The following is a 40,580-nucleotide window of genomic DNA, read 5'->3' as shown; positions in this document are numbered from 1 at the left end:
GAATAAGCAAACCCAAGCGTCGGGCCGGGAGAACTATAAGCCTGACGACTTCAACCGCTCCAACCGCCCGGTGCGGACCCGCATGCCGGGTGGTGTGGGAGGGGCGGAGCTGATTGGCTCCCCCCTATCCCGATTTTGGACCTAACACGCGGCGGTCGTAAGCGGCGGCTATTTAGGTTCCGAAGTGGCCTTGCGATCAAGCGCCGCCAAATCATTCGCCAAGCGCATCGGGATATCCATGCGGTCATGCAGGATGCTGATCACGCCGATATCGCCGTTGTCCAGCTCCCGAAAAAACTCGACTTCGTCGGCAACTTGGCGGGCGAGTTCATTGGCGTTCTTGTTTGCCCGTGCATCCACAAGGCCGATGGCGCAGCCCAGAGGGTTGTTCGGCTGGCCGACTTTCGAGATCACAAGGATATTTGGACCTCGTTGGGTTTTTCCATGAGCGTCGGGATAATAGATCAAATTGAAGCGTACGATTGCTGCGCGAGGTATGCCCTTGTCGTCGAGGCGCCATTCAATTGTGTCGCCAATGGCGTTGTCGCCGACAAACGATTCAAAATATTCGGTCAGGATGTGTTCCGACAGATAGCCGAATTGCACGCTGGTCTGTGAACGGGTCTTTCTAAGCACCTTGTAGGCCCTGTATCCCCTGCAGTAAAAATTGCCCTGAATGTCTTCCATGGCAAATTGCTTCCGATCCGCAGACGAAATCGGATCGAGTTCCTTGCATTGGGTGGCAAGCGCTTCTTTTGTCGTGGGAAGCTTTTGATAGGCGCTTTCATTGGCGAGGGCGCCGGATGAAATTGCCAGTCCGATCAGAAAACCCAGGACACGTGCCCCTGTAGACATGAGCAATTCCTCCTGAAAGCACCACTGTTCATGTGAACGTGGCGGCGGTCAATGGCAAGCCGACGACCATTTCGGGGGGAATGCCTTCGTATAACTCGCTCACCCGATGCCTTGACATTTGCCGGCACGCCTGGTGCCTGTTTTGCGCTCGGCACTGGCCAAGATGTCGACGATTTCTTGGCGAAAGATATCTGCGATCAGGCGCACGGCTATCCCTCTTCATCGTAAAGATGTCTCTTCCAGAAGTTTAATTCATTAGGCCTAATTCAACTTGAAAGCTTTCGAATAGATGCTAAACCTGTTGTTGTGGGAGCGGAGAATTCAATTCTGGAGTCTCAATCGCATGGCTGACCTTTGTTGGGATTCCGATCCCGATTGATCTCTTGAGCGACCTGAAACCCGTTTGTAGGGGATGCAGCATGGCCAGAGTTGTTAGACCTCACGGCACCGGAGTTCGCGGTGCCAGCTTGGCGCGTCGTTCGGTGCTTTTTGAAGGGCCTTTCGGGCGCATTTTCCGGGCTTTGCCTCCGGCTGATTTCGGTGATGATGACGCAGCGTCGGAAACGGCGCTGGGATTGCTGGCCACGAAGATGGTGGCGGACTTTGATCCGCGGAAAGATCAGCCGGACGCCGAGGAAAGCGGCATTCCCGCAGCCTATACCTATTTCGGCCAGTTCATCGACCATGATCTGACATTCGATCCCGCCAGCAGCCTGCAGCGGCAGAACGATCCCGAGGCCTTGGTGGATTTTCGGACGCCGCGCTTCGACCTCGACAATATCTATGGTCGCGGGCCTGATGACCAGCCCTATCTCTACAATGGCGCCACCAGGAAATTCGTGCTTGGCGACGCATTGACGGGCGGCACGACGGCGTCGTTTGATCTTCCCCGTTCGAATGCCGATCCGCAGCGCGCCATTATCGGCGACCCCCGCAACGATGAAAATGTCATTATCTCGCAGCTGCAGGGACTGTTTCACCGGTTCCACAATGCCATGGTCGACCGCCACCCGGGATCCAGTTTCGAGGAGATCCAAAGGATCGTCCGGTTTCATTATCAATGGGTCGTGGTCAATGACTTCCTGCCGACGATCGTGGCAGGTGCCGTGCTCCATAAGGTGGCGCCGCATATCAGCAAGAAAACCAACATCGTCGTCGACCCGCTGAATCTGAAGTTCTTCAAACCAAGGGACGAAGCCTTCATGCCCTTGGAATTCGCCGCGGCAGCCTATTGCTTCGGTCATTCCATGGTGCGGCCCGGCTATACTTTGAACAGAGACATCCGCAAGCTGCGAATTTTCCATCCGACCGATCCGACCGCGGCTCTGACCGGCTTCCGGAAATTCCCGGACAACTGGGGTATCGACTGGGCGCGGTTCATCGATCTGGAACCCCGTCCGTATGGAAGCCTGGATAACGAAAACGACGCCGGGAATGCGGACAGGCTGCAACTGGCCTACCGCATCGACACATCGCTTGTCGAGCCTCTCGGGGAACTTCCCTCGACCGTTGCCGATGGTCCGACCCCCCTGTTTCACTCGCTGGCATTCCGGAACCTTATGCGCGGCTGGCGGATGCGGCTGCCAAGCGGCCAGTCGATCGCCAGGGCCATGGGCGTCATCCCGTTGACGGATGACAAGATCTGGATCGGCAAGTTCGGCGACAACCCGAGTGACAAGAGCGAGGCCATCACCATGGACGAGATCAAGGCGATGGAAGGCGGCGCCGGTTTCGACCAGACCTGTCCTCTCTGGGCCTACGTGCTGGCGGAAACCCGGCATTGGCAGACTGAGAGACATGTACGCACGTCCGGTGGCATCAAAAGCATCAAGACATATCAGCTGGGTGAGGTTGGCGGCCGGATTGTCGCCGAAACCTTCCTTGGCATCCTGCATGCGGATAGCAGCTCCTATCTATCGCAGGATCCCCTTTGGGAACCCGAAAGGGCACTCAGACATGATCATCGGTTCGGGCTGAGAGAGCTCATCGCAACGGCGCTCGGGGTACAGGTATCGTAGGCTCGTCCAACCGGAGCCGCCTCTGCCGGTGCTTTTTGGCGGGCGACGATACTTGCGTATTTTTGCCCACCAATCAGTTTGGATTTCAGGCTGCTCACACAGCAACAGGACCGGCCGCGGGCGCGTCATGCGGACTCCTGCTCATTACGTATTTCTACTCTCTGTTCAGCCTGTTGCACGACAGATTTCGCCTGGCGAGCCAATTCCTCGCTCAGCTCCTTGAGCTGCGCCTCGTCGAGCTTTTCGATACCGACGAAGCGGTTCGCCGCTTGCGACGCTATGATCAGCTCGTCGAGCTTGGCCTGCAGCGCCTTGCCATCCCTGTTCTGTGAGTTCTGCAGCACGAACACCATCAGGAAAGTGACGATGGTGGTCGAAGTATTGATCACCAGTTGCCACGTTTCCGAATAGTTGAAGAAGGGCCCCGTTATCGCCCATACGAGCACGAGCGCCGCTGCAGCCACGAACGTGATCGGCTTGCCCGATGCTTCGGACATGGCAGTGGCAAATTTTGCGAACAGTTTCGACATTTTCCTACCTTTCCTCGCGCATAGAACGGAGCGCTGCGCCGCCAGGCGTTGACGTCGCATGTCGCAACGGGCAGGCCATTCGAATACCGGCCGTATCCTGCCGAACACCATTCCCAGGCTTTGCGCAGTTCATCTGTGTGGATGCGGAATTTCTCTCTTTGGAATGTGGTCGGGCAGGTGGGCGATAACTTCCGCTGCATCCAGCTTTGCGACGACAAAGCGCCGATCGTCCATGATCCGGAAGACATAGAGGGCGACCGGCTTTCCTTCCTTGATCATGTTGGCGAGATGGTCGTGGGCCGCAATAAGAGCGTCCTCCTTGGCGTCCTCGATGTCGGCGCATTCGATGCCGAGTTCATCCGGCATCAGGTCCCGCCCGTCGAAAATATCAATGAAGAAACGTGGCATGAAACCGCTCGCTCGTACTGACAGTGCAATGCAGGATCGATATGCGCCAGGAGCCGGCAAAGCTGGCTTGCGCGAGATCACCGGGCGCCGGTGAACACTTCCTCGAACGCAAGGAAAATGCGCCAGACAAGAAATGGTTTCCATGCAGTGGCATCAGGGTCCGCCATGGAGGAGGGCCAGTGGTGTCCTCGATCCTTCGTGCTGGTGGAGACCGAATAATGGCTTCGACGAGGCGCTACTCGGCGGGCGCACTCTCCGGCCGGCCACGCAAGGGCTTGTGGGGCATGAAGATGTAGATCACGGCAGCAACGAGCATCATCGCCGCCATGGCGTAATAAAGCAGTGAAAACGGCAACGCGTTCGCAACATGCGTGACCGTTCCGCCCCGGCCTTCGGTGCCCAGTGGCACGCCATGGCTGAGCGCGATGGCGCCGAGCATGGCGACGCCGAGCGCGCTGCCGAGCGAGCGCAGGAAGGTCAGCATGCCGGTGGCGACACCGAGATGTTTCTGGTCTACGCCATTCTGGACGGAGACCATGGTGATGGGGAAATTCACGCCCATGCCGAGCCCGACGACCACCAGCAATATTTCCAATACGACGAGCGATGTCTGGGAGGCAAACAGGCCCGTGGCGATGAAGGCCAATCCGCTGATCATCGAGCCGACGATGCAGATACGCTTGATGTGCGTGATACGCAGCGTCAGCCTGCCGCCCAATGTGGCGCCGGCGACCGTGCCCAGGAGAAAGCCAAGCAGCGCATATCCAGCCTGGGCAGGCGACAGGCCGAGATAGGCCTGTGCATAGACGGGAAGATAGGTGGCAAGCCCGATATTGGCGGAGGAGACGAGAAACAGGGCGAAGGAACCAGTCAGTACGATCCGGCTGGACAGGATTTCGAATGAAACAAGCGGCTCGGAGGCGCGAGACAGGCGAATCCCGAAGGCGATCCAGAGGAGCAGCGAAACCGCGGCAAGAGTGAGGATTTGCGGTGAAGTCCAGGCGTAGCTGCTGCCGCCCCAGTTCAGCATCAACAACAGGGTCGAGGTCGCCGCCACCAGCAAGACTGCACCCAGACCGTCGAGCCGGTGGGGCCGCCCTGGCAGAGCGAATTTCTTCAGCGGTTTGTTGATGACGATCATGGCGACGATGCCAAGCGGCAGGTTGAGCCAGAAGATCAATGGCCAGTAATATTCGGCGAGCGTGCCGCCGAGCAACGGACCGGCAATGCTGGCTATGCCCCACATGCCTGAAATCCAGGCGGCGTAGCGACCGCGCTCGCGCGGCGGCAACATGTCGCCGATGATGATCTGCGTCAGCGCGAACAATCCGCCGCCGCCAAGCCCCTGGATGGCACGGGCGCCGATGAGGACGAACATGTTCGGTGCGACGGCAGCGACCAGCGACCCCAACAGGAACAGGCCGACGGCGACATAGAGTGTGCTGCGCCGGCCATGGATGTCGGAGAACTTGCCATAGAGCGGTGCCACCGCCGTCGCCGTGAGCAGATAGGCTGTGACGATCCAAGGCAGGTAATGCGAATCGCCGAGATCGCCGCCGATGGTCGGCATGGCCGGTGTGACGATGGACTGATCAAGCGCGGCGAGCAGCATCGCCGTCAGGATGCCGATCATTGTGACGACGCGATCGTGATTGCTCAGTTCAAGTGGGCGAGGCGAGGGTGGTTGTTTTGTCGAACGCGCGTCGTCTGGCACCGGATAGGCCTTCTCATGTCAAAAATCAGGGATTCATCGATCGTCGTCAGGCGGTTGCGCAGCTCGGTCGGTATGGCTGTAATTTAGGCAATTGCTAACACGCGAAGCAATTCGGCTCAAGTTTATCGGGTTCTCAGTCACGTGAAACTGAATGGCTCTGGATGCCGAAGGGCGACAGCCGAGCCGCATGAGTTTCGTCTGGGCGTTTCAAACTTCGGTCGGACCAGCCGATGGCGTCGTAAACCAGTGCGCCCCGTCCTCGGCCATATAGACATGATCTTCGAGGCGCACGCCGAATGTGCCGGGAAAGACGATCATCGGTTCGTTCGAAAAGCACATGCCGGGGGTGAGCGGCGCCTTGTTGCCCCGGACGATATAGGGCGCTTCGTGGATTTCGAGGCCGAGGCCGTGGCCAGCGCGATGCGGCAGGCCGGGCAGGCGGTAGTCCGGTCCGAGGCCGTGGCGTGCAAAGGCGCTGCGGGCGGCGGCATCAAGGCTTTCCGCAGGTGAACCGAGTTTCGCGGCATCGAAGACGACCTGCTGTCCCTCACGCTCGATTGCCCAGGCGCGTTCGAATTCGCGATTGCCGCTGTCGAGCATGTATGTGCGGGTCAGGTCGGAATGATAGCCGTCGATGCGGCAGCCAGTATCGACAAGAATGACGTCGCCGGCCCCAAGAATCTGTTCGCCATCGGCGCCATGCGGCAGGGACGTGGCCTCGCCGAAGGAGACGATGCAGAAGGTCGAGCCGCCATCGGCGCCGGCGGCGCGGTGCTGCTGGTCGATAAAGCGCACGACATCCGACGCTGCTGTTCCGGGCGTGATCGTGTCGCGGACCTTGCGGTGAATATCGATGGTGATGCCCATCGCATATCGGATCAGCGCGATTTCCGCCGGCGACTTCAAAAGCCGCAGCGCCCGGATCATCGGGCCGCCATCGACAAGCCGTGTCGCGCCGATTTCTTCGGCGAAGGCGTGGTAGAAGGCGAGCGGCAACGCGTCGTCGAGCGCGAGCTTGCCCGAGGCGCCGGCCAGGCTGGAGACCAGTGCACTGGGACGCTCCTCTTCCTCCCAGACGAGAATGTTGCCGGGCAGGCGCGGCAGGGTTTCGACCCGGCTGCGCTCGAAGCCGGGGACGATATAGGTGAGCGTGTCACCGGTCACCACGGCGCCGAGCAGCCGTTCGCTCAGGTGCCAGACGAGGCCGGTGAAATAGCGCAGGCTCTCGGTAGGCCCAAGCAAAGTGGCAGCGATGCCATTGTCCGCCATGCTCTTGCGCAGGCGGGAGAGGCGGGCCTGCCGCTCATCTCCAGTAATTGCGGGAACGGGGTGCGGCCAGGCTGGATGCGCCATGCTATATATCCGTAACTCAAGCCAAATCAGATGCTTGATTCCAACATAGGCCGATTGTAGGCAATATGTCGACAGACTTTGAGTAGGATAGCGCCATGCTCGTCAGTGAATATACGATCCCCGGCATTCACATCCGCGACCTCCTGATCGATGTGCCCCTGGACTGGAAGCGGCCGGATGGCGCATCGATCAAAATGTTCGCCCGCGAGGCCTGCGATGCGATGCGCAAAAGCGAGAAACTGCCGCTGCTGCTCTTTCTGCAGGGCGGCCCGGGCGGCAAGTCGCCGCGGCCGGTTGGTGGCGGTCCTTCCTGGCTCGGCGAGGCGCTGAAGACCCATCGCGTCGTGCTGATCGACCAGCGCGGCACGGGGCGCAGCACGCGCATTGAAAGCACCACGATGGCGGCGTTTGCCGATGGCGAGGCGGGAGCGGACTATCTCCGCCATTTCCGCGCCGACAGCATTATCGCCGATTGCGAGCATCTGCGCAAAACCATCTATGGCGGCAATCGCTGGGAGACGCTCGGCCAGAGCTATGGCGGCTTCCTGACGCTGACTTATCTGTCGCAAGCGCCGGACGGGCTGGCCGCCTGCTACGTGACTGGCGGGCTGGCGGGGCTGACAGCGACGGCGGACGACGTCTATCGCCGCACCTATCCCCGTGTCGCCGCCAAGAACCGCGAATACTACAAGCGCTATCCGGCCGATCTCGACCGGATCGCGAAGATCGCCGACCATATCACAGCCAATGACGTCCGCCTGCCGGACGGCGACCGGCTGACGGTGCGGCGGCTACAGACCATCGGCATCGATTTCGGCATGGCGCCGGGCTATGAAAACATCCATTGGCTGGTGGACGAAGCGTTTTCCGATCCCGAGCAAACACGTCTGTCCGACAGTTTCCTCGGCTCGGTCATGTCGCTGACATCCTATGACAATGGTCCGATGTTCGCCGGTCTCCAGGAAAGCATCTACGGTCAGGGCAAGGGGCCAACGAACTGGGCGGCCAGTCGCATCCGCTCGGAATTTACCGAATTCGGCGAGCAGAGCCGGCCGCTGCTGCTGACCGGCGAGATGATGTATCCGTGGATGTTCGAGGAAATCCGCTCGCTCCGTCCTTTCCGTGATGCGGTCGAGGCCTTGGCGAGCTATGACCGGTTTGAGCCGCTCTATGATCTGGCAAGGCTGGCTTCAAATGAGGTGCCGGTGGCCGCGGCGATCTATTTCGACGATATGTATGTCGATGCCGACCTGTCGCTGGAAACCGCGAAACATGTCGGCAATGTCCGGACATGGGTGACGAACGAATTCGAGCATGACGGCGTGCGCCAGTCGCCCGCAGTGTTCACGCGGCTGAGGCAGATGGTGCGGGATTGCGGCGGAGTGCTGGGTTAGCGTCCGTCTTTTTTGGATGGAGCGCGCTACCGGCCGTTACTGCTGTGGGACGATGGGCTGCGTGGGAGCAGCGAACTTCGCTTCGATTTCCGTCATATGGGGATGGGTTATGCCGTTTGCCCGGAGAGATTGGAAATCGTCCGACACTTCTTGTTCCCAGGTCTTGCCGTTATCGCTATGGCCTCGCATGCTCATGTATATGGCGTCAGCGTCAGCGATCTTGTTCTGAAACATGAGAGCGTGCGCCAGGCTCGCTTTGAACCACATTGCGTCTGGCTCGAGCGCCACAGCCTCTCTGGACTTGACCTCGGCGAGTTGGAAATTCCGATCCATCAGCGCACGATATGCTAAATTTTGCTTTAGCTTGGCGAGATATCGCGTCAGGCGAGGTATCGAATTTTGTTCCTCTGCGGATAAGCTTTGCTGATCAGCGGATTGCAGAATTTTGAGTGCGGATGCGACATTCGCCTCTGTATCTTTGTCAACCATAGCCAAGCCGACCAAAGCGGTCACCTCGTCCAACCTGGCATCGGAGCTTTCGGGCTGGCTGAGCGCCAGTTTCCGCGCGACATCGAGACTTTCTTGAAAGAGATCGATGGCGGTGGTTGAATCTGACGCCCTGATTATCGCCGCAAGGTTGCGTAGGTTGACGGCCAAATCGTTCTGGAACCGAATGTTGGATGGTTCTGCTGCTACCAACTTTCTCAGTATTGCCACTGACTCTTCAAGAAATGTTCTCGAATAATCCGGATTGTTTGCTATATGAAGCGAAGCTATAATATTCAACGTTGCTGACATGTCAGCCTGATAACTGAGATTGTCTGGATCCGTGTTCGCCAAATCGCGTTCGATCTTTAGACTCTCTTGATAAAGAGAATCGGCTGAGTCTGGGTCGCTTGCACTTTTGAATTTGGCAAGGTCGGCGATGCTTTGTGACAGGGCAGTTTTGAAATCTCTATTGCTCGGCTCGGCCGCTGTCAGCTTTCGGGCGATAGCGACCCTTTCCTGATAATAAGAGGCGGCTGTATCTGCATCAACCGGACTGATAACTTGAGCGACCTCACCCAATCTTCCAATTAGATTCTGTTGAAGTGTAATGTTATGAGGCTCTAGATCGCTGATTTTTTGTGCGACCATAAGGCTCTCATGGCAATATCCTTGAGCCTTATGAGGATCAATGTTTTCAAGAATTAGGCACATGCCGGTTAGAAATGTAGATATATTTTCTTTAAATTCATTATCACCGGGATAATTTTTTTCTAGCGTTTGAAGAATATCGACGCTTTGTTGATAATATTGCAGCGCCAACGTCGGGTTAGCATCCGACTCGACCTCTGCCATTCTGGCCAACGCTCCGGCTAGGTCGCCCTGAATCCTCTTGTCACGCGGACTTGCGAGCGCGATTTCGCGCTGGACGACAAGGCTCTTCTCGTAAGATTGAACGGCGGTCGACCGATCAATATTGACGAGACTGTCGCCTATTCCCCGCAACGCCGTCGCCATTTGATATTTCGCCTCTACCTTGTTCTTTTGCTCATCCGTCATGCTGTTAAAATTGGAAATACTTTCTTCATAATACTTATTTGCTTCAAACGGGTCATTTGGACGTGTCAGTTCCCCAATTTTGTTGAGTGTGCGGGAAATTTTCACATGGATTTCATATGATGTTGGCTCTTTCGTCAGAAGATTTCGGGCAATGCGAAGACATTCAACGTAGGTTGCAAGCGATGCTACCGAATCGGTGCGCTCTTCTACGCCCGCGATTTTGTTCAAAGTCTCAAATACAGCGCGTTCAAACTCAATGTTGGCAGGCGCCGCCGCCGCGAATTTGCGTCGAATGACCAAGCTTTCCTGCAGGAGCTGAAGTGCGGAACCAGGTTGGGCACGGGCGAATGTTCCCAAATCTGCCATGTTTTCAAGAGTTGTGGCGATATGGAGTTGATACTCGGTATTTCCTGGCGATTTCTTGGACAGTTTGCGAAATAGTTCGAGGGCCTCGCGATAATTTTCGCTTGCCGCAGCCGGGTCGCTTTGAGCTTGACTATGCGCGACGTTGCTGAGCGCCATCGCCATGTCATGTTGCAACTGATCATCATCAGGGTTTTTCGAAAGCAGCTTGCGCCGAATGTCGAGACTCTCCTGGTAGAAAGCTAATCCGGTAGGGGCATCAATTCGTATTATCAACTCCGCAAAGCGATCAAGATGTGCGGATAGACTTTTCAAAAGTTCGATATTTGTTGGATCTGCTGCCACACGGTTGCGATCGATAACTATGCTTGCCGAGAGGGCTGCCATCTCATCCGTCGGATCTCCCAAATGCGCCGTTGCGCCTGCGAATCCATCCAGGGCAGCAGATCGACGTCGGAAGAGAGAAGCCTTGCCCTCGTTGTCATGCGACAACGACCCCTGGGGGCCGTGGGCTCGTTGCAAAATCTCTGCGACCAAGGCATTTGCCTGACTTGTGTCTTTGAATTTTCTGTCAAGATCTGTGACAGGACCATTCGACATTTCGACAGCGGCGTTTGGCTCGCGGTCTATGCGCTCTCTTTGGTTCTGTTGCTCGAGGGCAGGGACTGCGCTGTTGCCTGTGCCGGTGAAACAAACAAGGCCAGCCAGCGAAAGCGCGGACACGAAAGAGGCGCGGGTCCGGCGTTTTACATGTGCCGCTGTCTGGTTCTTCGACTCCCCGATGACGTTTTGCTCGTTCTTGAAGAAACTTGCTGGACGCTTTGCGGTCCAGCCGCCGAATGCCCGCACGCCGGGGAAAGGCAAGCCTCGCTCGGTGAGCCCGTCCGGCGACCACTTTGCATGTTCCTTGTCGACGCTGAAATACGATATGAAAACGTTTGCCATTTGAAGCATCCAATTCCGGAGAGTGTATGGATATAGTGCACAACGACGGATGCAAGGAAAGTGTATTTAGACGGGTGTCGTGGCGACTTTAGGTAGACATCCCTATCTTCGTTGCATTCGACCGGCAATGAGACTGATCCGGTTCCCTGAATGCTCTAATCCAGCCCGATCTCGATCGGCCTCTGCAGGTCGCGTGCCACATATTCCTGTATCTGGCGCACGATCTGCCGCGCATGGGCGATTGCCAGATGGTCGGCGCGGGCGACGTCGCCCGATTCAATGGCGAGGATCATTTCCTCGTGCTCGTCGACATATTGGCGCGGCAGCCGGTCGTCAAAGGTGGAGTAGTAGAGCCTCAGAATGCGGCGGCCCTCGTCGAGGAGCCGGGCGAAGAACCTGACATAGTAGGGATTTCCCGTGGCCTCGGCGATGGCGACGTGGAACTCTCGGTTGGCGTCGATCATGGTATAGGCGTCGCGCCTCTCGACCGCGGCGGCGAAAGCCTGCTGGTGATGGCGAATCGCGGCCATCATCGCGCCGCCGCGATGCTCCGCCGCCCCGCGGGTGCTGACGCGATACATCAGCGTCAGAGCTTCGAAATAGGGCGGCAGCGCCGCAAAGTCGATTGCGGCGACGATGGTGTTGCGGTTGGGCAGCGTCGTCACCAGTCCGTCGGCGGCGAGGCGCAGCAGGGCTTCGCGCACCGGCGTGCGCGACATGCCGAACCGCTCCGAAAGGCCGACCTCGTCGAGGGGACTGCCGGGCGGCAATGTCATAGCCAGGATTTCGTGGCGCAGCGTGTCATGGACGACCTGCGTATTCGATCCGCGCACCCGGCCCGTATCCGGCTGCCCCTGCAATTGCTGTTCTTCCATGCCCCGGCCCTCAGTCGATGGAGCGGTTCACTATGCGAGCCGTTCGCCGCTTGCAACCCTCCCGGCGCGGCCGCACCAATTCGTGTGATGTATTAGCCGGCTAATGACTTGCCGCTGACGGGATCGAAGAGATGCATGCGGTTCATATTGAAGGACAGCGGCATGGTCGCGCGGGGTTTCGGATCGCTTTCCGGATCGACGCTGGCGCAGAGGCTGACGGGTCCGATGTTGAAATAGATCATGGTTTCCGGGCCAAGCGGTTCGACCAGATCGATATTCGCCTGAAAGGTTTCGAAGCCGGGTTTTGGGGTTAGGCTCGAGATCGATTCCGGACGAATGCCGAGGATGACCGGCTTGCCGGCGTGGCTGCGATAGTCCCGAGCGCGGGCAGGGGGAACGGCCAGGCGGCTGCCCTCGTCGAGCACGACGACCAAGCCATCGCCTTCCGTCTCCAGCCGTGCGTTGAGAAAATTCATCGACGGCGAGCCGATGAAGCCGGCGACGAACTGGCTGACCGGATGGTGGTAGAGCTGCTGCGGCGGGCCGGCCTGCTCGATGATGCCGCCGTTCATGACGACGACGCGGTCGGCCATGGTCATCGCCTCGACCTGGTCATGTGTGACATAGACGGTCGTCGTCGGCAGAAGCTGGTGCAGGCGCTTGATCTCGGTGCGCATCTGCACGCGCAGCTTGGCGTCGAGATTGCTGAGCGGTTCGTCAAACAGGAAGACTTTTGGATTGCGCACGATGGCGCGGCCCATGGCGACGCGCTGGCGCTGGCCGCCGGAAAGCTGGCCGGGGCGGCGCGACAGGAGCTCGGTGATATGCAGCGTTTCGGCGGCGCGCATGATGCGGGCGTCGATCTCGGATTTCGGCAGTTTTTGCTGTTCGAGGCAGAAGGAGATGTTTTCGCGGACGCTCATATGCGGATAGAGCGCATAATTCTGGAACACCATGGCAATGTCGCGCTTGCCCGGACCGAGCCGGTTGACGACCTGGTCGCCGATGATGATGTCGCCCGCGCTGATGTGTTCCAGACCGGCGATCATGCGTAGCGTCGTCGACTTGCCGCAGCCGGATGGGCCGACGAAGACGACGAATTCGTTGTCTTCGATTTCCAGGTTGATGCCGCGCACGGCTTCGTAAGTGCCGTAGGACTTGACCACGTTGCGCAGTTGGAGCCGTGCCATCGCGGTTTCCTTACTTTTCGTGCAGCCAGACGGCCATGGCGCCCGGCTCACGGTTAGCCCAGAGATGGTAAGGGATGGCCCTGAAACGTTTCGGCTTCAACACTGGCGGTGCCGTGCGATAGAGCATGTCCTTCCAGTCCGAGGCGTCGGCTTCTAGCGCATCGCCTTCGAGAACAGTTGCGCCACCGAGCAGTGCCGCATCATAGTTAGCGACAATCTCACCATCGGATGACAGCCGCAGGCGTTGCGGTTCGGTGCCGAGGTCGGTTTCCTCGACGCAGAAGATCACGGGGCCACGGCGCAGGGCAACGCGATCATTGTCCTCCGTTGCAGCTGGATGCGCGTATAGGCGATCGACCGGCATGTCGAAGGCAAGCCGTAGCTCGTCACCGTCGCGCCATTCGCGCTCGATCGCGGCGTAGCCCTTGGTCACGTCGAGTTCGACGCTTTCATCATTGACGAAGGCCTTGGCATCGCGGCACCAGCCGGGGATGCGTAGCCTGAGGGTGAAACGCTTAGGCTTGTCGAGGCCGAGCGAGATGCGGATGTCGCCATTCCAGGGATATTCGGTCGTCTGCCTGAGGTGCAGGAAAGCGTCGCCGATCGACAGTTCGGCTGAGTTTTCGCCATAGAGATGGATCGCCACTTCATCGGCCTTGGTCGAATAGAAATATTGGCCGAGCGAGGTGATCATGCGGGCGATATTGGTCGGGCAGCAGGGGCAGTAGTGCCACTTCCAGCGGCGGTTCTGGCCGTGGCTTTCGAGCACATTCTCATAGAAATAATGCTCACCGTCACGGGAAATGCCGGAGAGCGCACCGTTATAGAGCACGGTTTCCAGCTTGTCGGTGAATTTGCTGTCCAATTCGATCTGCGCCATCCGGTGGCTGAAGAAGCCGAGCGCCACGGCAGCACAGGTCTCGGCGTAGGCCGTTTCGTTGGGCAGGTCGTATTCGCGGGTAAAACCCTCGTTGGAGGCCGAAGGGCCAAGGCCGCCGGTGACATAGAGCTGGCGGCCGACGAGATTGTCGAACAATCGGTCGCAGGCGCTTCTCAGGCTGTCGTCATCATTCTCGATAACGAGGTCGGCCATGGCGGAGAACAGATACATGGCGCGCACGGCGTGGCCCACGACCTGGGTCTGTTCGCGCACCGGCATATGCGCCTGGCTATAGGCATAGGTGTGGAAGACGTATTTTGCCGGATCGTCGCCGCGCTTGCGTGCCTCTTCGTCGTAGTAGGACGGCATCCGGCCGCGCTCGTCGATGAAATAGGTGGCGAGCTTCAGGTGGCGTGGGTCCTTGGTGACGCGGTAGAGCTTGACCAGCGCCAGTTCGATTTCCTCGTGCGCTTCATAGCCGCGCAGCTTGCCCGGCTCGCGGCCGAAGGTGTCGATGATGTGGTCGACAGCGCGGATCATCACGTCGAGAAAGCGGCGTTTTCCCGTTGCCTCGAAATAGGCGACGGCACCTTCGAGCAGGTGGCCCATCGAATACATTTCGTGCAGGTCGCGCAGATTGGTCCAGCGCTTGTCGGGCTCGCGGCGGATGAACCAGCTGTTGAGATAGCCGTCGGCCATCTGGCCGTGTTCGAGCTTTTCGACGATGGAGTCGATCTTGGCTTCGATGTCGGGGTTGGGATTGTTCTTGAGCGTATAGCTTGCCGCCTCGATCCACTTGCCGAAATCGGAATCGAAGAAATGCTGCATGGAAAGGCCGCTCGGCTGGATCGGGCGGACGAGCGGGGCGGGCGGCTTGTCGAAATCCAGCACTTCGAGAAACCCCTCTTCCTCCAGCCGCATGTGCTGGGTCGGAATGGTGACATCGCGGACGGTCTCGGTCCAGCTTTTCCAGAAGCCGCCATAGAAGCTGACCCGGGCGTGGTCGGCCGGGAGATAGCGCTCGATCGGCGATCGCGGCTGGGACTCGGTCCCCGATTGCGTCGCGGGTTTTTGGGCAATGGGCATGGGAACTCCTTGAGCGGCGGGGCCGCCGGTCATTTCACGGCGCCGGCCGTCAGGCCGCGCACATAATAGCGTTGCAAGAGAAGGAAGAGGATGATGCAGGGGATCATGGTCACTACGATGCCGGCCTGCAGCGCACCCCAATCGATGATGCCGTAGAGGCCGGAGGAGACGTTGACCAGCATGATCGGCAGGGTGAACTTGTTCTCATCCGACAGGAAGATCAGGGCTGCAAGGAACTCGTTCCAGGAATTGAGGAAGGCGAACATGGCGACCGTCGCCACGCCGGGCAGTGCGATCGGCAGCATGATGCGGCGGAGGATCGTCGCCTGCGAGGCGCCATCGATACGTGCGGCCTCGATCAGCGCCTTCGGCACGGCGTCGAAAGCGTTGCGCATCATGAACACCGAGAATGGCAGTTGGAAGGTGACGTAGATCAGCACCAGGCCGAACAGGTTGTTCTGCAGACCGAGCAGCTTCAGGATCAGGAAGAGCGGCGTCAGGATCGACTGGAACGGGATCATCATCGTCGCCATGATCAGGATGAACAGGATCGACTGACCGGGAAAGCGGAACTTGGAAAAGCCGTAGCCTGATGGCACCGAGACAATGACGGTCAGGACAACAGTGCCGATGGCGATCATCACCGAATTGGCGGCATAGACATACCAGCCGGCGCCGACATGTTCGAGCCGATGATAGTTTTCCAGCGAAAAGGTCTTGGAGAACAGAGCCGCCGGATTGGCAAGCGCCTCTGCTGCAGGCTTGAACGAATTGGCGACCGACCAGACGATCGGCATGATGAAGAAGATGGCAAACAGGATCGAGGCCAGCAGGAAGAGCAGATAGCCGACCTGGCGGCCCTCAGAATTGCTCGCGGATTTGGGCGTGGCGGTGTTCATCAGCCTTCCTCCGGACGCTCGCGCAGGAGCACGAATTGAATGGCGCTGATGGSGACCAGCACAATGAGCAGGGCGAAGGAGAGCGCCGAGCCGTAACCCAGCCGGTAGGACGAGAACGACGCCAGGTAGATCGAGAACACCGCCGAGATCGTCGAGTTTTCCGGCCCGCCCTGGGTGATGATAAAGAACTGGTCGAAGGCGAGCATGGAAGAGGTGACGTTGAGTACCAGCGCCAACACCAGCGAATTGCGCATCAGCGGCAGGGTAATGCGGCGGAAGCGGTTGAAGACGCTGGCGCCATCGATCTTTGCCGCTTCGATCACGTCGCTGGAAATGCTTTGCAGGCCGGTGAGCAGGATGACCATGGTGAAGCCGGAGGTCTTCCAGACGACCATGAGGATGATGACGCCGAGTGCGGTCCAGAAACCTTCGAGCGGCCGGGGTGCAGAACTGATCAGGCCGATGCCGCGCAGCACTTCGGCGAAGACGCCGCTATCGGGATTGAGCAGCCACATCCAGAGCGTCGACGCCGCGCCGAAGCCGATGACCACGGGCATGAAGAAGATGGTGCGGAAGAAGCCGGCCGAGCGCAGTGGCCGGTCGACCAGCAGCGCCAGCGGGAAGGCAACGATGAAGATCGCGGCCGTGACCAGCACGGTGTAGAGGATCGTGAAGCCGAGCGAATGCCAGAGCTGGTTGTCGCCGAGCAACTCGCTGTAGTTGGCGAGGCCGATGAACTTTTTTCGGCCGAGCAGCGGCCAATTGTAAAAGCTCATCCAGATGGTCATGGCGAGCGGGACGAGAAACAGGACGAGGATGAACAGGAAGCCGGGCAGGATGAAGGCCAGGCCGAGCCAGCCCTTCGGCTCCGGGTCGCCGGAGGTTGGCGGTTCTCTGTCCGTTGTCGGCGGGTTGGGCAATGGTGTTCCTCGGTAATTCTATAGGCGCGTCGGTCTTGGCGAAGACCCTCTCTGGCCTGCCGGCCATCTCCCCCACAAGGGGGGAGAAGACTCGTGGCGCGCTCCTTGCCTCGATTGTCGCGCAGCGGAGCGGCAGGTTAAGCCCCTCCCCTTGTGGGGGTCCGAAGGACGGGTCGAGACCAGCGGTTTGACCCCGCAAGTTTGGGGCGGGGTTCTTATTGCGGGTTTGTACGGTCCAGGATCTTGGTAAAATCATCCTGCGCCTTCTTGATCGATCCATCCACATCCTCGCCAAAAATCGTGCCCTGGATCAGGTTGATGAACGGGCCGGTGCGGCTGACGAAGAGTTCGTCCGAAGAGAAAGTATAGGGCGTGCGCGCCTTGGCGAGGATGTCATAGGCCACGAGGTTGCGCGGGTCGAACTTGGAATAGGCCTCCTTGGCCAGGTCCGTGCGCGACGGCATGCCGGATTCCTGGGTGATGTAGACCTGCTGTTCCGGCTCCATGTAGAATTTCACGAAGTCGAGGGCGACCTTCTTCTTGGCGTCGTTGATGCCCTTGATCAGCGCCAGCGTGTCGCCGCCGGCAAAGCTCGAGACGCCGCCCTTCGGTCCCGGGATCGGGGCGACGGCGAACTTGACATCAGGATATTTGCTGGTCAGCAGGTTGACGATATAGGAGCCGGTCATGAGAATGCCGACCTTGCCCGAGGCGAAGGCTTCGACGGCGTTGTTGCCATTGCCCGAACGCGCGGTCGGATGGATGGCGCCGGCCTTCCACATGTCGCGGTAGGCGGCGATGGTGTCACGCAGTGCCGGGGTATCGACGGTCGCCTTGCGGCCGTCATCGCTCAGCACATCGGCATTGGCCGCCCAGAGATGCGGCAGGAAGTCATAGATCAGCCAGCTGCCGGAATTGGCGACGAAATAGAAGCCGTAGGTTTCCTTGTCGAGCGCATGGATCTTCTTGGCATCGGCCGCGATCTCTTCGAGCGAAGCCGGCGCCTTGTTCGGATCGAGGCCGGCTTTCTTGAACAGGTCGGTGTTGTAGGCGATGATCGAGGCGTCCGGCAGCGCCGGCACGCCATAGATCTTGCCGTCATAGGTGGCGAGGCGGATATGCGAGGGGCTGAGTGCGGCGGAATAGGGCAGGCCCTTGACGAAATTGCTAATGTCCTCAAGGCTGTCATTGGAAGCGAAGGTCGGCAGGTAGATCAGGTCGAGGACGGCGCCATCCGGAGCCGCGCCGGCGGCGATCGAAGCACCGAGCTTCGGCACCATCTGTTCGGCGGTGATCTGGGTCACATGGACCTTGTCGGAATGCGAGGCATTGTATTTGTCAGCCAGGCCCTGGAGCACGGCGCCGGAAGACGTCCGCACCCATAGCGTGATTTCTTCGGCATGGGCGAGAGAAGAGCTCGCCAGCAGCGCAAGAGCGGCAATCGTGGATTTCAAACGGTACATGCGAGTTCCCCTTCTCTTGTTTGAGCCCTTGGGGCATCGGAACGGAGGCGACGTTAATAGAGAAAATTTTTGATGTCGACAGTCTGTGTGCATCAAAAATCCAGGTTTTTGATAAAACCTTTTAGCAGCTAGATTATTTCTGATAAAAGGTTTTAGCAAGCCAGATGTATGGGGGCTGAATTGAAGGAACCGAGCACCGGACGGCACACGATCCGGGACGTGGCGAAGGCTGCGGGGGTGAGCATTGCGACAGCCTCCAACGCGCTCAACGGCACCGGCCGGACCAATGCGGAGACCCGCGAAAAGGTCCGCCGGATCGCCGAGGAGATCGGATTTCGGCCGAATGCGCTCGCGCGGGGGTTGCTGACCCGGCGTAGCCATGCGATCGGCATGCTGACCAATGACACCTATGGGCGCCTGACCTTGCCCATGGCGTCAGGCGTGTCGGAAGTGCTGGTCGACCACGGCGTCTCGCTCTTCCTTTGCGCCACCAACAACGATCCGCGGCTGTCGAAACTGCATATCGAGACGCTGCTCGACCGGCAGGTGGACGGCATCATCTTCACCGCCACCCGCATCGACCTTGAGCCGCCACCGGAACTGACCAGGCTGAAGATTCCGGTGATCTATGTCTTTGCACAGGGCCCCGAGGACAGTGTCAGCTTCCATCCCGACGACGCGCAGGGCGCGCGGCTCGCCGTCGAACACCTGCAGAGCCTCGGCAGGCAGCGCATCCTGCATATCACCGGAGAACGCGACTATCTCGCCGCACGCCTGCGGGCAAAGGCCTACCAGGAAATGGTTGCGGCGCCCGCGGACGTCATGTTCGGGGACTGGTCCGAGGAATGGGGCCATGCCGCAATCGAAACCGTGTTTTCCCGGTCAGGTGAAAAGCCGGATGCGATTTTCGCCGGCAGCGACGAGATCGCCCGCGGCGTCATGGATGCGTTGCGCGACAGATACATTTCCATACCCGACGACATTTCGGTTGTCGGCTTTGACAATTGGGGTGTCGTCGCCAAGCAGACCCGGCCACCACTGACGACGATCGATATGGAGCTCAAGGAGCTCGGCCATCGGGCCGGGCTGGCAATTCTGGGCCTATCGAAGGGGGAGACGCTCGAACCTCGGATCGAGAGATTGCCCTGCACGCTCGTCGTTCGCAGTTCCGCGGCAGCGGCTGCGATCCAGCGCGAGCGTGGTGACAGCTAGCTCTCCGGCGCGCTACGAAACCTCGGTGGAAGAGGCGTGATCGAGACTGCTCCGGGCGATTAGTCTTGGTTCGATCTGGATATGCTCCGCCGCGGTCCGGCCATCAAGCCGGGACAGCAATGCCTTGGTCGCCAGCCGGCCGAGGCTGTTGCCCGACTGATCGATGCTGGCCAGATCGAACATCGGGTTTGAGGCGATCGGCGAATTGTCGAAGCCGACCACGGCGAGATCCTCCGGCACCCTTATGTCCAATTGGCGCGCGGCGGCGAGGAGCTGGATCGCGTCGAGATCGCTCCAGCAGAAGATCGCGCGCGGCCGGTCCGGCTTTGACAGGAAGCCGGCGATGATCTCGCGTCTGCGGTTGGCATCGGCGGCGGATTGCACCGGCATCTGTAGTAGCTGAACGTAATCGGCCAGGCCCAGGCGCTGCATGGCACGGCGGTAGCCGATCTCGCGCTGATAGACGACGGAGACCTTGTGGCCGTCCTGCTCCGCCAAAGTGAGCATGGCGATGTCGCGATGGCCCGCAGAGGCCAGTGCGTCGACGATCATTTCGGCGCCTTTCTGGTCGTCGGTATTGATGGTGTCGAAGCCGGTCGCGTCCGCATGATGATAGCCGATGGTGACGATCGGGATATGGCGGGCAAAATCCTCGACCATTGCCGCCGGCAGGCGTGGCGCGACCAGGATCAGCCCGTCCATCTTATGGTCGATCATGGAATCGACCAGCGAGGTCTCAAGCGTGACCTGCGCACTGCCGACACCGATCATCGCCTGGTAATTCGACGCCCGGAGTTCTTCGCGGATGCCTTCGATGATCTGCGGCAGGAACGGGTTTTCGATGTCGACCAGCAGGATGCCGATGGTGAAAGTGCTGCCGCGCAGACCGCGCGCCGGCTTGGAGGGCCGATAACCCAGCTTGGCGATCGTGCCGTTGACCTTCTGCCGCATCTCGTCGCTGACGCCATAGGCATCGCGCAACACTTTCGACACCGCGGCGACGGAAACGCCGGCATCGGCGGCAACGGTGCGGATGGTGATCCGGCTCTGGGGTTTTTCGCGAATGGTTTTTCTCCGGACGCCTGACAGGGACGCCGCTTCATTCACTACCATACGAAAAATCTGCTTGCGTCAACATGTGTAGAACGTTATACGGAGAACGTTCTACACAGAACGGCAGGGAATGGGAGGATGGTGATGAACATGCATTCGCGGAGAACCGCGCGCCTCGATCGGCGCCAATGGGAAGGCGAGATGATCGCCGCCATCGGCGATGAAGGGCAGGGGACGCGAGCCTGGCATGTCGCCAAGGTATTCTCGCTCGATGCCGTTCCCGCCGCCGTCGATCTGTTCATTTCGGCGCTTGGCCTCTATCGCTGCTTCATCAATGGCGCCCGCGTTGGCGACGACCTGCTGACGCCTGGCCTGACCTGCTATGACGACCGCATCGGCTACCAGCGCTATGACGTGGCAGGCCTGCTGAAGGCCGGCGAGAACCGGATCGAGATCTGGCTCGGCGACGGCTGGTATCGTTCGCCGCTGATGTGGGGCAAACATCCGATCCCTAATACCTGGGGCGAGCGTGCCGGTGCGATTGCCGAGCTCGTCAGTCCGCAGGGCCTGATCGTCAAGACCGACACGAGCTGGAAGAGCGGCAAGCTGCCGATCCTCAAGAACGGCATCTATTTCGGCGAGGTCTATGACGCTCGCCTTGAATCGCTGAGCGATGACGGCGCGGTGGAGGCGCTGGCCTTCGACAAGGCACTGCTCGTCGCTCACGAGACGGCGCCGGTCGGGGAACTTGCGCCGATTGCGCCGGTCGAACAGTGGAGCGACGCCGAAGGCCGGACGATCTACGATTTCGGCCAGAATGTCGGCGGCTATGTCCGCTACATCGTCTCCGGTCCTGCCGGTGCGGAGGTGGCGGTTGAACATGCCGAGGTGCTGGCGCCCGGTCGCGAGTTCGACAACCGCAATTTCCGCACCGCCGAAGCCAAGACGGTCTACATCCTCAAGGGCGCCGGTGACGAAACCTATGCGCCGACCTTCACCTTCCAGGGTTATCGCTATGCGCGGCTGACGCTCAAGGGCGGTGCGGTGATCAAGGCAATCCATTCCGTGCCGATTTCCTCGGTGCCGGAGCTGAAGGCCGGTTTTGCCAGCGGCAATGCACTGGTCGACCGGCTGGTGCAGAACACGATCTGGTCGCAGCGCGCCAATTTCATCGAAGTGCCGACCGATTGCCCGCAGCGCGACGAGCGCCTCGGCTGGACCGGCGATGCCCAGGTTTTTGCCGCCACGGCCTGCTGGCTGACCGACAGCCAGAGTTTTCTGCGCAAATATCTGCGCGACGTGATGGCCGACCAGCGCGAGGATGGTGCGGTGTCGCATTTCTCGCCCGATCCGACGCGGCTGCATCCGCAGCATTTTCCCGGCTTTGCCGGCTCGACCGGCTGGGGCGACGCGATCGTTGTCATTCCCTGGGTGCTCTACACACATTATGCCGATCGCGACGTGCTGGCCGAATGCCTGCCGGCGATGCGCAAATGGGTGGATTTCGTCTGGTCGATCTCCGATGGTCCGCTGGTGCGTCCGCCGTCGCATTGGGGCGCTCGTGGCTTCACCTTCGGCGATTGGCTGCAGCCGGTGGGCGACAATCGCAAGCCGCGGCCGACGATTGCCGATGATTGCGCCGCGACGATCTATCACTTCATCTCAACCTCGCTGCTGGCCCGCATCGCCGATGTGCTCGGCGATCGGGCTCTGAAGGCCGAGATGGAAAAGCGCGTCCAGGCGATCAAGGATGCTTTCGAGGAAGAGTTCATCGCGCCCTCAGGCCGTCTGGCCCACAATGACCAGACGTCCTATGCGCTGGCTTTCCTTTATGATCTCGTGCCGGAAAAGCATTTCGAGGCGGCCAAGGCGCATTTCCGCCGGGTCATAGAGGATGCCGACTACAAGATCGGCACAGGCTTCATCGGCACGCCGGCATTGCTGCCGGCGCTGACCAAGCTCGGCTTCGATGATCTCGCCGCGCGCGTCTTCCTGCAGGAGGACGTGCCGGGTTGGCTCTATCAGGTCGTGCAGGGCGCCACCACCATCTGGGAGCGCTGGGATGCGATCGGCCGTGACGGCACGATCTATGATCCGGACATGAACAGCTATAACCACTATGCCTATGGCGCCGTCTGCCAGTGGCTGTTCGAGCAGGTCGCCGGCATCCGCCCCGATCCTGATGCTCCGGGTTTTGCACGGGTGATCGTCGAGCCGGTGCCGCTGGCCGAGCTTGGCCATCTCACTGCCCATCACGATGTCGCGCAGGGTCGGATCGAGGCGTCCTGGAAGATCGAGGGCGACAAGGTCGCCTATTCGATCACGCTGCCGGCCGGCTGCGAAGGCGTGTTCCATGCCGGTCCCCGCTATCGCAACGCGACGCTTGCCGGCAAGTCCATCGAGGGCGAGACCGTGTTGCCAGCCGGAACCCACACCATCGCTTTCACCCTTCCGGGCGCCTGACGCCCGGCCACCATGTCAATGTTCGGAGGAGGAACGACATGAACATGAAGCTTGGATTTTCACTGCCGCTCGCGCTGGCGATTGTCGCCGGCGGGGTCAATCTTGCCTGGGCGGATGTGAGCCTGTCATTGCTGATCGACAACGGACCTGACACCGTCGCCGGCATGCAGGCTCTCGTTGATGCCTACCAGAAGGCCCATCCCGGCGTGTCGATCGAGATCGAACAGCGGCCGGGCGGCAGCGACGGCGACAATATCATCAAGACGCGCCTCGCCACCGGCGAGATGTCGGACATGTTCCTTTATAATTCCGGCTCTCTGTTCAAGGCGCTGAACCCGGCCAAGTCGCTGGTCGATGTCAGCGACCTACCGGCGCAGGCCAATGTCCAGTCGGTGTTCAAGACCGTGGTGACCAATGACGGCAAGGTCTATGGCGTGCCGTTTGGCACCGCCATGGGCGGCGGCATTTTCTACAACAAGGCGATCTATAAGGAACTCGGCCTCTCGGTGCCGAAGACCTGGGCCGAGTTCATGGCCAACAATGCCAAGATCAAGGCGGCCGGCAAGGTGGCGGTAGCGCAGACCTATCACGACACCTGGACGTCGCAGCTCTTCGTGCTCGCCGATTATTATAATGTCCAGGCGGTCGTGCCGAACTTCGCCGATGACTACACCGCCAACAAGGCGAAATATGCAACGACGCCGGCGGCGATCAAAGGCTTCGAGCACCTCAAGGAAGTGCATGACGGCGGCTATCTGAACGAGGATTTCGGCGCCGCCACTTATGACGATGGTCTGCGCATGGTGGCGACCGGCGAGGCGGCGCATTATCCGATGCTGACCTTCGCCATCGGCGCGATAAAACAGAACTATCCGGACAATCTCAAGGATATCGGCTTCTTCGCCCAGCCCGGCGACGATGCCAACAAGAACGGCCTCACCGTGTGGATGCCGGCCGCGCTCTATATCCCGGCAACCAGCAAGCATATCGACGAAGCGAAGAAATTCCTCGACTTCGTCGGCAGCGTCGAGGGCTGCGACATCCTGATGGCGACCAATGCCGCCCAGGGTCCGTCACTGACCAAGGGCTGCAAGCTGCCCGCTAACGTGCCCTCGGCGGTCACCGACATGCTGCCCTATTTCGACACCGAAGGCCGCACGGCACCGGCGCTCGAATTCCTCTCGCCGGTCAAGGGGCCGGCGCTGGAGCAGATCACCGTCGAAGTCGGCACCGGCATCCGCCAGCCGGCCGATGCGGCCAAGCTCTATGACGAAGACGTCCGCAAGCAAGCCCAACAGTTGGGTCTGCCCAACTGGTAACTCCTCCCTGGGCGAAGACCGCTCCGTCGCGCTAGATGTGGCGGGGCGGTCTCAAATTGCGAGGCGAAGATGAAGCATGGTTCCCCGGGCGCCCGCCGCTCGCCCTATCCTCTCTGGTTCTTCCTGCCAGCCGCCGTGATCTATGGCGTGCTGTTCCTGGCGCCGACGATCGCATCGCTGTGGTTCAGCCTGACGCGCTGGGACCTGACGAACGCGACCTTCATCGGACTTACCAATTTCGAGCAGTTCTTTTCCGAGCCGTTCCTGGTGCAGGGCCTGACCAACACGCTGATCTATGCGGTGACGACATCGGGCCTGAAGACAGTCTGCGGCCTCATGCTGGCGGTGCTGCTCACCAGCAATATTTTCGCCCGCGGCTTTCTCCGCACGGTGGTATTCTTCCCGGTGCTGGTCTCGACCATCGGCGTCGGCATCGCCTTTACCGTGATGATGCATCCGACGCGCGGCATCATCAATGTCGCGCTCCATGCCATCAACCTGCCGCGGCCGGGTTGGCTGACCGATCCGTCGCTGGCACTGTTTTCAGTGGCGTTGGTCGATCTCTGGAAGGGCGTCGGGCTCGCGACCCTGATCTTCATTGCCGGCCTTGCGGCGATCAGCCCGGATTATTACGAAGCCTCGCGCATCGATGGCGCGACACGCTCGCAGCAGTTCTGGCGCATTACCCTGCCGCTCGTCCGGCCGGCCATTGCGACGGTGGTGACGCTGTCGCTGATCGGCGGCATGCGGTCCTTCGACATTATCTGGGCGATGACCCGCGGCGGCCCCGGCTTCTCCTCGGATGTCATCGCCTCGGTGATCTACAAACAGTACCAGGCCGGTTTTTATGGCTTGTCGACGGCCGGTAATGTCATCCTCTTCCTGCTGATCGGCGTGGTCATGCTGCCGCTGACGCTCTGGTTCAACCGCCGGGAGGTCGAGCTTTGAAACGCCATCGCCCGCTCATCACAGGCCTGATCGCGCTGGCCTTCGCCGCCGTCATCTTTATCCTGCCCTTCGCCTTCATCGCGTTGCAGGCAGTGAAGTCGCGCTCGGAAGCGTCGCGGCTGGATTTCAGCCTGCCGAATTCCTGGCTCTTCGTCGACAACCTCGTCGCCGTCGTCAAGGTGCAGGATTATCAGCTGTTGCTCGCCTTCTTCAATTCGAGCGTCATTACCGTCGCCGCGGTGATCTTGCTGATCATCCTCTCGGCCATGGTCGGCTATATCATGCAGCGCCGCAAGACGCGCTGGAACGGCGTTGCCCAGATTCTTCTTCTCGTCGGCCTGATGATGCCGCCGGCGGTGGTGCCGACCATATGGCTGTTGCAGTCGATCGGCCTGTTCAAGAGCGTTTTTGGCATGATCCTGATCCAGGTCGCCTATAACCTGTCGTTCTCGTCACTGCTTTATCGCTCGTTCATCGCCACAATCCCGCGCGATCTCGACGAGGCGGCGATCATCGATGGCGCGAAACCCTGGCAGGTGTTTTTCCGGGTGATCCTGCCGCTGTTGAAACCGGTGACGGTCACCAATGTCGTGGTGCAGTCGATCGCCATCTTCAACGATTTTACCAACCCTCTCTACTACTTGCCGGGCAAGGAAAACGTCACCGTGCAACTGACCCTGTTCAATTTCCAGAGCATGTATACGACACAGTACAATCTGCTGTTCATGAACATCCTCCTGGTGACGATACCGCCGCTGATCGTCTTCATCTTCTTCAACCGACAGATCGTCGCCGGCATGACGGCGGGCGGCGTAAAGGGATAATCGATGGCCGAACTCACGCTGAAGGATGTGCGCAAGAGTTTTGGCGCACTCGAAGTCATCAAGGGCGTCAATCTCGAAGTGAAAGCTGGCGAATTCACCGTCTTCGTCGGTCCGTCCGGCTGCGGCAAATCGACCCTGCTGCGGATGATCGCCGGGCTCGAAGACGTAACATCCGGCCAACTCACGATCGGTGGCGCCGATGTCACCCATGCCGAGCCTTCCGAGCGCGGCATTGCCATGGTGTTCCAGTCCTATGCGCTCTATCCGCATTTGACGGTGGAGGAAAATATCGGTTTCGGCCTGTCGCTCGCCGGCCGGCCCAAGGCCGAGATCGCCGAAAAGGTCCGTGCCGTGGCGGAGTCGCTGCAGCTTACGCAACTGCTCGACCGCAAGCCCAAGGCGCTTTCGGGTGGCCAGCGCCAGCGCGTCGCCATCGGCCGGGCGATCATCCGCAACCCGAAAATCTTCCTGTTCGACGAGCCGCTTTCCAATCTCGATGCCTCGCTTCGGGCGCAGATGCGCATGGAGATCATCGAGTTGCACGACCGGCTGGGCGCAACGATGATCTACGTCACCCATGACCAGGTCGAAGCGATGACCATGGCCGACAAGATCGTCGTGCTCAACGGCGGCCGTATCGAGCAGATCGGCAGCCCGATGGAACTCTATGACAGGCCGAAGACCGCCTTCGTCGCCGGCTTCATCGGCAGCCCGAAGATGAATCTGTTCAGCGGTGCGATCGCTGAGGCGCGAGGCTGCAAGACCTATGGCATCCGGCCGGAACATGTCGCGCTGTCGCGCAGCGTAGGGGAGTGGAAAGGCCACATCACCCATATCGAACGGCTGGGCGCCGACGCTATCATTCATCTCGAAGCTGACGGTCTTGGATTATTGCTGGCACGGGACAGAGGCAATACCGACCTCAAGTCAGGCGATGTCGTCTGGGCTTCGCCGATGAAGGAGCACGAGCACCTCCTGGTGGATTGAAGTGGACATGCCGGAGAAGATGGACCTCATTGCCGAGATGGCGTTAGAAACCCTTCCGGGCCGCTGACGGCCTTTCACATCAGCCGTCAGTCGCTGTAGTGAGGACGACGGAAAGAGAAGCGCATGGCAAGTGAAGTTGCGATTTTCAACCTTGAGACGGGACATGTCAAAACCGTGCTCCGGACGGAGCGCCTGGTGGAGGCGCCCAACTGGACGTTGGACGGCAAGGCGCTGGTCATCAACGGTGACGGGCGGCTCTATCGGGTCGATCTCGGCAATCCGGGCATGGTCGAGATCGACACCGGCTTCGCAAAGGACTGCAATAACGACCACGGGATTTCCCCGGATGGGAAGACGCTCGTTATCAGTGACTCGACGGAAGCTGGCGCGAGCCGGGTCTATATCCTGCCTGCCGCCGGTGGAACGCCGCGGCTGGTGACGGAGAAGGCGCCGTCCTATTGGCACGGCTGGTCGCCGGACGGTGGGCGGCTGGCCTATGTTGCCAAGCGCGGCGAGACCTTTCAGGTCTTTACCTGCCCGGCGGCAGGCGGGGAGGAATTTCAGGTCACGCATGATTTCGACCATTGCGATGGCCCCGACTATACGCCGGACGGCCAATGGATCTGGTTCAATGGCGAGCGGCAGGGTGCGGTCGATCTCTGGCGTATTGYCCCGGATGGCGCTCGGCTTGAAAAAATGACGGACGACGATCGCGTCAACTGGTTTCCGCATCCCTCGCCGGACGGTCGGCATATTCTCTACCTGGCTTATAAGCCTGGGGTGAAAGGCCATCCGCGGGACGAGGATGTCGAGCTGCGGCTGCTGCCGGCCGAGGGTGGGCAGCCCAAGATGCTGCTGTCTCTCTTTGGAGGCCAGGGCACGATCAACGTGCCCTGCTGGGCGCCGGACGCAAAGCAATTCGCCTTCGTGCGCTATTGGCGATAGCGCGATCACGCCGAATAGAGAAATTCCGCTGTCGAATCTGATCGGCAGGATTTTCGTCCCGCCGATCATGTTCGTCGATGTCACCGCCGTTAGCCGATCAGATCCTCGATCCGGATCGGGAAGCGCCGGACACGAAATCCCGTCGCATGCCAGACCGCATTGGCGATGGCGCCGACAGTGCCGGTGATACCGATCTCGCCGACGCCCTTGATGCCGAGCGGGTTGACGTACGGGTCATGCTCGGGGATCAGGATCGCCTCGATCGATGGCACATCGGCATTGACGGGCACATGATATTCCGCCAGGTCGGCATTCATGATCCTGCCGGTGCTGCGGTCGGCGATCGCCTCTTCGTACAAAGCGAAGGAGGCACCCCAGATCATGCCGCCGAAATACTGGCTGCGGACGAGCCGGGGATTGACGATCCGCCCGGCAGCAAAGGCGCCGACAAGGCGTGTTGTCCGCACTTGTCCGAGGTCGGGGTCGACCTTCACCTCGGCGAAGACGGCCCCGTGTGAATACATGGCGTGCGCCGAAGCGGCTGCCGGGTCGCGGGCGGCTTTGGCGCTGCCAACGATGTCGGTGCGTCCGGCGCGTTTGAGGATTTCTGCGTAGCTTTCGCTGCGCGTTTCATCATCGCGCCGGTGGAGGCGGCCGTTGCGGGCGGTCACGCCGATATTGCCAGCGCCGAACAGTGGCGAGGCGGGATCGGCGAGTGCGATTTCCGAGAGCTGGGCGATGGCATCCTTGCCGGCATTGTTGAGCGCCAGGCCCGCACTTGCGGTGTGACCCGAACCACCGGCAATGCCGCCATCAGGCAATGTCGAAATGCCGGAATGGAATTCGACCTGGTCGGGATCGAGGCCGAGTGCTTCGGCTGCGATCTGCGCCAAAGCCGTCCAGGCGCCCTGGCCCATATCGGCACCGGCAGTTTCGACCAGCGCAGTGCCGTCGGCACGCAATGTGGCGCGCGCCGAAGCGGGGAAGTGCGGGCAGTGAAACACGGCGGTGCCCATGCCCCAACCGACGAGGAAGCCGTTGTCGTCGCGCATCTGGCGCGGCGCAAGCGGACGATCGGCCCAGCCAAAATGCTTGGCGCCTTCGGCATAGCATTCGCGTAGCGCCTTAGAGGAAAACGGCCTGCCGGTACCGGGCTCGGTTTCGGCGTAGTTGACGAGCCGGAAGTCGAGCGGATCCATGCCGCAGGCTTCAGCGGCCTCGTCCATCGCCACTTCGAGCGTCGCCGAACCCGAGGCCAGACCTGGCGCCCGCATCGGCCCGGGGGTGCCGATATCGAGCCGGATACCCTGGTGTTCCGTGAGGATGGCCGGGCTTGCATAGATTGGCTGCGAGGCGTTGGCGGCGCCTTCGAGAAATTCGTCGAAGCTCGATGTGGAGCTGAGAGAGCGGTGATGGAGCGCCGTCAGCCGGCCGTCGCCGTCCATGYCGAGGCGCAGTTTCTGCCAGGTTTGGCCCCGATGGCCGACGGGGCCGTACATCTGTCCCCGGGTGAGCGCCAGCTTTACCGGCCGCTTGAGCATGCGTGCGGCGATGATGGCGAGCATTTGCGGTCCGTTGAGGATCGCCTTCGAACCAAAGCCGCCGCCAAGGAAGGGCGAGCGGATCGTTACGTTTTCGGCCGGGATGCCGAAATAGGCAGCGTAGGAGGCGCAGCTCAGCGCCATGGCCTGGTTGGGCATGTCCAGCATCAACCGGTCGCCATCCCATTCGGCGACGACCGAATGGGGCTCCATGGCGTTGTGATATTGCGCTGGTGTAGAGTAATCCACTTCGATGCTGCGAGCAGCATTTGCCAGTCCGGCCTCGACATCACCAAAGGTTGTCCGTGGCGGCGAACCGATGCCAACGCCTGCGGGATCGAAATGCTGGCCATTGTCGAGCCCCGTACGGGCGCTTTCGACCGCGTATTGCGGATCGAGCAGGGCCGCGCCTTCGGTGGCGGTTTCCAGCGTTTCGGCGATCACCAAGGCGATCGGCTGGTTGACGTAGCGCACCGTGTCATCCTGCAGCACCTCGATGCGGAAGCCGAAGGGCGGCATTTTTTGGTCCGGATCATGCGCGAGCGGCGGCCGGTTTTCAGGGGTCAGCACCTCGACGACACCGGGATGGGCTTTGGCGGCAGCCACGTTGAGTGACGTGACGCGGCCGCGGGCAATCCGTGACACGGCGGTGACGGCATGGAGCATGCCGGCGGGATGGTTGTCGGCGGCATAGGTGGCGCGGCCGGTAACCTTGAGCACGCCGTCGCGGCGCGTCAGCGGCTGGCCGGAATTCGAGCCGTAGCGCGGGTTCTGTTGTGCGAGTGCGATGACTTCAGGCGGCATGGGTCGCTCCCGAAAAGGCTGAGAAGGGCGAGGCCGGCAGAGCGGGCATCGTGTCCGGCGTCCCTTCCGCTGCGAGGATCAGGGCGCGCCTGACAATGCGGCGCGCAAGTTCGATCTTGAAGGCGTTGTCGCCCGATGGTTTTGCCTCGGCGAGGGCCTGTTCGGCGGCTTTGGCGAAAGCATCCTCGCCCACTTCGACACCGGCAAGCACTTCCTCGGCCTGGCGGGCGCGCCATGGCTTTGCGGCGACGCCGCCGAGCGCGATGCGGGCGCTGCGGATGACGCCGTCCTCGATCCGTAGAGCAGCTGCCGCCGAGACGACAGCAAAGGCAAAAGAGGTGCGCTCGCGCAGTTTGAGATAGCGCGCGTTATCGGCAAATCCGGCTGCTGCCACGGGGATTCTCAGGCCGATAATCAGTTCACCGGCTTCCAGCGTTGTTTCCCGCTCCGGCGTTTCGCCGGGCAGAAGATGCAGAGATTCCACCGGAATCTCGCGAGTGCCGTTGGGGCCTTCCACTTCGGCGACGGCGTCGAACGCCACAAGCGGCACGCAGAAATCCGAAGGGTGGGTGGCGATGCAGTGTTCGCTCCAGCCAAGCACGGCGTGCAGACGGTTTTCTCCCTCGCGGGCGTCGCAGCCGGAACCGGGTACACGCCGATTGCAGGCGCTTGCCAGGTCCTGGAAATAGGCGCAGCGCGTGCGCTGCATCAGATTGCCGCCGACGGTGGCGGCATTGCGAAGCTGGGCCGATGCGCCCGACAGCAGCGCTTCGGCGATCGCGGGGAATGTACGCTGGAAGCGATCGTCGTAGGCGAGGTCGGAATTGCGGACGAGGGCGCCGATGCGGACGCTGCCGTCCTCGAGCCAGTCGATGCGGTCGAGGCCTGGAAGCTTGCTGATGTCGATCAGGCGTTCTGGGCGCGAGACGCCGATCTTCATCAGGTCGAGCTGGCTCGTGCCTGCGGCGAGAAAAGCCGATCCCGGTTCTCGCGCGGCGGCGATGGCATCCGCCACGCTTGCCGGCCGGATATAATCGAAGCGGTTCATGCGGCGCTCCTCTCATTGCTTTCCTCAAGCACAGCCTGCGCCTGCAGGACGGCTTCGGTGATGCCCTGATAGGCGGCGCAGCGACAGATATTGCCGCTCATCAGTTCGCGGATGCGCTCGGGATCGTCTCCGGCCTTGCCTTCGGCAATCAGACCGACGGCGCTCATGATCTGGCCCGGCGTACAGAAACCGCACTGGAACCCGTCGCAGGCGATGAAGGCAGCCTGCACCGGATGCAGCACGTCACCACTTGCCAAGCCTTCGATGGTGGTGACCTGTGCGCCGTCAAGGCTGGCGGCCAGGGTGAGGCAGGAATTGATCCGCCGTCCATCAACGAGTACAGTGCAGGCACCGCATTGGCCGCGATCGCAGCCTTTCTTGGTGCCCGTCAGATCAAGCCGCTCGCGCAGGAGATCGAGAAGCGTGACGCGCGGGTCATCGAGCGACAGCGCGTGCGACTGGCCATTGATGGTGAGGCTGATGGAGAGTGACATGGTGTGCTCCATTCAGGGATTGTGATGTATGGATCGTGGCTGCCGGTTCGGGGGGCAGCGGTTCGAGGCGGAAAGCCGATCGGTCGGCTAGGGTTTTCACCGGAAAAGGGCGCTCGTGGTTTCGCGGTGCACTATAATTATACGGAGGCATCCTCCGTTTATCAAGAGGGAACGATATTATTTCGACGATGCGAGACGAGGCTGGCACAACGACGCGCAAGATTCGCGCCGATTCGGTGCGTAACCGGGACAGATTGCTTGAAGCGGCGGCGCTGATTTTCAGCAGCGGCGGCTCGCAGGCCAGCCTCGAAGCGGTGGCCAAGCAAGCTGGTGTCGGCATAGGTACGCTCTATCGGCATTTTCCCACGCGCGATGCGCTTTTCGAAGCCGTCTACCGGCACGAAGTCGACCTTCTCGGAGATCTGGCTGAGGCGCTCGCACGCGATAGCGATCCGGTCGAGGCACTGAGGAACTGGCTGCATGCCAATGTGCGCCTGGTTGCTACGAAGAAGGGCATGATCGAGGCGCTGCAGCTTGCCGCGCATGGCTCTTCCGAACTGAAGGCTTACTCTTCCGAACGGATGATGGCGGCGATCCGCCTTCTGCTCGATCGGGCGGTCGCGGCCGGAATGATCCGCGCCGACGTGCCGCCGGAAGATCTTTTTCGCGCCATTGTCGGGATTTTCTATTCATCCCAGGGAACTGCGGGATGGCAGGCAAATGCGTTCCGCCTCGCTGACGTGTTTGTCGACGGATTGCGTATCCGCGGAATGTAAGCCGGCTAATGGCTTCTGCCAGGCTGACGCGCCCGGCCTGCGTTCAATGATAGGTCGGGGGACCCAGCATCTGGTGGGCGATCATCTGCAGTTCCGGCGAGCTTTCCGTCATGCTGTAGGTCATCAGTCGTTTCGGTAGAGCCAGTAGGTCGTCTGTATCGGTGAAGGTGAAGGGGATGCCGAGCGTGGCCAGCGCGTCGGCGATTGCCGCGGAACTGGCATGGTCGAGATGGTGGTCGAAAATGGCAGCGCCGATATCGGAGCCTTGCAATATCGCGATCGTCTGCTCGGTCAGGCTCATCTTGGCTGCCGAAGCATCTGGGTTGAGGTCCATGACGATTTTCAGCTCTTCGACAAAGTCATCCTGCACGACGAGGATGCGTCCATTCTTGAGGTCCGATTGTTCAAACATGGCGTTTCTCCTGCCCGATCAACCGCGAAGACGGCATCAAGGTTCCGCGATGCGCGGTACGGCTGTCGCCAACACGCGAATTTGATCTCTATTGGACCGCCCGGCCGGCAAAGCGGCAGGGCAGGATGATTGCCGCAGGAAACACGCTCGAACAGCCGCGGGAGAAATAGCATTTGATCGTTTCGCGGCACGCGCCGGGAACTCCAGGCCTCCCGGTGGATTGAATAAGGGCATTTCACCAGAGCAGACCTATGAGCGACCAGACAAGTGAGCCTGTTGCAAACGCTGAGGCAGAGCACGGCAGGGGGCGGCACGCCACCGGCCCGCGCCAGATCCCGATACGGGGCTGGAAGGATGTGCTTTGGCGAACCGCCTCCGAAGTGGTCGAGGATCGGGTCACGCTGATTGGTGCCGGTGTCACTTATTACCTCCTGCTTGCTTCGTTTCCCGCGCTCGGCGTGCTCGTCAGTCTCTACGGCTTCGTGTTCAATCCCGCAGATCTCGGCAAGCAAATCGGCTTTTTGTCTATGGTCCTGCCGCCAGGCGCATTCGATCTCGTGCTCGGGCAACTTTCCACCTTGACCTCGCAGAAGGCGTCGACATTGAGCATCGCCTTCCTGATCAGCTTTGCCGTTGCGCTGTGGAGCGCCAATAACGGTGTGAAGGCGCTGTTCGACGCGATGAATGTCGCTTATGGCGAGGAAGAGAAGCGGAGCTTCGTCAAGCTCAACCTGCTTTCGCTCGGCTTTACCCTCGGAACGATTGTGCTCGCCGTGGTCCTGATCGCCGCTATCGGTGTCGTCCCGGCGCTGTTCGCGCTTCTGAGCCTGGACAGCTGGGCGGAGATGTTTGCCGCGGTGGCTCGCTGGCCGGTCGTGCTCGTCATCGTCTGGGCGGCAACGATCGTCATCTATCGTTTCGGACCGAGCCGGGAGAAGGCCAAATTGCGCTGGCTGAGCTGGGGCGCCGGGATCAGCGCTGTCGTCTGGATGGTGACCTCGATCGCGTTTTCCTACTATCTGCAGAATTTCGGCCATTACAACATCACCTATGGCACGTTGGGTGCACTGATCGGCTTCATGGTCTGGACGTGGATCTCGGTTTGCATCCTGATCGTCGGTGCAGAACTCGATGCCGAGCTCGAACATCAGACGCTCTGCGATTCGACGACGGGTCCGCCATTGCCGATCGGCGAGCGGGGTGCGGTCATGGCCGATACGGTGGGCAAAGCCACCGATTGAGCCGCGGTCAATCTTATATCCTTGGTGTCGGTTGACGGCGCTGGACGCCTTTCATCGGAGAAAAATCGTGCTAGGTTTGCGGTGGCGCAAGCTTGTGCGCCGCAAAGATCCTCACTCTCCGATAGCGATGGCGAATGAATTTTTTCGAGAGCCTTCTTATCTTATTGCTGAGCGCCGTCCTGCTGCTGCAGGTGGCGCGCAAACTTAAGCTGCCTTATCCGTCGATGCTGGCCATGGCCGGCGTGGTCTTCGCATTGGTTCCAGGCGCTCCGCATTTCTCCTTCGATCCGCGCATTGCGCTGGCATTGTTCATTGCGCCGGCGCTGATGGATGCCGCCTTTGATTTTCCGCTCGGTACGGCACGGCGTTTCTGGCTGCCATTGGTGGTCTATGCCATCGGCGGCGTCGTGGTCACCACTGCGGCTGTGGCCTATGCAGGCTGGGCTCTCGCCGGGTTGCCGCTGGCGGCGGCCGTGGTGCTCGGCGCGATCGTCGCACCGCCGGATGCTGTGGCGGCAACGGCGATCCTCTCTTCCATGGCCGTGCCGCGCAACACCGATACCGTGTTGCGCGGCGAGAGCCTGTTCAACGATGCGGCAGCGCTTCTGATTTTCGGTGCGGCGCTGGCGATCCAGTCGGCGGGCGGCATTGATACTTCCGTCTCGCTGCATCTTGCCGCTGCTATCCCCGGCGGTATTCTTCTCGGCATCGCCGCCGCCATGATCATGGGACGGTTGAGCGGCTATCTCGCCGATTCACTCGGCGGCAACCTGCTGCAATTCGTCCAGACCTACCTGCTCTGGATCATTGCCGAACATCTCGGTTTCTCACCCGTGCTCGCGGTCGTCACCTGCGCCATGTCCATTGCCAGACAGGGCGGCATGACGTCGGCGCGCATGCGCGTCCAGTCCTACGCCGTCTGGACGGCGGTGGTGTTCGTGCTCAACGTCGTCGCCTTCCTGATGATGGGCATGCAGGTGCGCGAGATCGTCGGGGGCATGAGCGGCGACCATTTCAGGCAGGCGATGATCTTCGCAGCACTCGTGGTTATGATCGTCATCGCGGCCCGCTTCGTCGTCTGCATCGGCTTCAATCGGATCTATAGCGCCATTGCCAGGCGGCGGGGTCGGCCCCAGCGGGCTACGCTGCAACAGTCTGTCTTGGCGAGCTGGTGCGGCATGCGCGGGCTGGTCACGCTGGCGACGGCCTTTGCCCTGCCGGGAAATTTTCCGCAGCGCGACATTGTCGTCCTGGCCGCCTTCGCCGTGGTCATTGCCACGTTGGTGCTTCAGGGGCTGACATTGTCGCCGTTGATCCGCTGGTTGGGGCTGGAGTCACACGACGGCAGCCGCGAGCTTGAAGTCTTGCGTGGCGAGCTCGCATCGGCGGCTTTGTCGAAGCTCGACGGTATCGATCTCGCGGAGGCCGAATTGCTGCGCGCCACGTTCCGGCTCGAGCACACGGCGATCCGTGAACCGGGCGAGAGCCTGCCGTTCCAGAAATATCGCAAGCTCGCGCTCAAGGCGGTGGCGGCGCAGAGGGCGATGCTGGAACAGCTCCGCGCCGACAATCGCGTCACGATCGATGAATACAATCTCCTGCTAGAGGAGATCGACTGGCGTGAACTCACCGTCCTGCCGGTGGAGGCGCGGCGCATCGAGGAGACGTCGTAGCGCGCCTGCCTCAGTGTTGAGCGTTTGCCGGCGAGACCAGTCTTATCCAAGGCGTCAAGTGAAAGGCGCTCATCAGCAGATACATCATCGCCATGCCGGTCAGGGGAAAGGTCCCCTGACCGGCGGAGCACATCATCATCGACGCGTCGCCACCGAGTTGCGTTGCCACGGTCATGGCGATGAAGGTCGGCGCTGCCGCGAGGGAGAGCCAGTCAGCGAGGCGGAGGTCGCCGATCCGTCGTCCGGCGGAGACGACGGACGCCTTGCCCTCGGGCAGCGCAGAGCGGGAACACGTCGAGAGATCCGGCATGGAAATCACTCCCTGCCGTAGCTGTCGTGGTGGCGCCACCAGATGCCTTGCTCGTTGCGTCCCTTGGGTGCGCGGTCGAGCCACTGATACATGCCCCAGACGCCGTCCAGTCCACGCGCATAGCTGGAGTAGCCATGATAGATGTCGCCGTCTTCGATGACGAAGGTGCTGAGGCCGGGCCGGTCGCGCGTATAAGTCGCGAGGTCGGTGCCGGTCATAGCAGCCATCTGTTCGGCCGGGCTTTCCTCGCCGCGCTCTTTCCATTCCTTCATGGTGCCGCCGGAGCTCATCCCGGCCATCGCCGGCTCGAGACGGAAATTATATTCGATGCCGCCGTCGCGCTGCTGCTCCGGCGTGAACCAGACATTGAAGTCATTGTTGAAATCGCTTTCGCCGGACGAGGCCCAGGAAAAGTCCCAACCCATGCGCTGCTTGAATTCCCTGAGTTTCGCCAGCGGCGCGCGCGATACCGCGGTGAAGGCGACGTCATGGTTTTCGAGATGCACAGTAATGCCGTTGAAGCCGTCGGCGATCGACGAACAGGACGGGCAGCCGGCGGTATAGTCGGTGCCGAACATGAAGTGGTAGATCAGAAGCTGCGAGCGACCCTTGAACAGGTCGCGGAGCGTTGCCTTGCCCTGTTCGGTGTCGAAGCGATAGTCCTTCTCGATCTTCACCCAGGGCAGATCCTGCCGCCGCTGGGCGATCGCATCGCTTTGCCGGGTCAGTTCCTTCTCGGCGGCGAGCAGGTCGATCCGTGCTGCGAGCCATTCTTCGCGTGAGCCGGTGAGGTGCATTGCCATTGAACTCTTCCTCTACTTCTCTTGCGCCACCATATCCCGGCGGCATGTTGCTTGCTTGCGAGGAGTAAATTAGCCTCGGATGCCAAGAGGGTGGGAGTTACAAGTGTGACGGGATTTCTATGGATTCGCTGATCAACGCCGCGGCGCGGTCACTCGCGACAGGCGATCCGCTCGGGGCGCTCAAGCGCATTGCCCTGCGCGAAGACGCGCCCGCGCTGGCGCTGCGCGGCATCGCCATGGCCCAGCTCGGCGATTTTCCACGCGCCAAGGCACTGCTCAAATCGGCGGCCAAGGCGTTCGGGCCAAGGGAAGCAGTGGCGCGGGCGCGTTGTGTCGTGGCCGAGGCCGAGATTGCACTGGTGTCGCGCGATCTTGCCTGGCCGGCCAGGACGCTCGAAGCGGCGCGGGCGACGCTGCAGGCGCATGGCGATGCGGTCAATGCCGCTTATGCCGGCAATCTCGAAGTGCGGCGCCTGCTGCTGATCGGACGGCTGGAGCATGCGGAGCGCCTGCTGGCCGACCTTGATCCCGCGCCATTGCCGCCAGCCTCGAGGGCCGCTCATTGGCTGGCCGTCGCGGGACTGGCGATACGCCGCCTGAAGACGAGAGCGGCGCGGACGGCTTTCGCCGATGCGCTCGCTGCGGCGCGGCAGGCGGGGATTCCGGCGCTGGCGGCGGAAATCGAGGGCGCGGCGGCCGTTCTTGCGGTGCCAGCTGCGCGTCTGGTCGGGCGCGACGGCGAGCGTCCGATCTTGCTCGAAGAGGTCGAGGCTCTGTTCGACTCGGATGTCCTCGTCGTGGATGCGTGTCGCAATGCCGTTCGGCAGGGGGGCAGCATCGTGCCGCTCGCAAGCCGGCCGGTGCTGTTTGCGCTGGCACGCAGTCTGGCGCAGGCATGGCCGGGCGACGTACCGCGGAGCGTGCTGATCGCCCAAGCGTTCCGGGCAAAATATGCCGATGAATCGCACCGCGCGCGTCTTCGGGTGGAGATCGGGCGGTTGCGCGTTGCGCTGCAGTCGATTGCCGACATCCGCGCCACGCGCGAGGGGTTTGCGCTGTCGCCGCATCATGCGCGGCAGATCGTCGTGCTGGCGCCGCCGGTCGAGGAGGACCATGCCGCCCTGCTTGCCTTTCTGGCGGATGGCGAGGCTTGGTCGAGTTCGGCGCTGGCGATTGCGCTCGAAACCAGTCCGCGGACGATCCAGCGGGCACTCGACCAACTCCTGGCGGCTGGTAAAGTGCAGTGCTTCGGTCGCGGGCCGGCGCGTCGCTGGATGATGCCGCCGATCACCGGCTTCCCGACAACTTTGTTACTCCCCGGCCCGCTGCCGGTGGGGTAGGATGAAGGGCGTTTGAACAGGGATAGGCGAATGAAGAAATCCCGGGCTGAAATCCTGCATGAATACGGACCTTTCGACGGCACGCCGCGCGTCAATGGCGTCACATTCGACGGCGAGCGCATCTGGTACGCTGCCGGCGACAAGCTGCATGCTTTCGATCCCGATAGTGGCGAAGAGCAGCAATCGATCGATGTCGCCTCGCATGCGGGGACAGCCTTCGATGGCCGCCACCTTTTCCAGATCGCCGAGGATCGCATTCTCAAGATCGATCCGAAAAATGGCGATGTCCTCGCCTCGATCCCCGCACCGGGAGAGGGTGGCGATTCAGGCCTGACCTGGGCCGAAGGGTCACTTTGGGTCGGCCATTATCGGGCGAAAAAGATTCACCAGATCGACCCGGACACCGGTGCCATCCTGCGCAGTATCGAAACCAGCCGTTACGTCACCGGCGTGACCTGGGCCGGCGAGGAGCTCTGGCACGGCACCTGGGAGGAAGAGGAAAGCGACCTTCGCCGCATCGATCCCGTCAGCGGCAAGCTGCTTGAAGTGCTGGAAATGCCTACCGGCACCGGTGTTTCAGGGCTGGAATCCGATGGCCGCGACCGGTTCTTCTGCGGCGGCGGAAGCAGCGGCAAAGTTCGCGTCGTGCGCCGGCCGGGTTAACTGTCACAGCTTTTTGTCTGAGGCGAAACGCCGCTCGAAGCGCCGAGATGGCTTCGTCAAGTGAGACGATGACGAAGAAGGAGCGCGTCCAGTGTCTCGGCCACCTTCTTTGTCCAGTCGGCACTCTCTCTCAGTGTCGCGGGGAAAAGGCCGGGAAGCCTGAAAAGTGCGTTTGAGATCGCATCGCCGGTGCGAGGTACTTCGGCCAGCAATGCGACAATCTCGGCGGAGCGGGGATCGCGTAGATCATACGCCGCTCCGTTCCGATCGATGCCGATGACATAGCGCATCCAGGCCGCGACGGCGATGGCGAACGTTTCAGCTCCATTGCCAGCGGCCAGTGCGACAGCGGCAGGTTCCAGCAGGCGCTGCGGCAGTTTTTGCGTGCCGTCCATAGCGATCTGGTAGGTGCTGTGGGCGATTGCCTTGTTGGCGAAGCGATCGAAAAGCTGATCGGCATAGGCGGCGAAGTCGATGCCGGGCAGGGGATCGAGAGTGATGGCGGCCGCGGCCATATGACGCCGCGCCAGCGAGGCCAGAGCCGCATCGTCCATGACGTCGCGGATGTACTCGAAACCACCAATGAAGCCGAGATAGGCGAGCAGCGAATGCGCGCCGTTGAGCATACGCAGCTTCATTTTTTCATAGGGCGCAACGTCGGCGACCATGAGTGCGCCAGCCTTCTCCCATGCCGGGCGGCCGTTCGCGAAATTATCCTCGATCACCCATTGGGCAAATGGTTCGGTCTCGACCGCGGCGAGATCGGTGTGGCCGGTCAGCCGTTTTGCATTGGCATAGGTGGCCTCGGTGCTGGCCGGCGTGATGCGATCGACCATGGTCGATGGGAAAGGCACGTTTTCCGCGATCCAGTCATGCAGCGAAGGATCGATACGCGCCGCGAAATCGAGCACGAGCCGGCGAAGCACGCGGCCGTTGGCCGGCAGGTTGTCGCAGCTCAGTGGCGTGAATGGGGCAACGCCTTTCGCCCGTCGACGCGCGAGACCTTCCACGAGATAGCCGACAGCGCTGCGCGGTGCGTGCTGGTCGGCGAGATCATGCGCGATATCGGGATGCGCGACATCGAGGCCGCCGGTGGCGGCGTCCAGTCCATAGGCTTTCTCGGTCACCGTCAGGCTGACGACGCGGATCGCTGGATCTTCCAGCCGAGCGAGAAGAGCGGTGGGATCGCGGGAAGCGGCATGCGCCTTGAGGATGGCGCCGATCACCTCGGCCGCCGTCCCCGCAGTATCGCGGATGAGCAGCGTGTAGAGGCAGCGTGTAGAGGC

Annotated in this window: 34 protein-coding genes; 14 read left to right on the top strand and 20 right to left on the bottom strand. The window is 61.0% G+C overall.

Annotation, left to right across the window (positions count from 1 at the left end):
• Nucleotides 1–168: 168 nt before the first annotated feature.
• A complete protein-coding gene (locus tag AC1DYF_RS34385; protein WP_477882612.1) occupies nt 169–855 on the bottom strand; it encodes a hypothetical protein in 687 nt (228 codons plus the stop codon).
• Between the two features lie 419 nt (nt 856–1,274).
• Between AC1DYF_RS34385 and AC1DYF_RS34380 the strand changes: the two genes are divergently transcribed.
• On the top strand, nt 1,275–2,873 hold the full coding sequence (locus AC1DYF_RS34380; RefSeq protein WP_477882611.1) for a peroxidase family protein: 1,599 nt from the start codon (nt 1,275–1,277) through the stop codon (nt 2,871–2,873).
• Nucleotides 2,874–2,998: 125 nt separating this feature from the next.
• Here the strand turns inward: AC1DYF_RS34380 and AC1DYF_RS34375 are convergent, their stop codons facing one another.
• From AC1DYF_RS34375 to AC1DYF_RS34360, 4 genes are all read right to left on the bottom strand, one after another.
• Nucleotides 2,999–3,403 carry a low affinity iron permease family protein gene (locus tag AC1DYF_RS34375; protein ID WP_477882610.1) on the bottom strand — a complete coding sequence of 135 codons (405 nt, stop codon included), beginning with the start codon at nt 3,401–3,403 and terminating at the stop codon, nt 2,999–3,001.
• A 129-nt stretch (nt 3,404–3,532) separates the two neighbouring features.
• The gene (locus AC1DYF_RS34370) at nt 3,533–3,955 is read right to left on the bottom strand and encodes a DUF6894 family protein (RefSeq protein ID WP_477882609.1); all 423 of its coding nucleotides are present in this window, start codon (nt 3,953–3,955) and stop codon (nt 3,533–3,535) included.
• A 91-nt stretch (nt 3,956–4,046) separates the two neighbouring features.
• Nucleotides 4,047–5,444, bottom strand: coding sequence for an MDR family MFS transporter (locus AC1DYF_RS34365; RefSeq protein WP_477882607.1), 1,398 nt, complete (start codon nt 5,442–5,444; stop codon nt 4,047–4,049).
• A gap of 288 nt (nt 5,445–5,732) precedes the next feature.
• Nucleotides 5,733–6,878 (bottom strand): M24 family metallopeptidase, encoded by a 1,146-nt coding sequence (locus AC1DYF_RS34360; protein ID WP_477882606.1) that lies wholly within the window; start codon nt 6,876–6,878, stop codon nt 5,733–5,735.
• A 95-nt stretch (nt 6,879–6,973) separates the two neighbouring features.
• Here AC1DYF_RS34360 and AC1DYF_RS34355 point away from each other — a divergent pair, with 95 nt between their 5' ends.
• A complete protein-coding gene (locus AC1DYF_RS34355; RefSeq protein WP_477882604.1) occupies nt 6,974–8,272 on the top strand; it encodes an alpha/beta hydrolase family protein in 1,299 nt (432 codons plus the stop codon).
• 36 nt (nt 8,273–8,308) lie between these two features.
• Here the strand turns inward: AC1DYF_RS34355 and AC1DYF_RS34350 are convergent, their stop codons facing one another.
• From AC1DYF_RS34350 to AC1DYF_RS34320, 7 genes are all read right to left on the bottom strand, one after another.
• Nucleotides 8,309–11,125: a hypothetical protein gene (locus AC1DYF_RS34350; protein ID WP_477882603.1), complete on the bottom strand. Its 2,817-nt coding sequence runs from the start codon at nt 11,123–11,125 to the stop codon at nt 8,309–8,311.
• Between the two features lie 155 nt (nt 11,126–11,280).
• Entirely contained in the window at nt 11,281–12,000 is a 720-nt protein-coding gene (locus AC1DYF_RS34345) for a GntR family transcriptional regulator (RefSeq protein ID WP_477882601.1), read from the bottom strand.
• A gap of 92 nt (nt 12,001–12,092) precedes the next feature.
• Nucleotides 12,093–13,190, bottom strand: a complete 1,098-nt coding sequence (locus AC1DYF_RS34340) for an ABC transporter ATP-binding protein (protein ID WP_477882600.1) — start codon at nt 13,188–13,190, stop codon at nt 12,093–12,095.
• 10 nt (nt 13,191–13,200) lie between these two features.
• Nucleotides 13,201–15,156, bottom strand: coding sequence for a glycoside hydrolase family 127 protein (locus AC1DYF_RS34335; RefSeq protein WP_477882599.1), 1,956 nt, complete (start codon nt 15,154–15,156; stop codon nt 13,201–13,203).
• 29 nt (nt 15,157–15,185) lie between these two features.
• Nucleotides 15,186–16,055 carry a carbohydrate ABC transporter permease gene (locus AC1DYF_RS34330; protein WP_477882597.1) on the bottom strand — a complete coding sequence of 290 codons (870 nt, stop codon included), beginning with the start codon at nt 16,053–16,055 and terminating at the stop codon, nt 15,186–15,188.
• On the bottom strand, nt 16,055–16,975 hold the full coding sequence (locus tag AC1DYF_RS34325) for a carbohydrate ABC transporter permease (protein ID WP_477882596.1): 921 nt from the start codon (nt 16,973–16,975) through the stop codon (nt 16,055–16,057). The genes AC1DYF_RS34330 and AC1DYF_RS34325 overlap by 1 nt, the downstream gene beginning before the upstream one ends.
• Before the next feature lie 215 nt (nt 16,976–17,190).
• Nucleotides 17,191–18,438, bottom strand: coding sequence for an ABC transporter substrate-binding protein (locus AC1DYF_RS34320; protein ID WP_477882594.1), 1,248 nt, complete (start codon nt 18,436–18,438; stop codon nt 17,191–17,193).
• 180 nt (nt 18,439–18,618) lie between these two features.
• Here AC1DYF_RS34320 and AC1DYF_RS34315 point away from each other — a divergent pair, with 180 nt between their 5' ends.
• Nucleotides 18,619–19,650, top strand: coding sequence for a LacI family DNA-binding transcriptional regulator (locus AC1DYF_RS34315; RefSeq protein WP_477882593.1), 1,032 nt, complete (start codon nt 18,619–18,621; stop codon nt 19,648–19,650).
• 12 nt (nt 19,651–19,662) lie between these two features.
• Here AC1DYF_RS34315 and AC1DYF_RS34310 read toward each other — a convergent pair whose 3' ends face one another.
• The gene (locus AC1DYF_RS34310; RefSeq protein WP_477882591.1) at nt 19,663–20,763 is read right to left on the bottom strand and encodes a LacI family DNA-binding transcriptional regulator; all 1,101 of its coding nucleotides are present in this window, start codon (nt 20,761–20,763) and stop codon (nt 19,663–19,665) included.
• Between the two features lie 84 nt (nt 20,764–20,847).
• Between AC1DYF_RS34310 and AC1DYF_RS34305 the strand changes: the two genes are divergently transcribed.
• The 6 genes from AC1DYF_RS34305 to AC1DYF_RS34280 all read left to right on the top strand — a co-directional run bounded on the left by AC1DYF_RS34305 (nt 20,848) and on the right by AC1DYF_RS34280 (nt 28,189).
• The gene (locus AC1DYF_RS34305) at nt 20,848–23,166 is read left to right on the top strand and encodes an alpha-L-rhamnosidase (RefSeq protein WP_477882589.1); all 2,319 of its coding nucleotides are present in this window, start codon (nt 20,848–20,850) and stop codon (nt 23,164–23,166) included.
• Between the two features lie 44 nt (nt 23,167–23,210).
• Nucleotides 23,211–24,485 (top strand): ABC transporter substrate-binding protein, encoded by a 1,275-nt coding sequence (locus AC1DYF_RS34300; RefSeq protein WP_477882613.1) that lies wholly within the window; start codon nt 23,211–23,213, stop codon nt 24,483–24,485.
• A 69-nt stretch (nt 24,486–24,554) separates the two neighbouring features.
• A complete protein-coding gene (locus AC1DYF_RS34295; protein ID WP_477882587.1) occupies nt 24,555–25,433 on the top strand; it encodes a carbohydrate ABC transporter permease in 879 nt (292 codons plus the stop codon).
• Nucleotides 25,430–26,257 carry a carbohydrate ABC transporter permease gene (locus AC1DYF_RS34290; protein ID WP_477882585.1) on the top strand — a complete coding sequence of 276 codons (828 nt, stop codon included), beginning with the start codon at nt 25,430–25,432 and terminating at the stop codon, nt 26,255–26,257. The genes AC1DYF_RS34295 and AC1DYF_RS34290 overlap by 4 nt, the downstream gene beginning before the upstream one ends.
• A gap of 3 nt (nt 26,258–26,260) precedes the next feature.
• Nucleotides 26,261–27,244: an ABC transporter ATP-binding protein gene (locus tag AC1DYF_RS34285; protein ID WP_477882583.1), complete on the top strand. Its 984-nt coding sequence runs from the start codon at nt 26,261–26,263 to the stop codon at nt 27,242–27,244.
• A 123-nt stretch (nt 27,245–27,367) separates the two neighbouring features.
• Nucleotides 27,368–28,189 (top strand): TolB family protein, encoded by an 822-nt coding sequence (locus AC1DYF_RS34280; protein ID WP_477882581.1) that lies wholly within the window; start codon nt 27,368–27,370, stop codon nt 28,187–28,189.
• Between the two features lie 89 nt (nt 28,190–28,278).
• Here AC1DYF_RS34280 and AC1DYF_RS34275 read toward each other — a convergent pair whose 3' ends face one another.
• The 3 genes from AC1DYF_RS34275 to AC1DYF_RS34265 are packed head-to-tail and all read right to left on the bottom strand — an operon-like array spanning nt 28,279 to nt 32,076.
• Nucleotides 28,279–30,534, bottom strand: a complete 2,256-nt coding sequence (locus tag AC1DYF_RS34275; RefSeq protein WP_477882579.1) for a xanthine dehydrogenase family protein molybdopterin-binding subunit — start codon at nt 30,532–30,534, stop codon at nt 28,279–28,281.
• Nucleotides 30,524–31,582, bottom strand: a complete 1,059-nt coding sequence (locus AC1DYF_RS34270; protein WP_477882577.1) for an FAD binding domain-containing protein — start codon at nt 31,580–31,582, stop codon at nt 30,524–30,526. Before AC1DYF_RS34270 ends, AC1DYF_RS34275 begins: the two co-directional genes overlap by 11 nt.
• Nucleotides 31,579–32,076 carry a (2Fe-2S)-binding protein gene (locus tag AC1DYF_RS34265; protein WP_477882575.1) on the bottom strand — a complete coding sequence of 166 codons (498 nt, stop codon included), beginning with the start codon at nt 32,074–32,076 and terminating at the stop codon, nt 31,579–31,581. Before AC1DYF_RS34265 ends, AC1DYF_RS34270 begins: the two co-directional genes overlap by 4 nt.
• Before the next feature lie 188 nt (nt 32,077–32,264).
• Here AC1DYF_RS34265 and AC1DYF_RS34260 point away from each other — a divergent pair, with 188 nt between their 5' ends.
• Nucleotides 32,265–32,852, top strand: coding sequence for a TetR/AcrR family transcriptional regulator (locus AC1DYF_RS34260; protein WP_477882573.1), 588 nt, complete (start codon nt 32,265–32,267; stop codon nt 32,850–32,852).
• Nucleotides 32,853–32,895: 43 nt separating this feature from the next.
• Here the strand turns inward: AC1DYF_RS34260 and AC1DYF_RS34255 are convergent, their stop codons facing one another.
• Nucleotides 32,896–33,264: a response regulator gene (locus AC1DYF_RS34255; RefSeq protein WP_477882571.1), complete on the bottom strand. Its 369-nt coding sequence runs from the start codon at nt 33,262–33,264 to the stop codon at nt 32,896–32,898.
• Between the two features lie 251 nt (nt 33,265–33,515).
• Here AC1DYF_RS34255 and AC1DYF_RS34250 point away from each other — a divergent pair, with 251 nt between their 5' ends.
• Together AC1DYF_RS34250 and AC1DYF_RS34245 are read left to right on the top strand one after the other, a co-directional pair.
• The gene (locus tag AC1DYF_RS34250) at nt 33,516–34,505 is read left to right on the top strand and encodes a YihY/virulence factor BrkB family protein (protein ID WP_477882569.1); all 990 of its coding nucleotides are present in this window, start codon (nt 33,516–33,518) and stop codon (nt 34,503–34,505) included.
• 134 nt (nt 34,506–34,639) lie between these two features.
• Nucleotides 34,640–36,178: a cation:proton antiporter gene (locus tag AC1DYF_RS34245; RefSeq protein WP_477882567.1), complete on the top strand. Its 1,539-nt coding sequence runs from the start codon at nt 34,640–34,642 to the stop codon at nt 36,176–36,178.
• Between the two features lie 10 nt (nt 36,179–36,188).
• Here AC1DYF_RS34245 and AC1DYF_RS34240 read toward each other — a convergent pair whose 3' ends face one another.
• On the bottom strand, nt 36,189–36,488 hold the full coding sequence (locus tag AC1DYF_RS34240; protein ID WP_477882565.1) for a hypothetical protein: 300 nt from the start codon (nt 36,486–36,488) through the stop codon (nt 36,189–36,191).
• 5 nt (nt 36,489–36,493) lie between these two features.
• Nucleotides 36,494–37,291, bottom strand: a complete 798-nt coding sequence (locus AC1DYF_RS34235) for a DUF899 domain-containing protein (protein WP_477882563.1) — start codon at nt 37,289–37,291, stop codon at nt 36,494–36,496.
• 119 nt (nt 37,292–37,410) lie between these two features.
• On the opposite strand from AC1DYF_RS34235, the gene AC1DYF_RS34230 reads away from it, so the two are divergent.
• Nucleotides 37,411–38,631 (top strand): helix-turn-helix domain-containing protein, encoded by a 1,221-nt coding sequence (locus AC1DYF_RS34230; protein ID WP_477882561.1) that lies wholly within the window; start codon nt 37,411–37,413, stop codon nt 38,629–38,631.
• 30 nt (nt 38,632–38,661) lie between these two features.
• On the top strand, nt 38,662–39,294 hold the full coding sequence (locus tag AC1DYF_RS34225) for a Vgb family protein (protein ID WP_477882559.1): 633 nt from the start codon (nt 38,662–38,664) through the stop codon (nt 39,292–39,294).
• Nucleotides 39,295–39,350: 56 nt separating this feature from the next.
• On the opposite strand, the gene AC1DYF_RS34220 is transcribed toward AC1DYF_RS34225, so the two are convergent.
• Nucleotides 39,351–40,580 (bottom strand): mannitol dehydrogenase family protein (locus tag AC1DYF_RS34220; RefSeq protein ID WP_477882557.1); only part of this gene is annotated, 1,230 nt, incomplete at its 5' end.

This window comes from Rhizobium sp. P2_G9 (assembly GCF_056403475.1).
Note: the sequence above shows the minus strand (reverse complement) of the source record. Positions and strands in the feature narration are given on the sequence as shown.

Bases quoted from the DNA above. Each gene is read 5' to 3' on its own strand.
- AC1DYF_RS34385 (WP_477882612.1), bottom strand. From the start codon at position 855: ATGTCTACAGGGGCACGTGTCCTGGGTTTTCTGATCGGACTGGCAATT.
- AC1DYF_RS34380 (WP_477882611.1), top strand. From the start codon at position 1,275: ATGGCCAGAGTTGTTAGACCTCACGGCACCGGAGTTCGCGGTGCCAGC.
- AC1DYF_RS34375 (WP_477882610.1), bottom strand. From the start codon at position 3,403: ATGTCGAAACTGTTCGCAAAATTTGCCACTGCCATGTCCGAAGCATCG.
- AC1DYF_RS34370 (WP_477882609.1), bottom strand. From the start codon at position 3,955: ATGGAAACCATTTCTTGTCTGGCGCATTTTCCTTGCGTTCGAGGAAGT.
- AC1DYF_RS34365 (WP_477882607.1), bottom strand. From the start codon at position 5,444: ATGATCGGCATCCTGACGGCGATGCTGCTCGCCGCGCTTGATCAGTCC.
- AC1DYF_RS34360 (WP_477882606.1), bottom strand. From the start codon at position 6,878: ATGGCGCATCCAGCCTGGCCGCACCCCGTTCCCGCAATTACTGGAGAT.
- AC1DYF_RS34355 (WP_477882604.1), top strand. From the start codon at position 6,974: ATGCTCGTCAGTGAATATACGATCCCCGGCATTCACATCCGCGACCTC.
- AC1DYF_RS34350 (WP_477882603.1), bottom strand. From the start codon at position 11,125: ATGGCAAACGTTTTCATATCGTATTTCAGCGTCGACAAGGAACATGCA.
- AC1DYF_RS34345 (WP_477882601.1), bottom strand. From the start codon at position 12,000: ATGGAAGAACAGCAATTGCAGGGGCAGCCGGATACGGGCCGGGTGCGC.
- AC1DYF_RS34340 (WP_477882600.1), bottom strand. From the start codon at position 13,190: ATGGCACGGCTCCAACTGCGCAACGTGGTCAAGTCCTACGGCACTTAC.
- AC1DYF_RS34335 (WP_477882599.1), bottom strand. From the start codon at position 15,156: ATGCCCATTGCCCAAAAACCCGCGACGCAATCGGGGACCGAGTCCCAG.
- AC1DYF_RS34330 (WP_477882597.1), bottom strand. From the start codon at position 16,055: ATGAACACCGCCACGCCCAAATCCGCGAGCAATTCTGAGGGCCGCCAG.
- AC1DYF_RS34320 (WP_477882594.1), bottom strand. From the start codon at position 18,438: ATGTACCGTTTGAAATCCACGATTGCCGCTCTTGCGCTGCTGGCGAGC.
- AC1DYF_RS34310 (WP_477882591.1), bottom strand. From the start codon at position 20,763: ATGGTAGTGAATGAAGCGGCGTCCCTGTCAGGCGTCCGGAGAAAAACC.
- AC1DYF_RS34305 (WP_477882589.1), top strand. From the start codon at position 20,848: ATGAACATGCATTCGCGGAGAACCGCGCGCCTCGATCGGCGCCAATGG.
- AC1DYF_RS34300 (WP_477882613.1), top strand. From the start codon at position 23,211: ATGAAGCTTGGATTTTCACTGCCGCTCGCGCTGGCGATTGTCGCCGGC.
- AC1DYF_RS34295 (WP_477882587.1), top strand. From the start codon at position 24,555: ATGAAGCATGGTTCCCCGGGCGCCCGCCGCTCGCCCTATCCTCTCTGG.
- AC1DYF_RS34285 (WP_477882583.1), top strand. From the start codon at position 26,261: ATGGCCGAACTCACGCTGAAGGATGTGCGCAAGAGTTTTGGCGCACTC.
- AC1DYF_RS34270 (WP_477882577.1), bottom strand. From the start codon at position 31,582: ATGAACCGCTTCGATTATATCCGGCCGGCAAGCGTGGCGGATGCCATC.
- AC1DYF_RS34265 (WP_477882575.1), bottom strand. From the start codon at position 32,076: ATGTCACTCTCCATCAGCCTCACCATCAATGGCCAGTCGCACGCGCTG.
- AC1DYF_RS34260 (WP_477882573.1), top strand. From the start codon at position 32,265: ATGCGAGACGAGGCTGGCACAACGACGCGCAAGATTCGCGCCGATTCG.
- AC1DYF_RS34255 (WP_477882571.1), bottom strand. From the start codon at position 33,264: ATGTTTGAACAATCGGACCTCAAGAATGGACGCATCCTCGTCGTGCAG.
- AC1DYF_RS34250 (WP_477882569.1), top strand. From the start codon at position 33,516: ATGAGCGACCAGACAAGTGAGCCTGTTGCAAACGCTGAGGCAGAGCAC.
- AC1DYF_RS34245 (WP_477882567.1), top strand. From the start codon at position 34,640: ATGAATTTTTTCGAGAGCCTTCTTATCTTATTGCTGAGCGCCGTCCTG.
- AC1DYF_RS34240 (WP_477882565.1), bottom strand. From the start codon at position 36,488: ATGCCGGATCTCTCGACGTGTTCCCGCTCTGCGCTGCCCGAGGGCAAG.
- AC1DYF_RS34235 (WP_477882563.1), bottom strand. From the start codon at position 37,291: ATGGCAATGCACCTCACCGGCTCACGCGAAGAATGGCTCGCAGCACGG.
- AC1DYF_RS34230 (WP_477882561.1), top strand. From the start codon at position 37,411: ATGGATTCGCTGATCAACGCCGCGGCGCGGTCACTCGCGACAGGCGAT.
- AC1DYF_RS34225 (WP_477882559.1), top strand. From the start codon at position 38,662: ATGAAGAAATCCCGGGCTGAAATCCTGCATGAATACGGACCTTTCGAC.